Here is a 57,671-nt window from a genome sequence, read left to right on the forward strand (position 1 = left end):
TCCGAATACAGCGTGCGGCTGTGCTTTTCGAGTTGGTCGACGGCTCGTTGTTCCTGCCCGAATCCCTTGACGACGCGCACGCCCGTGACGGTTTCCTCGACATGTTGGGCGAGGTCGGCGGCCCGCTGCTGCGCGGACCATGTTGCGGCGAAGAGCATCGGTCGCATCAGGAACACCACCAGCCCGACTGCGGGGATGACGGCGACAGCGACGAGAGTCAACAGCGGCGAGAGCCACGCCATGATGCCGATCGCGAGCACGAATTGCAGGAGCGCACCCGCGGACATGGGCACCATCGCGAGCAAACCCTGGACGAGTTGTAGATCGGTGATGGACCGGGATACCACCTGGCCTGTGCGGATCTGATCCTGCCCGCGTCCGTCGAGGCGTTGCAGCGAGCCGAGCAGGGCGAGCCGCAAGTCGTGTTGAACATCGAGCGAGAGTCGGCCGGCAAGCATCCGTCGGCCGTACTGGCACGCGAAGCGCACGACCGCGAGCAGCGCGATCGCCAGCGCGACGAACCCGATCACCTTGCCTGGGTTCTCCTGGCTTGCGGCGTCGAGCGCATAGCGGGTCAGAAGAGGAAACGAGATGTCGATCGCCGAAGCGATGACGGTCACCAGAAGCGCGCCGATGGCAACTCTTCGGTGCAACCAGCATGCGTGCGCCAAGCGGCGGATCCAGCCCGGAGCTCGATCGACCTCTCCAGCTACCGGACTGTCCGTGTTGATCGTGTTCATCGAGATCCACGGTAGACCCGGCCCCAGACAGCCTTTTCAGGTGATGTCGCGGGTCCTGGTCCGCAGCCAACCGAGCCCGCAGAACAGAACCACCCAAGCTGCCAGCATCATCGGGCCGCTCGGCCAGGACGCAAACGCGTCGACGTCGATCGACGGGGCCGCATTGATGATCGTGCCGATCGTGGCCGACACCGGAAGCGCGGCCCCGACCCCGCCGAGATCCATCGCGAGCAGCACTGCGCGGACGATCCATTCACCGAAGACGAACCACAGGATGACCGAGAGGGCACCGGCCATCGACGAACCGGTGAGCAGTGCCACCCCGGCGCCGAGCAGTGCCCACAGAGCGCACGCCAGAATGCCTGCGGCGCAGATGGCGAAGAGATCGGTGGTGAAGCTGAAGTCCCGGCCGAAGAGCAACATCGCGCCGATGCTGACTACTTCGACCGCCAACGCGTAGCCGACGGCGAATACCGCGACGACGGCAAGTTTTGCGCCGAGAACTCCGTCACGGCCGCGAGCTGTGAGGAACGTCGTGGTGAGAGTTTTGTAGCCGAATTCGGATCCGGCGGTGAGTGCTCCGAAGACAGCCGCGAACACCAGGACAAGCGTGTTGGAGACACCGAGGCTGACGCCGGTGGACACGACATCGACGTCGAAGGTGGTGTCTGCCGAATCGGCCACGGCTTCGACGAACGTCCTGGTGGAGGCAGCAATCAGCACGGCCACGACGACCGGTGCGATGGCCAGTGCCCACCAGTAGCGCAGGGTGAGAACTTTGAGTGTCTCCGCGCGCACGAGCGTGGTCATCGGTGTCCTCCGGAAGGTCCGTATGCGGCAGGGCCGTAATAGCCCGGTCCGGAACCGGGACCGGGTGGGCGGTGGTATCCGACCTGGGGAACCGCGTACTGCGGTGTTGTCATCGCGAGGAACAGTTGCTCGAGATCTGCGCCTTCGGTTGCGACGCCGAAGATCGTGACACCGGCGGCGGATGCCACCGGTGGGAGCACCGACGTGTCGGTGCCGCCCACGGCGAGCCGTCCGTCCTGCGTGATCTGGGCGTCGATGATTCCGCGAGCGGCCAATGCCGTGGCGAGGAGCGCTGGGTTGGAACACGAGACGAGCAGTCGACTGCGCTGCGAGCGGCGAAGTTCGTCCATGGTCCCTTGGTAGACGAGTGAGCCGGCGCTGACGATGACCACGCTGTCGACGGTCGCTTCCACTTCACGAAGCGCGTGACTCGAGATCAGAACCGTTCGGCCGGAACCGGCGAAGGTCTGCAGGAACTGACGAAGCCACGCCATGCCCTCGGGGTCGAGTCCGTTCGCGGGTTCGTCGAGCACGAGGATCTCGGGATCACCGAGCATCGCGGTGGCAAGGATCAGGCGTTGGCGCATCCCGAGCGAGAAGGTGCCGGTCTTGTGGGCTCCGACCGATCTCAGACCGACCATGTCCAGCACCTGCGCCGCGCGCTGAGTCGGCATGCCGATAGCGGCCGCGTAGATCTCGAGGTGTCCGAGGGCCGTTCGTTTCGGATGGAGACTGCCGACGTCGAGTACTGCGCCGACGGTCCGAGCCGGGTTTGGCAGCAAACGCATCGGGGTGCCGTTGATCGTGGCCGATCCCGACGTCGGTGACACCAGTCCGAGGAGCATCCGCAACGTGGTCGTCTTGCCCGAACCGTTCGGACCGAGAAACCCGGTGATCGAGCCCGCCTGAACGTCGAAGCTCAGGTCGTTGACCGCGCGCGCCGCCTTGAACGTCTTCGTCAACCCACGAATCTCGATGGGGGCAGAGAAGGATCCCATTGCGGTGTTCGTCAATGCTGCTCCCGGGTCGGCGGCGAATACGTGATGCGAGCCTACGGCCCGGACAGCTATCTGCGGATGGCCCGGCGTGTCTCCGTCTGGGGAAGCACTGCGGCATCGTCGGCAGGCATCACGATCAGGTGGTCGGTCCACCTGGCCGGTGCCGGTCCGAAGGCTTCGCGCGCATTCTTGACGACGCCCTTGCCGATTGCACGGTTGCCTGCACCGCCGATGACCGCACCGATTCCGGCCGGAACGAGCTTGCCGAGGATCAGTGCGCTGCGCTTCGCGGCGTACTTGGTCACGAATTTCCGCACGAGGGTGCTGTTCATTCCCCTCATCGTGGGTCCGGGAATCTTGCTCGTGATTGCCGTTCCCCAATTCTTGGCTGTGATTCCGGTGGCCTTCTGCACGATCTCCATACCGGATTCGCCGAGGGCGACTGCCAGGACCAGGGCACGTCGTTGCTGGTGATCCTGTACGGAGATTCCATGCACTGACGCAATTGCCAACGTCAGCAGCGCTGACGCCTCGAGGAAGAAAGCCGATTCCGCACCGACGGCAGCGATGGACGCGACCGTTCCGACGCCCGGCACGGCGGCGGTGGCGCCGACGGCACTGCCGCTTCCGGTCACGGCGAGAATGAACATCTTCTCCATCCGCTCGACGATCTGAGCAGGTGACTCGTCGGGGTGGGCCTTACGGACATGGTTGACGTATTTGGCCACTGCGGGCGCTTGCAGGCGGCTTCCGTTGTCGAGAACGGAAACGAGGACCTTCTCGATACGCCCGCTGTCGTTGTTCGTCGACTTGCTCATTGCTGCCCCTCCACAGTTGTCCTCCTCTGAAGCGAGGTGGACCGTATCTCGAGAATAGGTGAAGTTTTCGCTGGCGGCGGTGATCACCGGGGCCATAGGCTCGTACGAGACTCGGTTTTCTTCGTGAGTTTTCCCAGGCAGGAGTTCGAGTGTTATGACCGCCACTTCGGAATCTCGTTCGACGACCATCTGGCCGACGCTGCGCTACCTCGACGCCCGTGCGGCAATCCACTTTCTGGTGAGCACCTTCGGTTTCGTGGAGAAGGCCGTCTACGGAGAGGGAGACGTGGTGGACCACGCCCAACTCGACTGGCCGGGCGGTGGCGGCATCATGTTGGGTTCGCCGCGCACCGATTCTGCGATCGCCGGCCTGCCGCCTGGAATCGGTTCGGTGTACATCGTCGTGGACGACGCGGACGCCGCCGATGCACTCCACGAACGCGCTGTCGCGGCGGGCGCCACGATCACGCAGGGATTGCGCGACGAGGACTACGGTTCGCGGGGGTTCACCTGCCGTGATCCCGAAGGTGTGTACTGGAGTTTCGGCACGTACGCAGGGGAGTAGCCCCCGCGACCCACCTGGTGGCCCAGTGCTCTGCCGGAACCACTTCCGACGGGATGGGCGGATGAGGTGGTGTGCCGTCCCCGAACGGTCGGCCACCCAACTGTTCGCGTCCGTGCGGTTCGAGCCAGTGTGTCAATTCCGGTCCCTTGGACACGATTCCGGAGGGATTGATCTCGGAATGCACGATGTAGTAGTGCGCTTTGATCTGTGTGAAGTCGATGGTGTCACCGAATCCGGGGGTTTGGAACAGATCGCGCGCGTAGTCCCACAGCACCGGCATCTCGCTGAGTTTGCTTCTGTTGCACTTGAAGTGGCCGTGATAGACGGGATCGAACCGCGCCAGCGTGGTGAACAGGCGCACATCGGCTTCGGTGATGGTGTCGCCCACCAGGAAACGTTGCCGGGCAAGACGTTCGGTGAGCCAGTCGAGGCGAGCGAACAGCGTGTTGTATGCCTCGTCGTACGCCTGCTGTGAACCGGCGAAACCGCAGCGGTAGACGCCGTTGTTGACGTCGCGAAAAACGTACTCGGCCACTTCGTCGATTTCGTTTCGCAGAGGCTCCGGGTACAGATCCGGTGCGCCTTCGCGGTGGTACTTCTTCCATTGCGTCGAGAAGTCGAGGGTGATCTGTGGGTAGTCGTTCGTGATCACCTTGCCCGTGGCGATCTCCACCATGGCGGGCACCGTGATTCCCCTGGGGTAGTGGGGATCTCGGGCGAAGTATGCGTCCTGCAGTCGCGGGATCTTCAGTACGGGATCGACGCCGCCCGGGTCGAGATCGAAAGTCCAGCTTCGCTTGTCGTGAACCGGACCGCAGATGCCCATCGACAGTACGTCTTCGAGGCCGAGCAGGCGGCGGACGATGATGGCGCGGTTTGCCCACGGGCAGGCACGTGCCACGATCAACCGGTATCGCCCGGGTTCGACGGGGTAACCGTCGCGGCCGTCCTCGGTGATCCGGGTCGGGATGTAGTTGGTGTCGCGTTTGAATTCACGACCCTCTTCGACGAATGTCGGTTCGCTCGCGCCGTCTTCCGTACTCATCTGCGGTCCCTCTCGTTCGAGTGTCAACTGGGCAGGTGCACGTGTACCCGAGCGTATGCCCCCAGAACGTCGAATTTGGCTTTACGTGGAAGCGTCGCTCCGATCGCACTGCCGCGACTTGTGCGTAGCTGCGGGATCAATCCGGAATCGAGAGCGTCCTCCGCAGCGAGAAGCGTTACTGCGCAGCCGATTCCGTGACGGCGATGCGCTGGAGCAGTCAGGGTCGTGAGATCTGCCACGAATCCCTGAAATTCGGAGTATGCCGCGCATCCGAGCACCTCGGCGGAATCGGTGAGGGCGGTGAACCACCGCGTCCGGTTCCCGAGGTCGGCTGTGGTGCTGTCGTCGGGTGGGCACAGCGCAGCGACGGCGAGGGCGTCGTCGATGTCGTGGGAAATCAGTAGTTGCTCGTCGGGCGGCGCGTCCGTGTAGTCGCCGAGGAAAGCGAGATCGACGGGGCCGGTGATTCTGCCGCCGTGATCGCCGGCGATCTCGAGCAGACGCGCCGGTTGCAGCAGGGCGTCGACGGAGATGTCCTCGGTGCGCTCGATGAACCACTGCGGCCCGACGATCGCACCTGAGCCTGCCAGATCGAGAACGTGGATGTCGTCGCCGACGACGCGGGCCGTGTGTGCCGGCCGAAGTGCCGAGTCGCCGAGGCCCAGTTCACGTGCCCAAGCGAGTCGGATGATGTCGAGGTGATGTTCGTCCACTCGCTACAGGCTAGTCCGATTCGAACGGGTTGATCGAGATGGACAGAGGTCGTATATTCCATCTGGACTATTTCAGGTGGAATAGTCAAGAAATAGTCAATTGCGGCTTGTCAGGGAGGGGGACTCATGGGTGACGTGTCACTGACGCCTCTGGGAATTACCGTTCTGGGCCTGCTGTCCGAGCGTTCGATGCATCCGTACGAGATGTATCAACTGGCCTCGGTTCGCCGGGGCGATCAGTTGGTGAAGATCAAGCCGGGATCGCTCTATCACACGGTTTCCCGGTTGGAGAAGCAGGAACTTCTGGCTTCGATCGGGACCGATCGTGAGGGCAACCGGCCCGAACGGACGACGTACGAGATCACCGCCCGGGGCCGTGAGGCCCTCGAGCATCAACTACGTGAGATGTTGGCGGTTCCGGTGCGGGAGTATCCGCGGTTGCCGCTCGCGCTCGCCGAAATGCACAACCTCTCCGCGTCCACCGCGTGTCAGATGCTTCGAATTCGTCTCGCGCACCTCGACAAGACGATCGCGAAATTCGAGGCCGACTACGAAGCGCTGAAGGCGGCGGAAAAACCACGAATCTTCACGGTGGGCGCGGACTACGCCCACGCACTGACCGTCGCCGAAAGAGAGTGGATCGGCGCGTTGGTGACTGACATCGAGAGCGGCGAAATGCCCTGGCTCTCACAAGAACTTCTCGACCGGCTGGCCGGCTCCGCAGGCTCGTCCGCACTACCTAAGGACTGAAGATGGAAAAGCAGGTCAATCCCTGGCACGCGCTGTGGGCGCTGTGTATCGGGTTCTTCATGATTCTGGTGGACAGCACCATCGTCGCTGTCGCCAACCCTGCGATCATGGAGGACCTCGGCACCGACATCAACAAGGTCGTCTGGGTCACCAGCGCGTACCTACTGGCGTACGCGGTGCCGCTGCTCGTCACCGGCCGGCTCGGTGACAGGTTCGGACCGAAGAACCTGTACATGATCGGCCTCGTACTGTTCACCGGCGCTTCACTGTGGTGTGGTCTGTCCGGCAGCGTCGAGATGCTCATCGTGGCAAGAGCTTTCCAGGGTCTGGGCGCCGCAATGATGACGCCTCAGACGATGGCCGTCATCACACGCACGTTCGCGCCGAACAAGCGTGGCGCCGCAATGGGCCTGTGGGGCGCGGTTGCCGGTGTTGCGACGCTGGTCGGTCCGCTTGCCGGTGGTGTGTTGGTCGACAATCTCGGCTGGGAATGGATCTTCATCGTCAACGTCCCGGTCGGTGTCATCGCCTTCCTCCTCGCGTGGAAGCTTGTTCCGTCGTTGCCGACCAGCGAGCACAAGTTCGACATCCCCGGCGTGATTCTCAGCGCCGCAGGCATGTTCCTGCTCGTGTTCGGAATCCAGGAAGGCAGTTCGTACGACTGGAACGGATTCGTCTGGAGCCTGATCGGCGCCGGTGTGGTGTTGCTCGCGGTGTTCGTGTTCTACCAGTCGCGCAACAAGAACGAGCCCTTGCTCCCACTCGAACTCTTCAAGGACCGCAACTTCTCGCTCGCCAACGTCGCGATCACCGCGATGGGCTTCGCGATCACGTCGATGGTCCTTCCGCTGATGTTCTACACCCAGGCAGTTCGCGGACTCTCCCCGACGCAGTCGGCGCTCCTCCTCGTTCCGATGGCCGTGCTGACCGGCATTTTTGCGCCGATCATCGGCAAGCTCGTCGACAAGACGCATCCGCGCTACATCGCGGGCACCGGCTTCCTGCTGTTCGCGATCGCCCTGGGCTGGCTCGCACTGGTGATGTCTCCCGACGTCGCGATCTGGGAACTGCTCCTGCCGATCGGCCTGATCGGCTTCGCCAACGCATGCATCTGGTCACCGCTCGCGGCCACCGCCACACACAACCTGCCTCCGATGCAGGCCGGCGCCGGCGCCGGCGTCTACAACACCACCCGGCAGGTGGGTGCGGTTCTCGGCAGTGCCGCGATCGGAGCACTGATCACCGCACGATTGGCGGCTCAGGGTCTGACCGGCGGCAGTTCCGAAGCCGGAGTGGGTCACCTACCCGAGTTCGTCCGTGAACCGTTCAGCACGGCGATGTCGGAGTCGATTTGGCTGCCCGCAGGCGTGCTGCTCATCGGCTTCGTCGCTTCGGTGTGCTTCGCTCGGCCTCTGCGCGGCGACGCACACGACGACGCGATGGCCGTCAGTGCCGAAGCGCGTCGGGAAACATCACTGCACGATTGAGATAGTCGCTCGGGTCCAGGGCTCGCTTGATCGCCCACATCGTGGCTATGTCCTCCGCAGAGAGGGCCAGGTCCAGATAGTTGCGTTTGAGCGAGCCCACCCCGTGCTCGGAACTGACGTTTCCGCCGTGATCGCGAACCAGTTCGAGGACGCTGCGGTACACGGTGTCGGCGTTCGGGCAGTTCAGGACGTTGAGGTGGATATTTCCCTCGGCGACATGTCCGAAGAGGATCGGAATTGCCTCGGGGGCACGACTCGCGATCACCGCCGCGGCGTCCTCGGCGAAGGTGGCAAGCGAGTCCAGCGGAAGCGCCGCGTCGAATTTCAGTGGGGGACCGAACAGTCCGACCACTTCGGCGAAACACTCCCGCGCCGCCCACAAACGCGTCGAGCCGGGATCGTCGACCGCCACGGCCGGGGTCTCCGGTGGGTCGATGCGTTCGAGCAGCTCGGCCAGGTCTTCCAGCGGATCGTGGGCCGCGGACACCTCGGCGAGCAGGTACCACGCCCGCCCCGTCGGCACCGCAGCGTTCAAATGGCGTGCGGCCAGTTCGAGACCGCGCCCGTCCAACAATTCGAGTGCGTCGACCCCGTCGAGAGTGCGCAACGTGCGCCCCGCGTCCACGACGTCTTGCAGTCTGTCGAAACCGGTCAGCGTCGTGACCCGGTGAGTCGGTACCCGACGTAGTTTCAGATCGACCGCCGTGACAACACCAAGAGTTCCCTCGCTGCCCACCCACAGTGCGGGCAGGTTGTATCCGGAATTGTCGGACAACACTTTCGGTGACCGGCGCACCGTGGTCCCGTCGGGGAGCACCACCTCGAGGCCGAGCACCTGTTCGGCCATGTTCCCGTATCGAACCGTGTGCAGCCCACCGGCATTGGTGGAGACCATGCCGCCGATCGTCGCTGTATCCCGAGAAGCTATGTCCACCCCGAATTTCAGGCGGGCGGCGGCGGCCGCCGAATGTACCTGCGCGAGTGTCGCTCCCGCACCGACGGCGATCCGACCGGCGGCAACATCGACTTCGCCGATCGCCTCGAGGCGTTCGGTGGAGAGCAGGACGTCGTCGTGCTCGGGCACCGTCCCGGCGACCAGACCGGTTCGCCCGCCCTGAACGGTGACCGGTACGCCGCGCGAGCGGCACACGTTCAGCACTGCCGAGACTTCGGCGGTATTTCCGGGTCGGACCAGAGCGCTGGCGCGCCCGCTGTAGCGCCCTGTCTGGTCGGTGGAACGGGTCGCCAATACGTCGGCGTCGTCGACGACGAACCGGTGTCCCACAACGTCCGCGAGTGCATTTCTCAGACCGTCCACCCGACGATCGTAGGCCGGTTCGATGTGGCAGTGTGGCGGCATGACTGCTCCCGAATCGCATCCCACCCGCCTCGAGCGCTTCACCACCGATGGTGGTGCCGAGGTGGCTGTCCTGACGTTCGCGCACGGACCACTCAATCTGTTCGATCAGGCCATGTTCGACGCCGTCATCGCCGATGTTGCAGCGCTGACCGAAAACCCACCGCGCGCTGTGCTTCTGCGCGCCGAGGGCAAGGTCAACTCGGCCGGCGTCGACGTCCATGTGTTCGACGGACTGAACCCGGAGCAGGGAGCGGAATTGTGGCGCGAACTGTTCGCCCAGATCTGCCATCCGCTCGAGGCGTTGCCGTGCCCGGTCATCTACGCGGCGCACGGGCTGACGCTGACTGCTGCCTTCGAGATCTCCTTGGCCTGCGACATCATCCTCGCGGCGCCGAAGGCGAAGTTCGGACTGGTCGAGACAGTGGTCGGTCTGACGCCGTCCATGGGTGGACCGCAGCGTTTGGCCGAGCGCGCCGGTTCCGGACGGGCTCGGGAGTTGGTCATGACCGGCGATCTCTACGACGCCGCAACTCTGCACTCGTGGGGCGTCGTCAATGCCGTTCACGACGATGTCGATGCTGCGGCGCGTGCCCTGGCGGCCCGGTTGGCGGACGGGCCCACGCGAGCCCACGATGCCACCAAGCAGATCGTGGCGGCCTGGCGTTCCGGCGGGATCGCCCACGCGGATTCGGTGACTCCCGGGGTGTCCGGTGCGCTGTTCGCCACCGATGACCTACGCGGCGCTGTCCGCAGTTTCCTCGAGGTCGGACCGGGCAAAGCGGTCTACTCCGGAAAGTAAGTTTGCGACGATTATCGCCAGAGACCTCCACGAACTGTGATCCACGTCATATAGTCGAATGGCCGGTGGGTTGTCAGTGACGTGGAGGTATCGATGCGGTCGACGCTTGTGGAATACCCGTGTTCGACTCAGCTCCTCGCCGACGCCCGTGTCACCCGTGCGGGTGACGGGGTGCTTCGGTACAGCCAACTCGACCCGTCGCTGTCCGAACTCCTTGATATCGCCGTTCATCGATTCTCCTCACGCATCGCGGTGGAGGAGGTCGACGGCGAGCAGGTCACCTTCGCGGAGTTGTGGGCCGAGGCGTCGCGGGTCGCAGGTGGGCTGAAGTCGCGAGGCGTCGAGATCGGTGACCGTGTGGCCATTCGCGTCGCCGCCGGGGTGAGGTGGATGGAGGCGTGCCTCGGCGTCATTCTCGCCGGCGGTGTTCCAGTCTCCGTGGGTGTTCATCTGAGCGACGACGCGGCGGACTTCGTCATCGCGGACAGTGGCTCGGTGTTGGTGCTCGACGGGGAACTCCCACACGGTGTTCCGTTCATCGACGACGGTGCCGCCCCGGAGGAGATGGCGATCCTCGCGTACACCGCCGATTCTTCGGGTGAAATGCTGGGCGTCGAGTTGAGCAACGAGAACGTGCTCTCCGCCATCGTCGGCATTCTGCACTCGCGCGATTACGGCGTCGAAGGTGTGCGCAATCTGTTGGTGGACAATGACTTCAAGTCGGTACGGCAATTCGTGCACGTGCTCGCGACGTTGGTGGTCGGTGGAACGGTGGTCCTCGCCGGCGACTTCTGGCGTGAGAGTGTGCATACCGTCGACATCGTGACCGGGCGGCCCGAGGACCTGCTCGAGCCACGGTTGCTCACCCTTGGACCGGCGGCGCGTGCCGGTTCGAGGTCGGTTCAGTGGATCGATTGCAGCGGGTCGCCGATCACGGCCGAACAGGAATCCAAGCTGCTGACCCTGTTCCCGGCCGCTCGGCATGTGATCGGGTGGGGCAAAACCGAGACCTGTGGGGCTGGTCTCATTCTGCCAACCGAGTCGGCGCCCACCCACCTCGGAAGCGTCGGAATCGCTTTCGGTGGAATGGAAGTGGCGTTGTACGGCCCGGATGCTCCAGGTGGTTTCGGTGAGTTGCTGTGCCGTGGACCGAGTGTCACGCGTCGGTATTGGAACTCGCCGCAAGCGACCTCGACGAGGTTCACCCAGGGGTGGTTCTGCACTCACGACACCGCGCAGATCGACCCCGATGGCTTCGTCCGTATTGTCGAACGCAACGTCGCGTAGTCACGCGAGCGTGGTCGACAAACGAGAGGGACATCATGGCGGACGAGGTTCTCACCGAGCGGCGCGGGCGGACACTGATCATCACCATCAACCGGCCCGAGGCGCGTAACGCCATCAACTCGGCGGTCAGTCACGCATTGGCCGCTGCGGTCGAAGAGCTCGATGCGGACGACGATCTGTCCTTGGCGGTGCTGACAGGGGCCGGCGGAAACTTCTGTGCCGGTATGGATCTGAAGGCATTCGTGGCCGGCGAGAACGTACTCGTGCCGGGACGCGGTCTCGGATTCACGGAAGGGCCGCCGCGTAAGCCGATCATTTCGGCGGTCGAGGGCTTCGCGTTGGCAGGCGGCACGGAACTCGTGCTTGCCACCGACCTGGTGGTCGCGTCGTCCGAAGCGAAGTTCGGTATCCCGGAGGTCAAGCGAGGGCTGGTCGCAGGTGGAGGCGGATTGTTGCGCCTGCCCAAGCGGATTCCGTACCAGAAGGCATTGGAACTGGCCCTGACCGGTGACAGTTTCACAGCCGAGGAGGCCTACCGCTACGGCTTCGTGAACACGTTGACCGAGCCGGGTAAGGCGCTCGAAGGCGCGCTGGAGCTGGCTGATCGCATCACCCGCAACGGACCGCTCGCGGTTGCGGTCACCAAGGAGATCGTCGTCAAGGCCGGCGGTTGGTCCGACGACGAAGCTTTCGCGAAGCAGTTGCAGGTCATGGCGCCGGTGTTCGCGTCCGAAGATGCACGCGAGGGCGCGACGGCGTTCGCCGAGAAGCGCGCCCCGGTCTGGAAGGGGCGGTAACACCGACATGGCTACACCTGTCGCAGAGCTGCACATGCACATCGAGGGTTCTCTGGAACCCGAACAGATTTACCGACTTGCCGAGCGCAATCGAATGGACTTGCCGTACAAGGACATCGACGATCTGAAGTCGAGGTACGAGTTCACCGATCTGCAGTCGTTCCTCGATCTCTACTTCGCCAACATGGCCGTCCTGCGCACCGCGGAGGATTTTGCCGACCTGACGCGAGCGTACTTCCGCCGCGCGGCTGCCGCCGGCGTCGCGCATGCCGAGTTCTTCTTCAATCCACAGGCGCACGTGGTCCGTGGTGTTCCGCTGACCGAGGTCCTGGACGGGATCATGGATGCGGTGGCATCGAGTGAGCGCGAGTTCGGGCTCAGCAGCGCGGCAATCGCCGCCATCCTCCGAGATCAGCCCGTCAAGGACGCCGAGGAGATCTTCTCCGAGATAATTCGCCTGCAGGCTCCGATCGTCGGGCTCGGACTCGACTCCGCGGAGGTCGGCAACCCGCCGTCACTGTTCGAGGACGTGTTCGCCCGCGCGCGTGCCGAGGGTTTGCACGTTGTGGCTCACGCCGGTGAAGAGGGACCGCCCGAGTACATCTGGCAGGCGCTCGACATTCTCGGCGCCGAGCGGATCGACCACGGAGTCCGGGCACTCGAGGATCCTGCCCTGATCGAGCGTCTGGTCGACGAGGAGATTCCACTGACGGTCTGCCCGTTGTCGAACGTTCGTCTGCGGGTGTTCGATTCGCTGTCGGATCATCCGCTTCGATCGATGCTCGAGATGGGTTTGATCGTCACGGTCAACTCCGACGACCCGGCCTACTTCGGGGGATATGTCGACGACAATTTCACCGAACTGGGCCGAGCCCTGGGTCTGACGGAGGCCGAGCGAGACACCCTCGCCCGGAACTCGATCAAGGCCTCGTTTGCGAGCGATGCGCGAAAAGCGGAACTGCTGCGGCACTGACCGTCAGTCGCCGAGTACCTGACGCAAGTATTCGTTGTCGAACACACGATTCGCGTCGTACTTGTCTCGAACGGCGACAAAGTCGTCGAGTCGGTCGTACGTAGGACGCAGGTCGTCGACGGTCCGGTTGTGCATTTTTCCCCAATGCGGCCGGCCGTCGACGGCGCGCGCGATGGCTTCCACCGCGGCGAAGTATTCGGTTTCGGGTCGTCGGTGGTACTGGTGTACGGCGATGTATGCGGTGTCGCGTCCGTGAGCAGTGGAGAGCCAGAGGTCGTCGGCGGCAGCAAAACGTACTTCGACGGGGAATGCGACGTTGGTTCCGGACTTCTTCATCCAGCGGTCGATTTCGTGGAGTGTCTCGGTGACGTGTTCGCGGGGGATCGCGTATTCCATCTCCTTGAACTTCACCCGGCGCGAAGACGCGAATACTCGGTAGCTGCGATCGGTGAACTCCCGGGCGCCGAGCAATCGAGACGACACGTTGTTGATTCTCGGGATCGCGGCCGGCGCCAGGGTGGCAACGCGGTTGACGCCTTCGAAGAGTGTGTTCGAGAGGAGTTCGTCGTCGACGAACGCGCGGACCTTGCCCACTGGATCGGGTTCGGTATCTCCGGGCAGTCGCGTATTGCTCTTCGTCAGGACACGGTCGGTGTGCGGAAACCAGTAAAACTCGAAGTGGTCCAAGCCCAGACGATCGCTCTCGAGGGTGTCCAGTATGTGAGACAGCGTGTCGGGTTCCTCGATTGCGCGAAGTGTGAATCGCGGGACGCAGGCGAGAGTGATCTTCGAAATGATGCCGATTGCGCCCAATCCGAGGCGGCCTGCTTCGAACAATTCGACGTTTTCGTCGGCGCTTGCGGTAACGACGGATCCGTCGGCGAGAACGATCTCGATTCCGCGAATCTGCGTGGCGATACCGCCGAATCGTGCGCCGGTGCCGTGTGTGCCGGTGGACGTCGCGCCGGCCAGTGACTGGACGTCGATGTCACCGAGATTGGCCATCGCATATCCGCGTTGCCACAAGGCGTCGTTGAGAGCATGAAGGCGAGTGCCTGCAAAAACAGTGACCAGCGCACCGTCGTCGGTCGGTGTGATCGAGTCGATTCCGCTCAAGTTGTCCAGGCTGACGAGGACACCGTCAGTGACCGCGACACCGGTGAACGAGTGGCCGGCGCCGACGGCCTTCACACGTTGGCCACGCGAGGCGGCCTCGGCGACCAACGACGAAAGTTCACGGGTATTTGTCGGCGTCGCAAAGCGACGCGGCGCGGCGCTTTGAGTGCCCGCCCAGTTCTGCCAAGTGTCCGAAGCCATTACGCAATAATGTACTTGGACGGTCGTCCAGGCAAGTATTGCGCGAAGATTTTGTCATTTGCGTTCTACGATCATTGGATGCTGAACAGGCTCCCGGCGGACGAACGCCGCACACAATTGGTCGAGTCCGCCTTGTCTATTGCGGAACAGCGCGGTGTCAGTTCTGTGACGGTAAGGGCGGTGGCAGAGGAGGCCGGGGTATCGCTCGGCGTCGTTCATTACTGCTTCGAGAGCAAGGAAGCGCTGATCGCGGCAATGGGTGAAACGCTCATTCTGCAACTCAGTGCGTCGATGCAGTATGCGTTCGCGCAGGTCCGCCACGCGCCGGATCTCAGTGGCGTGCAGGGGCTCAGGGAATTGCTGCACATCGGCCTGACCGGAATGTGGCCGACCATCGAGGCAACCCCGGATCGTCAGTTGTTGACCTACGAAATTACCGCGCAGGCACTGCGTAGTCGCAATCTCGGAGCCGAACGTGCTGGGGCGGTTGCATTTGAGCAGTACCGAATAATGGATGAGCTCGCGGTGTCGTTTCTCGAAGAGTGCGCCAAGATATCGGGCACGGTGTGGACGGAGCCGTTGAGTTCGATTGCGCGACTGAGTCTTGCAATGATCGACGGCCTTGTTCTGCGATGGCTGGTCGATCGTGACTCCGACGCGACTATTGCCGAGTTCGGAGAAATGGTTCAGGTAATCGCCAATAAAGCAGTGGTCGCGCCTCAGTAGAACCGCCATCCTGGACATACGTCCAGGATTGGTGATTGACTGGTCGCACGCCGCGACGATTGGATCATCTGTGACCAGGACCCTTGATCGACTCACTGCTGCCACGCGAGAACTCGACCCGCCTCTGGCTGCTCTGGATCTGACCACACTGCGCAGTAATGCAGCCGACCTGGTGCGCCGTGCCGGTGGAACCCCGGTGCGAGTGGCGAGCAAATCGGTTCGTTGTCGGACGGTTCTGGCTGAAACTCTCGGCGACACACTGACCGCGTCCGGCGGATTCCGCGGAATCATGGCGTACTCACTGCGCGAGGCTCTGTGGCTGGTCGGGCTGGGCGCACGGGACATCCTGATGGGGTACCCGACCGCCGATCGTGGCGCCATCGCGGATCTCGCTGCCGACGACACCGCTCTCGCATCGATCACCTTGATGGTCGACGACGATGCGCAGTTGGACCTCATTCGTTCGGCGTCGACGGGAGATGCGCCTGTCCGGGTGTGTCTCGACGTCGACGCGTCACTGCGGATCGGTCCGATTCATCTAGGCGTACGACGCTCGCCGCTGCGCGAACCTGCCGCGGTCGCCGCACTCGCGGCGCGTGCGCGCCAACGCGGATTCTCCGTCGTCGGAGTGATGTTCTACGAAGCCCAGATCGCCGGCCTCCCGGACACCAGCGCTCCGATCGGTTGGGTCAAGAAGGCCTCTGCCCGCGAACTGGCGTCCAGAAGGGGCGCTGTGGTCGCGGCCGTCACCGATGCCGTGGGTGCACTCGAGATCGTCAACAGCGGCGGTACGGGGTCGCTGGAGGTCAGCTCGGCCGATCCTGTGGTGACCGAGGTAACAGCAGGCTCCGGACTGTACGTACCGACCCTGTTCGACCGCTACCGTGCCTTCCGTCCCGATCCGGCGCTGTTCTTCGCGCTGTCGGCCGTGCGCAAACCGACGCCGTCGGTCACGACCCTTTTCGGCGGCGGATACATCGCGTCGGGACCTGCCGGAGCCACCCGCGTTCCGTCACCGGTCTGGCCCGCCGGTCTCAAACTGCTCCGTAACGAAGGTGCCGGCGAAGTCCAGACGCCGGTCACCGGGAAGGAAGCCGGCAACATCGCGATCGGCGACCGCGTGTGGTTCCGTCACGCCAAGGCCGGCGAGCTGTGCGAGCGCTTCGACCGCGTGTACGTGGTCGAAGCCGACGGCACCCGAACCTCGGTTCCCACCTATCGCGGCGAAGGGCAGTGCTTCGGGTAGGGCAGTGCTTCAGGTAAGACAGGCTTCGGCTAGCTCGTCAGCCTCATGAATGCACCCAGTTCGACCAATCCCGCAGGCGTACTGGGCATGTACTGCGTCAACGCGTGCGATCGAACGATGATCGCGCACCACTTGCCGCGTGAGACAGCAACATTGAGACGGTTTCGCGACAGCAGGAACGACATCCCTCGCGGGACGTCCTCGACGGCAGATGCGGCCATCGACACGATTGCCACCGCAGCCTCGCGGCCCTGGAACTTGTCGACGGTCCCGACCTCGACCTCCGTGAGACCGGCCTCGGTGAGATCGCGCTCGACGGTGCCCACCTGGGCGTTGTACGCCGCGACCACGAGAATGTCCGACTGCTCCAGCGGCCTGGTTCCCTCGAACTCGCTCGGGTCGGTCCAAGGCGTACCGAGAAGGCCCTGGATCTGGCGAACGATTTCCTGGGACTCTTCCGGGGAGTAGGTGGAATTGCCGCGGTGATCGACGAACACCGTGTGTACTCCGGCAGCGAGTCCGTCGAGCTTCCTTGCCGCACTGACGGTTTCCTGGGAACGCAGCTTGCCCTCGTACGACAATGCGGACACGGGCGCACACAGATCCGGGTGCATCCGCCACGTTTTCTCGAGGAAGTAGCCGAGTTCGGGTGGCAGTGCGCCGTGTCCCTCGGCGAGCCAACCGAGTGCCGATTCGTCGACAGGTTCGGGGTGAGTACCTTGGCTCACCTGCGGCAACTGCTGCGGATCGCCCAGCAGCAACAGGTTTCGCGCGGAAATCGCGACGGCAATGGTGTTCGCCAGCGCGAATTGACCTGCCTCGTCGACCACGAGCAAGTCCAAACTGCCGGCGGGAACACGATCGGTGTTCGCGAAGTCCCACGCAGTGCCGCCGATGACGCAGCCGACGCCTTCGGCCTCGGCGATGAATCTCGCATATTCTTCGGATGCGATGTCCTGCCATTCTGCGGTCTTGCTGCGGCTGCCCTTCTTCGCGACCAGTGCAGGGTCCACGCCGGCCTTCAGAATGCCGCCGAGCATGTTCTCGACCACCGAATGTGACTGAGCCACAACTCCGATTCGCCACTGATGTTGTTCGATCAGTGTCTTGACGACACGAGCACCCGTGTAGGTCTTGCCCGTACCAGGGGGACCCTGTACTGCCACGTAGGAATCATCGAGGTCGAGAAGTGCGGCGGTGATGGCGTCCGCGTAGTTGTTGTCGGTGCCGACGGGCGGGAGCGGTGAACCCGAGCGTGTCCTCGGGGTGCTGCGCCGGAGAATGTCGACCGCTGCTACGGGTGGCAGTTCGGGCAGGATCTCGCTGGCGCCGGATGCGGCAGCGGCGATGGACTTCTCCATGCGTCCGGTGGGAATCGGACGACCAGGTGCCAATGCGACTGGAGCATCGAGGTATTCGTCACCGCCGAGCAGTTCTTCGACGGTGACCACGTCGAGTCCTTCGGACTTGACCACGGCGGTGACCTTGACGCTGCTGGTGCCGCGTTGGGTGGGGTTCTCGCTTGCAACGGCATCGGGGGAGGGGGTTGCGTAGAGAGCGAACAAATCACTGCCCGGACTCAAAGATGTTCCGGTGCCGAAACTTCCGGTCAATTGGATGTGGCGACGAAACTTCTTCTGCCGCGGGGTGCTCTTGTGCCAGTCCGCTTCGATTTCGGACTGCTCGACCACCATGACGTCGCGGATGTCCACGAGGTCTTCGATCGGTGTGACCAATCGGTCGAAGTGGGCCCACCAGTACGGCTTCCGCTCGCGATTGTGGTAACCGACTGCTGCGGCCAGTAGAGCAGCTGCCTGCTGATCGGGGGTACGCGTCGAACCTGCCTTGTGTCCTGCGAATTCGCGGAGCGCGATCTCCGATTCGGTGAGCTCCTCGAGTGGAATCTTGATCTGCCCGGTCGGCTCACGAAGTTCGACGCCGTGTTCGGCGGCGCGCTCCGCGAGCCAATCACGCAGGCGCAGGGTGGATTCGCAGTCGTACTCGTTGTAGTCGGAGATACCCTGAAGAAGTTCCCTGGCCTGGTCGGCTTGTCCGCCGTCCCGCAATTCGCAGTAGTCGGCATAGGCGACGACCGAAGCGGCGGCATTGGTCACGTCGCCGTCGCGGCCGTGCTCACCCATGTAGAGCGGCTCGAGTTTCTTGATGCTGTACGAGCGTTGTCCGATCCGCAGGCACGCGCGGACGATCGGGTACAGGTCTACGAGCACGTTCTCGCTGAGCAGGGTGTCCACGGTCTGCTCGCCGACACCGTGACGTGCGGCCAAGCGCAACAGCGCCGATTTCTCGTACGCGGCGTAGTGGTAGATGTGCATGCCTGGATGAGCTTCTCGACGCGCGGTGACGTAATCGAGGAAGTCGAGGAGCGCCTGGCGCTCGCCCTCGCGATCGTGTGCCCAGAACGGCTTGAACACGTAGTCGTCCGCAGGCCCTTCGACCACACCGAACAGATACTCCAACCCCCAATCGGTGGACCCGTCCTCGGCCCAGAGCGGATCGCCCTCGAAGTCGAAGAAGATGTCGCCGTCGTCGGGGATGGGGAGTCCGCCGAGCGCCGAGGGTTCGTAGACCTCGAATTCGGCGTCGCCGGACAGTTCCTGGCGTAGTTGAACCGCGGCCTGTGCACGGAGTTTGTCGAGTGTTTCCCGGCGGATGCCCTCGACTGGGCCGGTGCTCGCGGCGAGTTCGTCGATTGTCGTGATCCCCGAGACGATCAGCTGTTCACGCTGATTGCCGCGGACGCCCGCAACCAGCAGCAGGTCTCGATGGCTTTCGACCTCGACGCTGCAGGTGTCGCATCGACCACAACGCAGGTACCGATCGTCGAGCCACTGTGTCGGTTTCCCCTCGGCGCGGTGCTCGTCGAGGACTCGTTCGAGTTCAGCTCTACGTGCCGCGAATACCGGCGCGATGTCTCCGATGTCGTGCGACGACGTGCTGCCGTCGCCTAGCAGTAGATGAACTTGATCGGAGGCGGCGATTGCATTGCGCTCCAACGCATCCGCGTATGCGGCGAGTTGTAGAAGTGCCGACACCTTGGCGTGCCGGGAGAGCTTGCTGTCGTAGACCGCGTAGGTGTCGCCTTCGCGGACGAGGAAATCGCAGAACCCGAGGAAACGGCCGTCGAAAAAGGTTCCCTGATAAATGACTGGCGCGCCCGATCGTGCTGCCTCGACGGTGGCCAACGTGGCAGCGGTCAGGCCTGCGCGTGAGTGTTCCGGTCGCGGCATGACGACGACGCCGTCTCCGTGTTGATCGATGAACTTCTGAAGCTGTTCGCGCTCGTGCGAGTCGCCGAGGCTCGACGTCCGCTCGAGCATCGGATCCGCCTCGGCCGCCTCGGCTGAGATCAGACCGGTTCGGGCGTCGAGTTGCCGCAACAGTGCGAACTCGCACGAGGCCGCGGCCGAGAGGTCGCTGGCGCTGTAGACGATCTGATCATCGAGTAGGAACACACGGAGATTGTGCCATCGCTCACCGACAAGGCAACCCACCAGTAATCGCCCACCGCCCGCGGATACCCGTAGGAGAGTGCAGAATGACGAGCATGCCCTTCTTCGACGGACGAACCGGTCAGGTGCACTTTCGGCATTGGCCGGCGGCAGGGGGTGCGGTGCCCACGGTGTCACTGGTCTTTCTGCACGGTCTCGGCCAGCACAGCGGCCAGTATCACCGCTTCGCGGGCGCAATGACGGCGTCGGGGATCGACGTGTGGGCGATCGATCACACCGGGCACGGTTTGTCGGAGGGTGATCCGGGAGTCGGGGCTCCGCTCTCCGATCTTGCTGCCGATGCAGCCGCGCTGGCTGACATCGCCTTGGCGGAACTGCCCGAAGTTCCGCAGGCGGTGATGGGTCATTCGTTAGGTGCCGTGACGGCGCTGACGATGCTGGCTCATCGCGATCACGATTTTGCCTCCGCAGTGCTGTGCGGCATCCCGCGCAGCGCGGTCGAGCAACACGGGTGGGCGGAACTCTCCGACGCGGGCATCCCGGTTTTGGTCGTTCACGGTACCGACGACCGGATCGCCCCGGTCGATCCCGTCCGGGACTGGGCGCGGACGCTGCGCAACGTCGAGATGCGTGAGTTCGAGGACGCCGGTCACGACCTGCTGCACGAGAAGGTTCACGCCAGTGTCACCAACGTCAGCCGTGAATTCCTTCTCGCGCATTCCAGGTAGTCCTCTCAGGAGAGCGCGCCGAGCACCTCTTTCGACGTGACGGGATGCGAGAACATCGGGTAGTCGTAGGTGATCGCGTTCTCGTGTTCGGCGACCGAAGTGCCTGCCACGCAATCGGTGAGTGTGATGACCCGGTAACCGTTCTCGTATCCGGTGCGCATGGTCGATTCGACGCAGCAGTTGGTCAGGAAGCCGCCGAGAAGGATCGTGCGAATTCCTTTGCTGCGCAGAATGAAATCGAGGTTGGTGCTGGCAAAAGTGTCGAGTCCGCGCTTGCCCTCGATGACGATGTCTCCGTCTTTCGGAGTGAGGTCGTCGACGATAGCGGCGCCCCACGAACCTTTCACGAAAGCCTTTCCGTCGACGACGCCCTTGAGGATTCCGTACGGATGCGAGGTGATTTCGTTGTACCCCTCGGCGAAGGTGATCGGTGCGTGCATCACGGTGACACCCGCCGCCCGGGCCGCATCGACCAGCGCGGCGGTGTTCGCGAGGAGTCCGTTCGATTCCATGACTGGTGCGACGGCCTCGTGGAGGACACCGCCCTCGGTGGTGAAGTCGTTCTGGTACTCGATGAGCACGACGGCGGTGGTCGCGGGATCCAATTCGAGCTTGTCGGTCATGGTCGGCACCTTCTCTGTTGTGGTCCGGGTCACGAATCTCCTCAATTAAACAGTTTGTCAGACAAGCAGGCAAGGGGTGGTAGCGTCGCGGCATGGATACGACTCCGTTGTCGCGCATGCCGCTCAGCCTTGCCGTGTCGGGAAGAATCCGTGCTGCCATACTCGACGGCTCGCTTCCCGTCGGCGAGGCATTGCCGACCGAACAGGAACTCGCGCAGACGTTCTCGGTGGGGCGATCGACGGTCCGTGAGGCGCTTCGTGTCCTGCAAGCGCAGGGATTGTTGACCGGCGCGGACACCACTTCTACTGCCAGGCCTCGGGTGACGCACGAGCATACGGCCGATTCCGCAGCCACAGCTCTCAGCACGGCGTTGCAGGTGGGTGCAGTTCCATTGGGCGATCTTGTCGAATTGCGAGTGCTGCTCGAAGCTGCTGCGCTGCGCACTGTCGTCGCGGTGCCGAACGGCGCCCGGGATGCGATCGAGCGGATGCGCGTCGCAACCCTTGCCGACGACTCGGTCGCATTCCACGACGCCGATGTCGACTTTCACGTTGCGCTGGCCGGAGCCGGCGGGAACAAGGCGTTCGGGTTGGTCATGACGGTTCTCCGCGACAGCATCGCCGGCTACCTGCTGAGTGAACTCGACTCGCGCGAGAACTCGGCGGCCACGCTCGGCGCACTGCTGGCAGAGCACGAGGGTATCGCCGACGCGATCGAGCGCGGTGCAGTTGACGAGGCTGCCGTTTTGGTCGAGCGCCATGTGCGCGGATTCTACGAAGGACGAACGCAATGACCACGAGTATCGATCTGTTGGGCGAGCGTCTGCAGAAAGCGGTGGGGGACAGGGCGACAACCGATCCCGACCGAATGGGTGCGTACGTCCGGGATCAATCACTGCTCACCGCAGCCGGAAGGCCCGCCGCGCTGGTCAAGGCGAAGACGGTCGACGACGTCGTTGCGGTCATGACGGTGGCCCACGAACTCGCCGTTCCGGTGGTGACACGAGGGGCAGGTACCGGGTTGGCCGGCGCCGCCAACGCACTCGACGGATGCATCGTCTTGAGCGTCGCGGGCATGGATCGAATTCTCGAGATCGATCCTGCCGCGCGCACCGCCACGGTGGAGCCCGGAGTGATCAACGGTGACCTGGCGGAAGCTGCTGCACAGCAGGGTCTTTGGTACGTACCGGATCCGGGAAGCCGGTCCATCTCGAGTATCGGCGGCAATCTGGCGACAAATGCAGGCGGCATCTGTTGCGCCAAGTACGGCGTCACCGGTGATCACGTTGCGGCCCTGACGGCGGTACTCGCCGACGGGCGTGTGATCCGTACCGGTGCACGGACGCGCAAAAACGTTGCGGGGCTGGACCTGACACATCTGCTCGTCGGGTCGGAGGGCACTCTCGCGGTCATCGTCGAAGCCACGATGCGGTTGCGTACGGCGCCCACTGCCGCGACCACCGTCGTTGCGTTCTTCGATTCCGCGGAGTCCGCGATCGATGCCGTCCTCGCCGTGTCGGCAGTGGCCGAACCGTGTCAGATGGAGTTGATGGACGACGTCACCATCGGCGCCGTCAATCGGCTGACCAAGATGGGGCTGGACGAATCGGCCGGGGCGATGCTACTCATCCAGTGCGACGGTAGGTCGGCGGCCGCCGAGGCAGCGGACTGCGCCGCGGCGTGCGAAAGTGCCGGGGCCCGAGAGGTTTTCCACACCGACGATCCGGTGGAAGGTGAAGAGTTCACCGCCGCGCGCCGCATGGCCTTGCCGGCTCTCGAGGCGTTGGGCACGGTACTTCTCGACGACGTCGCGGTGCCGGTGCCGGCGTTGCCGTCCATGTTGGAATGCATTCGTGAAGCGGCCGATCGCCACGGCGTCACGATCGGAACCTTCGGTCACGCCGCCGACGGCAATCTCCACCCGACCATCGTGTTCGACGCTGCCGAACCGGGTGCGCAGGATCGTGCGCGCGGAGCTTTCGACGACATCGTTGCCGGCGCACTGGCGTTGGGCGGAACGATCAGCGGTGAACACGGTATCGGGGTTCTCAAAGCGCCGTACATGGCGGACATGGTCGGCCAGACCGAACGCGAAATGATGCTTGCAGTCAAGGCCGCATTCGATCCGAAGAACGTTCTCAATCCCGGACGAGGTATCTGAGCGGTTCGTCCGTGCCTCAGTCGCCGGAAATTGCGCTACCAGACGAACGTGTTGCCGCACGACGCTTTTCAAGTGACGATGGCCCTCATGAAGCTGTTGATGCTCGGAGGAACACGGTTCCTCGGCCGCGCTCTCGTCGATGACGCTTTGGCTCGGGGCTGGGAAGTGACAGTGCTCCATCGTGGGCTCACCGGAGCGCCACCACCTACAGCGGAGGTCCTGTTCGCGGATCGCACCGATCAGCGTGCGATGGTTGATGCGCTCGGTGATCGTCGATGGGATCTTGTCGTCGACACCTGGTCGGGTAGCCCCCGAGTGGTCGGTGAGAATGCACGCGTTTTGCGCGGTCACGTCGACCGGTACGCATACATCTCCAGTGGATCCGTCTACCAATGGGGCTTGCACGTAGACGAGACCTCACCAGTGGTGGCCGCATCTGCGACCTCCGATGACTACAGCGATTACGCGTCCGCCAAACGCGGGGCCGAACTCGCTGTCCTGGAATCCTTCCCGGACGCGTTACTCGCGAGGGCAGGTTTGATCCTCGGCCCGCGCGAGGACATCGGGCGGTTGCCGTGGTGGCTGCAGCGCATCGCGGCGGGCGGACGTGTCGTTGCTCCCGGAGTGCCGACCAGACCGTTGCAGTACGTCGATGCCCGCGACATCGCAACCTTTGTCCTGGCCGGACTGGCCGCCGGGATCAGCGGGGCATACGACGTCATCAGCCCGTCCGGCCACACCACTACCTCCGGGCTCCTCCAGGCGTGCGTGGATGCCACCGGTTCGGACGCTGAACTCGTGTGGATCGACGAGGACAGGCTGGCCGCTGCGGGAGTGCAGCCGTGGACACAACTTCCGTGTTGGGTTCCGCAAGAGGGCGAGTTCGCGGGCTTCCTCGAAGCCGACACCGCCAAGGCGGGGCAAGCAGGGCTGCGGTGCCGGCCCGTCGAAGACACCGTGCGCGATACCTGGGAGTGGATGCAGCGAGAAACTCTGCCGACTCAGCGGGAGGATCGTGCGGTGCACGGCCTTCCATCCGAGATCGAAGAGGAACTACTCTGCGCCGGACAGTGAAACGAGTCTGGCCCGGTTCGCATTCGAACCGGGCCAGACTCGTGAAAGACGATCGATCAGGCGTACAGGTCGCTGATCTTGGTCTTGTGAGCTTCGTGAATGATGTTGCGCTTGAGCTTGAGCGTCGGCGTCAATTCACCGGTCTCCTGGGTGAAGTCGACCTCGAGGATCGTGTACTTCTTGATCTGCTCGGGGTTGGAGACCTTCTTGTTCGCGTCGGCAACGGCCGAGTCGATCTCGGCGATCAGGTCGGCGTTCTTCACCAGATCGGCAATCGGGGTGCCGGCGGGCAGGCCGTTGCGCTCGACCCAACCGGGCAGAGTCTCCGGATCGAGGGTGATCAGTGCACCGATGAACGGCTGACCGTCGCCGACGACGAGGCACTGGCTGATCAGAGCGTGCGCGCGCAGGGAATCTTCGAGGCCTGCCGGTGCGACGTTCTTGCCGCCCGCGGTGACGATGATTTCCTTCTTGCGTCCGGTGATGGAGACGTAGCCCTCGTTGTCGATCGAGCCGAGGTCGCCGGTGTGGAACCAGCCGTCGACGATGGATTCGGCAGTGGCCTTCTCGTTGTGCCAGTAGCCGGCGAACACGACCGGGCCCTGCAGGAGGAGTTCGCCGTCCTCGGCGATCCGTGCTGCATGGCCGTTGATCGGCTTGCCGACGGTGCCGACGCGCTGCGCGCTCGAGGTGTTGACGGTGATTGCGGCGCTGGTCTCGGTGAGTCCGTAGCCCTCGTAGATCGGGATGCCGACGCCGCGGAAGTAGTGGCCGAGGCGCGCGCCGAGGGCTGCGCCACCGGAGACTGCACGCTCGCACTCGCCACCCAGAGCTGCACGCAACTTCGAGTAGACGAGCTTGTCGAATACCGCGTGCTTGAGCTTGAGTGCCAGGCCGGGGCCACCCTTTTCGAGGGATTCGCTGTATTCGATGGCGGTGGCAGCAGCCTTGTCGAAGATGCTGCCCTTACCGCCGTCGACTGCCTTCTGGCGAGCCGAGTTGTACACCTTCTCGAACACGCGGGGCACCGAGAGGATGAAGTTGGGCTTGAAGCCGGCGAACTGATCGAGCAGCGTCGTCAGGTCCGACGTGTGGGCGACGGTGACCTTGGCGTCGAAAGCGCCGAAGGAGATCGCCCGCGCGAATACGTGGGCAAGCGGCAGGAACATCAGAGTCTTCTTGCCGGGAACCATGGACTCCGGCATCGCCAGGCGGCAGGCGTTGGACTCGGCGTAGAAGTTGGAGTGCGTCAGCTGGACACCCTTGGGGCGTCCGGTGGTTCCGGAGGTGTAGATCAGGGTCGCGGGCGAGGCGGCGGTGACCTGGTGACGACGAGTGTGCAGTTCTTCGTCGGTGATTGCCGAACCGCGACTGGACAGCTCGTCGATCGCACCCGACTCGATGACAAGAACCTCGCGGAGGGCTTCTGCGCCGTCGGTGACTTCCTTGTGAGTCTCCGCGTGCTTGGCCGTTTCGACGACCAGAAGTGTCGTCGCTGAATCCTCGAGGATCCACTGCGCCTGATCAGGGGAGGAGGTCTCGTAGATCGCGACGGTGCATCCGCCGGCAGTCCAGATGGCGTAGTCGAGAACGACCCACTCGTAGCGAGTCGCGGACAGGATAGCGACGCGGTCGCCGAGCTCGACACCTGACGCGATCAGGCCCTTGGCAACTGCGGAGACCTGCTTCGCGAATTCAGCTGCAGTGACGTCGACCCATCCACCGTTCGACGGCCTCTTGAACGGCACGAATGTGGGGTCTTCTTCGGCGTGACGGAACACGGAGTCGGCCATGGATACGTTCTCCGGAATTGAGAACGACTGTGGAACTGAGAACTCGCGCACTATTGACCCCTCCAGTGACTACTGACATTTCTGATGTGCATTGCATCACATTAGTCGTCATTTTGCACTGTCGTTACTATTCGGTAGAACTGGTCGGGCGCTGACCTGCAGTTTAGTGTGACCGCCTGTTTACAGGTAATCAGGCGACGTGTTGGAGCGTGCGACCGTGCACGGACAGCCACCGCCGAATTGCGTAGTCCAATCGGTCCGGATCCACTCCGAGTTGCTCTGCAGTAGCTGCAAGGATCTCCGAGGTGTCTCCCGGCAACTCGGTGGTGCCGAGTGTCGCGCTGATGAAGGTGTCGGCAGCGGTCCCCAGATCGGTGTGCGGAATTCCGGCCAACATCAACAGGTGGGCCCAGGTCACTTCGGAACCGTCTCCGCACGCGTCCACCCAGGCATGGTGAACGGCTTCGAGAGCGTTGTCGGAATCGGCGGCCGACAGCAGGTCCTCGACGCTGTTGATCCGCAAGTGATGGAGTTTCTCGGCGACCTGTTGGATGTGCCGTGCCTCGATCGGGACACCCGTCGCCGTGTAGCGACGCTTGTACGAGCCGATCTTGCCTGCCCACTGGTCCGAACTGCCGGCTTCCTCGAAGGTGCGGAGTAGTTCACGTGCGCCATCCGTGACGGGTTTGTCCTCGCGGGCTTTCCGGTACGCCAGGTAGCGATCGACGACGGTCACTTCGCTGTGACCCGACGTGGACTGAACGGATTCGATGATGCACAGGGCGAGGCTCTGTCGATAAGCGTCTGACGCAACCCAGGCGGAAGGGTCGCCCAGGCGGTCACGGCACGCAGCTGCGACGGCGTCGACGGTATCGGTCGAGATGGTCACGGTTCCTCCAGAAAGCCGAATTCTTTTTGTTCCATTTGGGCTATCGGCACCGAGGAGCGAAATGTTGCACACATCACAAATTCTCAGAGATCTCTTGGACTGTGCTCAGGCTGGAGAGGTGTGCACTCAGGCGAGGAAGGACAGCACTTCGTCGTCGCTGAGTTGATGAAAGTCCTCGAATGCAGCACCGACGCCGCCTAACAGGGCAGGAACGAAGGGGCAGACGACCCGATCGGCGGAGCACGCGATCACTCTCATGGCTTCGGGGGAGGCTACTGGGACCGCGACGATCACGGCGGCAGCACCCGCGGTGCGCGCGCATCGGCAGGCAACCGCGGCACTCGCGCCCGTAGCCATTCCGTCGTCGACGATCACCGCAGTGCGTCCGTGGAGGGAAACCGGGGTCCGCCCCTCGCGCAGGAGATGCGCCCGCCGTTCCAATTCGGTTCGCTCGTCGCGTTCGACGGCGACGAGTTCTCTTTTCAAGACGCGAACCGCTGCGATGACGTCGTGGTTGAGGACCCGCACGCCGCCCTCACCGATGGCGCCCATCGCCAGTTCCGGGTTGTACGGACTGCCGAGCTTGCGCACCACCACGATGTCGAGCGGAGCGTTCAATGCCGCAGCCACCTCGGCTGCGACCGGAACTCCGCCGCGCGGGAGTCCGAGAACGACGGGCTTGTCGATACGCAAGGTCTCGAGCCGCCCGGCCAGAAATTTGCCGGCGGAAGATCGATCCCGATACTGGGTCACTGCGTTGTCCTCGAGAAGCTCGAACCCCGACCAGTTCGACGCTACTCGCTGCAGGTCACCGCGACGAGACTGTGAACCTCCGCAGCGCGAGAGCGGGATTCTTCTCGCGTACCTCGGCGATGCGAGCAGCCGAAACGAGTGCGGTGGCGACCCCGACCTGCTCGCCAAGTGAACACATCACGACGCCCATCGGGTCCACGATCATGCTGGCACCCGCGCCGCCGCGCGCGCTCTGATCTGCCGCTGCGATGTACATCGTGTTCTCGATGGCCCGGGCGCGCACGAGAGTGGTCCAGTGGTCTTCCTTGAGCGGCCCCGGCACCCACTGGGCGGGCAGGAGCAAGATGTCTGCGCCGACGTCGACGATGCGCCGGGTGACTTCCGGGAAGCGCAGGTCGTAGCAGGTCTGGAGGCCGAAGGTCAGGCCGTCGCACCCGAAAGTCTGCGGTTCGGTGATCTCGCCCGCGCGGATCACGGCCGACTCCTGGTAACCGAAAGCGTCGTAAAGATGCAGTTTCCGGTAGGTCGCCACCAGTTCGCCGTTCGGGTCCATCGCGACGAGGGTGTTGGAGATTCTGCTCACGTCGTCGATCCGCTCGTTCATTCCTGCCACGAGGAAGATTCCGAACTCCGCGGCGACCGACGCCAGCGCCGAACCGAATTCGCCGTCCAGGTCCTCCGCGGACTCGATCAAACGCTCATCCGTCTTCGGTGCGGTGAACATCGAGTATTCCGGCGCCACGACAACTTTCGCGCCGCGTGCTGCTGCATCGGAAGCCAGTGATCGCAGTGATTCGAGGTTGGCTTTCTTGTCCGTCCCCGGGGCGAATTGGGCAATCGCGACAACGGTCTGGGAGGGGGTGGCTGCGGTGGCTTCGGTCATGCTTCCTACGCTAGGCGAAACCCGCTGGGAGGGTGGATCTGTCGTAAAAGCACCCCCGGTATGTCGTCGTGTCTATACTCTATCCGCTAAACTGCTGGTCAAATGAGTGATATTGAGCGTGACCCCGAACCCCCAACATTTGCCGACCTCGACATCGATGATCGGGTACTGAAGGCACTGTCAGACGTGGGCTACGAGTCGCCCTCGCCCATTCAGGCTGCCACCATTCCGCCGCTGCTCGAAGGCAAGGACGTCGTCGGTCTCGCACAGACCGGTACCGGCAAGACCGCAGCCTTCGCAGTTCCAGTCCTGTCGCGGATCGACACGTCGATCAAGCAGACCCAGGCGCTGGTGCTTGCTCCCACGCGTGAGCTGGCGCTTCAGGTTGCCGAGGCATTCGGCAAGTACTCCGCGCACATCCCCGGACTCAACGTGCTGCCGATCTACGGTGGCCAGAGCTACGGCGTCCAGCTGTCGGGCCTGCGCCGCGGCGCACACGTCGTCGTCGGTACCCCGGGTCGTGTCATCGACCATCTCGAAAAGGGCACCCTGGATCTGACCAATCTCAAGTACCTCGTTCTCGACGAGGCCGACGAGATGCTCAAGATGGGGTTCCAGGAGGACGTCGAGCGCATCCTCCGCGACACCCCCGGCGACAAGCAGGTCGCCCTGTTCTCCGCAACGATGCCCGGCTCGATTCGCCGGATCTCGAAGCAGTACCTGAACAATCCGGTCGAGATCACCGTCAAGTCCAAGACGTCGACCGCCTCGAACATCACGCAGCGCTACATTCAGGTTGCTCATCAGCGCAAGCTCGATGCACTGACCCGAGTCCTCGAGGTCGAGGCATTCGAGGCGATGATCATCTTCGTCCGTACCAAGCAGGCCACCGAAGACCTGGCGGAGAAGCTGCGCGCCCGCGGGCACTCGGCTGCCGCGATCAACGGTGACATCGTCCAGGCCCAGCGTGAGCGGACCATCGGTCAGCTCAAGAACGGCGCCCTCGACATCCTCGTCGCGACCGACGTTGCTGCTCGAGGCCTCGACGTGGATCGAATCTCCCACGTCGTCAACTACGACATCCCTCATGACACGGAGTCGTACGTCCACCGCATCGGTCGTACCGGCCGCGCCGGTCGTCAGGGTGACGCGTTGCTGTTCGTCGCCCCGCGTGAGCGTCATCTGCTCAAGTCCATCGAGAAGGCGACCCGTCAGCCGCTTGCGGAGATGCAGCTTCCCAGTGTCGACGACGTCAACGCCCAGCGCGTGGCCAAGTTCGGTGACTCCATCACCGAGAGCCTGGCCTCGGAGAATCTCGCGATGTTCCGCAAGATGATCGAGGACTACGACCAGGAACACGACGTTCCGCTCATCGACATCGCTGCCGCTCTGGCGTTGCAGTCGCGCGACGGCGAAGCATTCTTGCTTTCTCCCGAGCCGCCGGCACCGCCGCGTCGTGAGCGCGAGCCTCGTGAACCACGTCCTCCCCGTCGTTTCGACGATGGCCCGGCCCCGCGCTCGCGTGGGCCCGAGGGCCAGGAGCTGGCCGCGTACCGCATTGCAGTCGGCAAGCGTCACCGCGTCGTTCCGGGTGCCATCGTCGGTGCCATCGCCAACGAGGGTGGGCTTCGTCGAAGCGACTTCGGGCACATCAGCATTCGCCCGGATCACAGCATCGTCGAGTTGCCGGCAGACCTCTCCAACGAGACTCTCGAAGCTTTGCGTCGCACACGCATCTCCGGCGTCCTGATCCAGCTGCAGCCTGATTTCGGGCCGCCGCAGGGACGTCCGAGTGGCCGTGGCGACCGTGGTGGCCGGGACGATCGTGGTGGACGTGACGACCGCCGCGGTGGCGGACGCGATCGCTACAACGACTGACCTACAGCTTCAACGACTGTCATGAAGACTGAAACAGGCGCTGCCCTCCGCGAGGAGGACAGCGCCTGTTTTCTGTGTGGGGGGCAAGGCGCTGCGCGGTATCAGATCGGCGTCGGTGCGAGGGCGCCGTTCTTCCGGGCGTTGGTGTCGAACTGCGTGCGGTACAACTCGGCGTAGCGGCCGCCGCGCGCGAGCAGTTCCTCATGGTTGCCGCGCTCGACGATCTGGCCTGCCTCGACGACAAGGATCAGGTCCGCGGAACGGATCGTCGACAATCGGTGAGCGATCACCACCGCAGTCCGCCCGGCGAGTGCTTCGCCGAGTGCTTCCTGAACCGCAGCTTCCGACGTCGAGTCGAGATGCGCGGTGGCCTCGTCCAAGATGACGACGCGAGGCTGGGCCAGGAGCAGGCGTGCGATGGTCAGGCGTTGACGCTCGCCGCCCGAGAGGCGGTAACCGCGTTCACCCACCACGGTCTCCAGTCCGTCGGGCAGCGACGCAACCAGGTCGGTGAGCCGTGCGCGCTCCAGAACCTCACGCAGATCTTCTTCGGTGGCATCCGGTCGCGCAAGGAGCAGGTTGGATCGAAGGCTCTCGTGGAACAGGTGCCCGTCCTGCGTGACCATGCCGACGGTCTCCCGGATGGAATCGGCACTGAGGTCGCGGACGTCGACGCCGCCCAACTCGACCGAACCGGAGTCGATGTCGTAGAGGCGCGGAATCATCTGCGCCACGGTCGACTTTCCGGCACCGGACGTGCCGACCAAGGCGACCATCTGTCCTGCTTCGGTGCGGAACGACAGGTCGTGCAACACGTCCTCGCCGCCGCGGGTGTCGAGGATCGCGACTTCCTCCAGGGACGCGAGAGACACCTTGTCCGCGGATGGGTAAGCAAAAGTGACGTTCTTGAACTCGACGGACACCGGGCCCTGCGGCACCGTGCGTGCATCGGGCTTCTCGGTGATGAGCGGCGCCAGATCGAGAATCTCGAATACCCGCTCGAAGCTGACCAGGGCGCTCATGACGTCCACCCGGGCGCTGGCCAGTGCGGTCAACGGTGAGTACAGCCGCGTCAACAACAGTGCCATCGCCACGACGGCGCCGGCGTCCAACTGTCCGCGCAGCGCGTAGAAGCCGCCGAGTCCGTAGACGAGGGCAAGAGCAAGGGCCGAGACCAGCGTCAGTGCTGTGACGAAGACGGACTGCAGCATTGCGGTCCGGACTCCGATGTTGCGCACACGCCTGGCGCGAACCGCGAACTCCGCAGATTCTTGCGACGGGCGGCCGAACAGCTTGACCAGAGTCGCGCCGGGAGCGGAGAACCGCTCCGTCATCTGGGTGCTCATGAGCGAATTATGGTTGGCTGCTTCACGATTGAGTGCTGCAAGTTTTGCGCCCATGCGCCGTGCGGGGATGACGAAGATCGGGAGAAGTAGCAGCGCGAGGACGGTGATCTGCCAGGAGATCCCGAGCATGACGATCAGCGTGATCACCAGGGTGACCAGATTGCTGACCACTCCGGACAAGGTGTCGCTGAAGGCGCGCTGAGCGCCGATGACGTCGTTGTTGAGACGGCTGACCAGTGCTCCGGTTCGAGTTCTGGTGAAGAACGCGATGGGCATCTTCTGGACGTGATCGAAGACGGTGGTGCGCAGATGCAGGATCAGGTCTTCGCCGATGCTGGCCGAGAGCCACCGGGTCAACAGTCCCAGAGCGGCTTCGAGAAGTGCTACCAGTGCGATCAGGGCGGCAAGTTTGACGACCACGTCGACGGCGTCGCCGCCGACTATCGCGTTGACCACGCGCCCGGCCAGGACAGGTGTTGCCACGGCAAGCGCAGCAGTGACGACACTCAGTACGAGGTACCAGCTGAGGTTGCGTTTCTGTGGAACTGCGAACGTCGCGATCCGCTTCAGTGTCGCCTTCGAGAACGGGCGCCGATCTTCTTGCGCGTGCATCGCGTTGTACATCGCGTTCCACGCGGTGACTTCCATACTCATGACTTCGCCCCTCCGGTCGCCGGCCACGAAGATTACGTGGCCGGTACGACACGAAGGTAGAACCTCAACCAAACTTCAGGTCAAGTGCGGCCTCAGCGGGCCACGTCGACCACCACGCGAGGAGGGTCGCTGAGCGTCGTGACCGTGAACGGCTGCTTCTCGGTCACGCCGATGAACGACTGCGTGACTCCCTCGAAGACGTTGGACCCGTTGACCTCGGTCACGACTCCGCCGACGCCGGGGACCGGGTTGGGGCCGGAGTACTGCTCGACTCCGCTGTCGAAGGGATATGCGGAACCGTCGATCAGGACCTGGATCACTGCGGCACCCTTGATGTCCACGGGCTTACCGCTGCCTTCCTGCGTCGCCGCGTCGACGTACTTGACGCGCCAACCGGGTGTGCCGGTTCCGCCCATTTCGTAGACGACACGATCAAATCCGTCGTGCTCGCCCACTCGGATGTCGACGACGGTGAGCTTGGATTCGGTGCCCGCAGCCGACGTCTTGTCGGAGCTGTCCGTCGGGACTGGTTCTGTGGTCGACGCTGCTGCACTCGAGGTCGAGGTCGAGGTGACGGCCGAGGTGGCTGCCGTGGGAGTGGTCTCCGCGTCCTGCGAACAGGCAGTCAGGCTCACGCCCACTGCGATGGCAGCGACAGCGGCAAATGATCTCGTCCGGTTCGTTGTCATGACTCGATCGTAGGGCTCGCGTTATCGGGATCCGCGGCGGCGGTGCCCGGAGTTACCTAACCGATATCGCCGTCGACATAGAGCCACTTACCCTCTGTTCGCGCAAATCGACTGCGTTCGTGGAGCATTCCCCGCTCGCGTCCGAATGTGTAGTGAGCGCGAAATTCCACGACGCCGTCGGAATCGAACAGCCCGCCCCGTTCGGTGTCCAGGATCTCCAACCGGAGCCATTTCTGGTCGGGGTCGAGATCGAGTTGGGCTGGACGATGGTCGGGATGCCAAGTCTGCGTGAGATATTCGTCGTCCATCACAGCGAAAGCCGTGTAACGCGAACGCATCAGGGTTTCGGCGGTCGGTGCGTGCGCTACTCCGCTGATGTACTTGCCGCAGCATTCGGCCAACGCGTTGCCGCTGCCGCACGGGCACGGATCGGTCGGATTGGGTGTGGTGGGGCGGCGCGAAGTCACCGCCCCATTACAGCACGCGAACTCAGACCAGTTTGTGTTCGCGGTTCTCCCAGTACGGTTTGCGGAGGTCGCGTTTGAGGATCTTTCCGGTGGGATTGCGGGGAAGAATCTCGACGACGTCGATACTGGTCGGGCACTTGAACTTTGCGAGGCGTTCCTGTGTATAGGTGATCAGTTCGGCTTCGTCGATCTGCGCTTCGGCAGTGAGAACCACGACAGCCTTGACGGTTTCACCCCAACGGTCGTCGGGAACGCCGATGACCGCGACCTCGGCGATTGCCGGATGCTCCACCAGTACTCGTTCGATCTCGGGGGAGTAGACGTTCTCGCCGCCGGTGATGATCATGTCCTTGAGGCGGTCCTCGATGAAGACGAAGCCGTCGGAGTCGGCGCGGCCCATGTCGCCGCTACGTAGCCACCCGTCTGCGGTAATCGTTTCGGCCGTCGCCTCAGGCTTGCCCAGGTATCCGGGTGTGCACTGTTCGGATCGCCACCACAGTTCACCGGTCGTTCCGGTGGGCACGTCCTCGAGCGTGACGGGGTCCACCACGCGCATCTCGACGCCGGGGATCGCCGTACCTGCTGATGCCATGCGCTCGACCTGCGACTCGTCGCGGTGAACGTCCGGCATCAACGCGGTAATGACGCCTGCCATTTCGGTCATGCCGTAGACCTGCACGAATTCGGTGTCCGGCCACGCTGCGAGTGCCGCGCGCAACAGTGGGAGCGGCATGGGGGCGGCGCCGTAGGTGATGCGTTTGAATGCTTTGAAGGCGGCGACCGCCTGCTCGCCTGCGGCCAGGACTCCGGCAATGACCGGTGGGACGAGAAAGGCGATGTTGGCTCCGGCGGCGAGACCGGCGAACATCGACGGTCCGTCGGCTTCTCTCGTGAAGTAACAGCGGCCACCGGTGTGAATTGCCATGATGGCGTAGCACGTTCCGCCGACGTGGAACATCGGCATCGCGATCAAGAATCGGTGATCCTCGTGGGCCGGCAGGATTTCGAGGACATTGTTGCTGTGCGCGAACAGGTTTCGATGCGTGAGCTGGACACCCTTGGGGCGACCGGTCGTCCCGGAACTGTAGAGAACCAGAGCGGTGGCATCGGGGCTCACCTCGGGGCGGGAGTGCAGCGGTGTGACCTCGTCGATCCACGGCTCGAATTCGTCGTGTTCACCGCCGACGGCGAAGATCGATTCGACGGCCGTCAAGCGGTCTCGCATCGCGACGACCTGGGGGAGTAGTTCGCTGCCGACGAACAGAATGCGAGCGCCACAGTCCGCGAGAACGTAATCCAGCTCTTCGCTCGAAAGTCGCCAGTTGGGAACGACATTCGCGGCGCCGAGTAGTGAGGCGGCGTAGGTGACTTCGAGACAGGACAGATGATTCTTGTCGACGAACGCGACAGTGTCGCCGGCACCGATGCCTGATTCGGCGAGGGCGGCGGCGATACGCAAGATGCGGTCCCGCCACTGAGCCCACGTGAATTCGGTCCCTTGGAAGGTCATCGCTGCTTGATCAGGCTTGACCGTCGCCCAGTGCTCTAGCCGATCGAAAATGATTCCAGCGGTGGCGTCGGACATTCGGCCGCCTCTCTCGTGTGATTGGTGTCACAAGGTTAATGTGCGCCCGGTCTTCGTATCGCTGTTTCCAGTCAATGCGCACAAGCAGGAGGGGTCGCATTCCCCCGACCCTGACCGGCTCGGCCGCAGATATCAGGGTGGTCCCCGATGGCGGGCGCGCCCGCCACCCGACAGGATGGAACCAACCATTGCGGGCGTCCGTGTTTTCACGGGCGCCCGTCACGCCCGCAAAGTAGCACCGAAGTGAACAGGAAAGGCGATCATGAGTTCGCACGCCCAGGATGTCGCGGCCCGCGCAGTCGGCCTGTCCAAGACCTACGGCACCGGAGATACCCAGGTGCACGCCCTCAGTTCGGTGTCCGCAGATTTCGCCCGCGGTGAGTTCACGGCGATCATGGGGCCGTCCGGTTCCGGTAAGTCGACGCTGATGCATTGCCTCGCCGGTCTGGATTCCGCCAGTTCGGGTTCCGTTCTCATCGGTGACACGGAACTCACGACGCTTTCCGACAAACAGATGACCCAATTGCGACGCGATCGCATCGGTTTCGTTTTCCAGGCGTTCAACCTGGTGCCGACCCTGACCGCGCTCGAGAACATCACGTTGCCGCTCGACATCGCGGGACGCAAAGCGGACCCGACCTGGTTGAACAGCGTCCTGACCAAGCTGGGTCTCGGGGATCGCCTCGATCACCGGCCGGGAGAGCTCTCGGGTGGTCAGCAGCAGCGTGTGGCGTGTGCGCGTGCGCTGGCGGGTCAGCCGGAGATCATCTTCGGCGACGAGCCGACCGGAAACCTCGATTCGAAGTCCTCCGGGGAGGTGCTCTCGATCCTGCGGGCGGCCGTGGACGAGTTCAACCAGACCGTGGTGATCGTGACGCACGATCCGCGGGCAGCGGCGTATGCCGACCGGGTGGTGTTCCTCGCGGACGGCAAGATCGTCGACGAATTGCGCGAGCCTACGGCGGATTCGGTCCTCGACCGGATGAAGCGTCTGGACGCTCCGCAGGCGGTCGTGAACGTGGAAGCCGGGGCTTGAGCACATGGCTTCGGTAAGCAACTCGCCGATGCGCAAGGTTTCCCTGCGCAACTTGGCGGCACACAAGGTGCGACTTGCGCTGACGGTTCTCTCCGTGGTGCTTGGCACGGCTTTTGTCGCGGGGTCGTTCGTTTTCACCGACACCCTCCAGAAGACTTTCGATTCGATCTTCGAGAACACCGCCCAGGGCGTCGACGTCCGGGTATCGATGGAAGAGCGCAACACCAGTGGCGTTCCGGTCGAGGATGTCGACAAACTTGCCGCAGTCGACGGCGTCCGAGCGGTAGCCCCGGCCGTCAGTGGACAGATCGTCCTGATCAACGCAGACGGCGGCGCTGTTCAGACCGGCGGCGCGCCGAGTATCGGTCAGTCCTACCTACCGCCGGGCCAGGCGATTGCCGAACCCGACACCTTCGTCGAGGGCGCGCCTCCGACGCAGACCGGTCAGGTCGCGCTGAACACCAGCGCCGCCGAGCGAGCCGGACTGAAGGTGGGGGACTCCGCCAAGGTTCTGGCACCGGCCCGCGGAATCGTGGACGTGACGTTGTCCGGTATCTACGAGGGGGCGGGCAGTGACACCGGCGGGTTCATCGGCGCGCTCTTCACCGACGAGCAGGCCCGTGGACTCTTCACCGACGGCCAACACGTCGAGTACATCGACGTCGCGGGCGACGGGGTGTCGCAGACGGAACTGCAGCAACGCGTCGAGCAGGTTTTCCCCGATCTCAAGGTGCAGACCGGCGACCAGGTTCGTGAGGAGACCAAGGCCGAGGTCGACTCGGCGCTGAGCTTCATCAACTACTTCCTGTTGGCGTTCGGCGCGATTGCTCTGCTCGTCGGAACGTTCATCATCTACAACACCTTCTCGATGATCGTGGCGCAGCGTCTTCGTGAGCTGGCGCTGCTGCGTGCGATCGGTGCGAGCCGAGCGCAGGTCGGCCGTTCGGTGGTCACCGAGGCGCTCGTGGTCGGACTCATCGGCAGCATCATCGGTCTGCTCGGCGGTATCGGTCTCGCCTACGGATTGCGCAGTCTCCTCAACACATTCGACGTCGGTCTGCCGGAAGGCCCGCTCCAGGTGGGTGCCCGCACGATCATCGTCGCGTTGGTGGTCGGCGTCGTCGTCACGACGCTCAGCGCTTACGCCCCGGCTCGTCGTGCGTCGAAGATCCCGCCGGTGGCGGCCATGCGTGAGGAGTTCGCCTCCACCGGTGACTCACTGCGAGTGCGGACGTTGATCGGTGCGATTCTCGGCGTGATCGGTGTGGCACTGCTCGTGTTCGGCTCTCGCGGTACCGGTGGTGGCGCGGCGCTGATCGTCGGCCTCGGTGCGTTCTCGTTGATCATCGCGGTGCTTCTCGGGGCTCCCGCGCTGTCGCGGCCGATCGTCGGCGCGCTCGGTGCCGTGTTCGCCAAGCCGTTCGGTGCCATAGGGCGATTGGCTCGTACCAATGCGGTGCGCAATCCCCGTCGCACGGCCGCAACGGCATTCGCGTTGACTCTCGGTCTGATGCTGGTGACGGTCATCGGAGTGTTCGGTTCCTCGGCCAAGGCGAGCATCAATGCTCTTGTCGACGTGGGTGTTTCGGCCGACTACATCCTGACCGGTCCCAACGCGATCGGCGTGCCGCGAGGTGCGGCCGACGCGGTCCGACAGGTGCCCGACGTGCAGAGCGCGACGTCGTTGCACGGAGTGCGTGCGAAGGTCGACGGTGAGGACGAGCAGGGCGCTTCGTTCGACGGTCCGATCGAAGGCGTGCTCGAATACAAGATCCTCGAGGGCACGGTCGATCTGACCGGCAACAACATGCTCGTCTCGAAGTCGACTGCGGACGACAAGGGTTGGACTGTGGGTTCGACCCAGACGTTGACCGGTCCCGGCGGCGTCGAGTACCAGACGGTTGTCGCGGGAGTGTTCGAGGACAACCAGCTGATCGGCTCGTGGATCGTCTCGGACGAGGCGTACAGGAAGCTGATGCCGGCCGAGAGTCTGCCGGACTTCGTGGTTCTGGTGAAGGCGAAGCCTGGCGCGGATCTGACAACGCTGCGATCCGAGCTCGAAACGGCCACGGAGAAGTACGTCGTCGTCCAGGTGCAGGATCGTGAGGAGTTCAAGGGAACTCAGGGCCAGCAGATCAACACGTTGTTGGCGATCCTCTACGGACTGCTTGCACTCGCGGTCGTGATCGCAATCCTGGGCATCATCAACACCCTGGCACTCTCGGTGGTCGAGCGGCGACGAGAAATCGGAATGCTGCGAGCTGTCGGCATGCAGCGCGGACAGATGCGACGCACGATCTACCTCGAGTCGGTGCTCATCGCGGTGTACGGCGCGGCGGTCGGAGTTGTTCTCGGCATCGCGTTCGGTTGGGCCTTCGTGAGCACTCTCGCGGATCAGGGCCTCGACAAGATCACGATCCCGTGGGGTCAGGTGGTCGGAATGCTGATCGGCTCGGGTGTGGTGGGTGTCTTGGCGGCGCTGTGGCCGGCCAACCGAGCGGCCAAGACGAAGCCGCTCGAGGCGATTGCAGACATGTAGGGCCTTCGGCCCCCGTGCGCACTTTTGGTAGCGGTAACAGCCGAAAGTGCGCACGGTACCGTTGCCACATGAGCACCCTTCAAGAAGTCGGCGAACGTGAATCCTGGCGCTGCTGGCTGTGTGACGAACCGGTCGATCCCGATATGTCCGTCAATGATCCGCGCGGCCCGAGTATCGACAGCATCAACACCGCAAAAAAGGGTGGCAAGACCAAAGGTGGCGTCGAACGCTTGGCGCACCGCGCATGCAACACCAAGAAGGGTGCGGTCAAACCTGTTGTGGAATGGCCAGATCGGCTGTTCGTCGTGGATCCCGCCCCGATCATCGGGGTCGTGGAGCAGCTCGAGCGAAAGGGTGGCCGCGTCGCCGTCGCTCGCTGCCCCGGCAAGGACGACGCCCAGGAAGCGTCGGATTGGCTGATCGATCGGTTGTCGCGTCTGGCTCCCGCGTTGAATGTCGAAACAAGTATCGACGCCGCGGGCGGGGGTTACCTGTTGGTCCTGAAAACCGTGTAGGAGGTCGGCCCTGAGTGCCGTCTTTTGCGGTACCTGTTCCGCCTCCATAGCTGTCGGGGTACGGTCGAACCGAACATGAATCCGGTTTCGAGTGCGAAGGAATCCCGATGAACCTGGCATTGACCGACGAGGAACTAGCGTTCCGCGACGAGATGCGGACGTTCTTCCGTACGCAAATCCCCGCGGACATCAGGGAGGCGTACGCCCACGGCGAGGAGTTGGGGCGCGACCGTATGGTCGAGGCGCAGCAGATCCTCAACGCTCACGGTCTGGCGGTACCGCACTGGCCGGTCGAGTGGGGCGGCAAGGACTGGACCCCGGTCCAGCACAACATCTGGCTCGACGAACTGCAGCTTGCGTCGGTTCCCGAACCTTTGGCGTTCAACGCCAACATGGTCGGTCCGGTCATCGCGGCCTTCGGCTCGCAGGAGCAGAAGGAGAAGTTCCTTCCGGCGACTGCGAACCTCGACATCTGGTGGTGCCAGGGATTCTCTGAGCCCGAGGCCGGTTCCGATCTCGCTTCGCTCAAGACCCGTGCGGTCCGCGACGGCGACGACTGGGTCATCAATGGTCAGAAGACCTGGACGACGCTGGGACAGTACGCCGACTGGATCTTCTGCCTCGTGCGCACCAATCCCGATGCGCCCAAGCGTCAGGCCGGCATCTCGTTCATCCTTGTCGATCTGAAGACGCCTGGCGTCACGGTCCGCCCGATCAAGCTGATCGACGGCGGCTACGAGGTCAACGAAGTGTTCTTCGAGGACGTCCGCGTTCCGGGAGAGAACCTGGTCGGTGAAGAGAACCAGGGCTGGGGCTACGCCAAGTTCCTGCTCGGCAACGAGCGAACCGGTGTCACCCGCGTCGGTTTCTCGAAGGTTCGTCTGGCCCAGGCCAAGGCTCGCGCTGCCGAGGTCAAGGTCGGTAACGGAACACTGCTCGAAGATCCGCTCTTCGCTGCTCGCCTTGCCGAACTCGAAAACGAATTGCTTGCCCTCGAGCTCACTCAGCTCCGGGTGGTCGCAAGTTCCGCTGACGGCCAGCCGAACCCGGCGTCGTCGCTGCTCAAGCTTCGTGGCTCCGAATTGCAGCAGGCGAGCGTCGAACTGCTGATGGACGTGGCCGGCCCTGATTCACTGCCGTACGACGCGGGCAGCGACATCGCCTCCGCGAGCTGGGCACAGCACACTGCCCCGACGTACCTGAACTACCGCAAGGTATCCATCTACAGCGGATCGAGCGAAGTGCAGCGCAGCATCATCGCCTCCTCGATCCTCGGATTGTGAGGCGTGGCATGGACTTCGAACTCAACGACGAACAAAAACTTCTCCGCGACACCACCAAGGATCTCCTCGCGCGTAGCTACGACGCCGAGAAGCGCAACGCGATCATCGACTCCGATCCCGGGTGGAGCCCGCAGGTCTGGAAGCAGTTGGCCGAGGTCGGCTTGCTCGGCCTGACATTCTCGGAGGACGACGGCGGCATGGACGCCGGCCCAGTGGAAATCGGCGCGGTCATGACCGAGATCGGTCGACGCTTGGCACCCGAGCCGCTACTCGACGCGGTCGTGACGCCGGGCGGGCTCATCTCCGAAGGGGGCAGCGCAGAGCAGCGCTCGTCGATTCTTCCCGGAGTGGCCGAGGGCACCACGTTCCTCGCGTTCGCCGACCAGGAACCCGGAATCCGTTGGCCGGCAACCGAACGGGCCACCGCGGCGGCCCAGGTCGACGGCGGCTGGACCATCACCGGTATCAAGAATCCCGTCGGCCACGGCGCGACGGCGGACATCTTGGTCGTGAGCGCTGCGCTCCCCAGCGGTGGCGTCGGACTGTTCCTCGTCAAGAGCGATGCCTCCGGTTTGGTACGCAAGTCCTACGCCACTCACGACGGGTTGCGCGGGGCGCAGATCGAGTTCACCGATACGCCGGCCGAAGCACTCGGTGAGGGCGGTGACGCTACTGCTCTGATCCAGGCCGCGCAGATCCGTGAGCAGGCCGCGCTGTGCGCCGAGGCTGTCGGAGCGATGGAAGAGGCGCTACGCCTGACCACCGAATACCTCAAGACGCGTAAGCAATTCGGGGTTCCCCTCGCAAAGTTCCAGACACTGACACACCGCGCCGCCGACCTGTACGTCTCGCTCGAGTTGGCACGCAGCATGAGTCTGTACGCAACGATGTCCCTTGCCGACGGCGTCGTCGATCCAGTGATCGCTTCGCGGGTGAAGTTGCAGATCGGGCGTTCGGCTCGGCTCATCGGCCAGGAGGCGATCCAGATGCATGGTGGTATCGGTATGACCGCAGAGTACCCGGTGGGGCACTACGTGAGCCGACTCGTCGCCATCGAGCACACCCTCGGCAGCACCGAAGATCACCTTCGGGTGTTGGCCGCCGGTGTGGCTGATCACGAGATGGTCAGCGTGGTCTGATCTTTCACGAACGACGAAGGGGCCGCATTCCGTTCCAAGGATGCGGCCCCTTCGTCGTTCAGCGGTGATTGCGCAGGACGTCCAAGCGGAGTCGGCGCTGCTCGATGTTGACGGCGCTGTCGGTGAATGCGTGTTGCCACCCGGGGTCACTCGTTCGGGCCGCCGCGTCCTGCAGAAGCGGTACGGCGTCGAAAGGGAAGCGCGCCTGCACGCTTCGCAGGGTGGAAAAGTGACTGTGACGCGAGTGGATGCCCAAGTCCTCACCCGTCGCAGCATGCTCCATCGCTTCGTTCTCCAAGGCGTTCAACAACTTTTCGGCGACGGCCAGGGGCCATGGGCGGTCGATGCCGTCGAGTAGTGCGCTGCCGTCGACGCCCAGAAGGTACTCGTCCGCGTGGCCGGCAACGATGTACTCGACGCGCTCGCGTGGGTCCGCGATGGCGACGATTCTCCGGTCGGTCGTGCGCCCGTCCCGCTCCAGAAATGCCGACGCCCACGCGGTGTTCTTCTGGAGAACGGTTGCGGCAATCCATGATTCGATCATCACCGCGCGCCATTGCTTCTCGATGGGGATGGTGAGGGCCTCGCGTGGCGAACCGGCCATAGATTCCCACAGCGTCAGCGGAGTGGCGGTCACGACTTGCCGTAACCACCAGCGCCGGATGCCCTTGTTCTTGTAGTGGACGTCTTCGATGCCGTCACGAAATGCGAGGTCGTCGAGCGAGCCGGGCAATCGGACGGCAAGGCGCGGCCGCAAGGGCTTCGTCTCGAGCCGCACCCAGGACCGAGCCCGAGTGACCATTCGAGAGGCAAACGGAGATCGGGGGAGTTGCCGTAGTAGTTGAATTGCACGCTCACGGACCCGCACGGCTGGATCGTCGAGTGCACGCTCGAGGAGCGCGTAGTCGTGTTCACCCAGCCCGACGTCGAGATGGTCGAGGAAGTGCAGCCGGCTTGCCGTGGCCTCGTCGTCCCAAGCGATCTCGAGCTCTTCGCTCGCCAGTTCCGGGTCGACCGTACGTATGTAATCGAACCAGGCCGTACGGTCGTCCGGATCGGGCGAAAGCCACAGCTCGTCCCGGCGTGTTCCGATTCGTCGTAGCTGGGCCCAATCCGGGTTCTGCTCCGCCAGGTACTGCCCGCGTCGACCGGCGAGGCGAAGTAGCGCCTCGCGGTGCTCGGGATACTTCAGCGCGGCTTCCATGAAGAGCGGGACACTGGCCGCGGGCGCGAGGAATCCGCGTTGGTCGGCCATCGCGAACCATTCCGCGAGAGTCCAGGAACGTACTTGCAACAAGGACTGAAGTTGTTCGATCGCGAGGTCGGGAAGCAGCGGTTGAACTGCTGGATCAGTCTTCGATGCGCGCGAGTGACCTGCGTGCGCGTCTGATCGCAGGGAGGTCACCCGCCTACGGTATGGCAGGGGTGCGTCGAGCTGGGTCGCAGGGGTCGGGCGCGTGTCGGCAGATTCTGGAACAGTGGTATCCGGCGACCACAAGGAGGCGTGAGATGACAGACGGAACTGATGACGTCTTTGTCGTGGCGTCGGTGACCGAACGGCGAACGCTCATCTCCACCCGAGTGAGGGAGTGGTGTGCGGCGGGAACCGTCGAGTCGAACCGGCCGGAGTTGTCCGATGATGTCGCGCTGCTGATCGCCGGCGGCTATGCGGACGAGTCGACGCGGTCGATCCTGGCGAACCGGCGCAGTGTCGGACGTTCGTTCCCGGAGATCGGCGGCTTCTCGGAGTTGCGGTATCTCACCGACGAGCTGGCCCGCACCAGGCGTCGACTGCTCGCAACTCGCATCGGCCCTGTTCAGGTTGTCCTCGAACGACGGGTGCAGGCGCTTGAGAAGCGCGTTCAGTCGATGCGATCGGCGATCGTGCATTCCAATCGTCACTTCGCGAGCAGTGTCCGTGCCATCCGCAAGGACCGGCGCGACGGCCTGCATCTCGACGTCGAGCAACGCGAGGTTCTCTTTGCCGGGCTCACCCGTACACCGGTTCCAGCCAAGCTGCCGGTGGGGCTCGGTGTCGTGGCCAGCAGTGGAAACGCAGCACTCGACAAACTCGCCGCCCAGTTCGGGAAGGTCCAGGGAACCGGTGTCATCGCCGATGCCGGAAGGCGCATCGCGGAAGTCCTCGACGGACTGGTCGATTCAGAACCCGAGGGACGCGCCGGTGAGTACGACGCCTTGCTTTACCTCGCCGGGAATCTGTTCGACCGGATCGAAAGCTCCAGCGCGTGGCATTCCGACCACTTCGTCATTCAACGCAACCAACTCGACCTGGCCGACGAGATCACCCAGATCGCGGTCGACACCGTCGCGCTGCGTTCGATTCTTGCGGAGTTGGACGACGCGGCTGCACTGGCACGCGACGAGGGAACCCGAGCCGGAATCGCTTCGCGCAGGGAAGCGCTCGGCGCGGTCTGGGACCAGCTGGTCGAGCGCGTGGCGGCCCTCGCGCGGATCGGTGACCTGGTCGCACGGGCCGAGGATCAGTTGAGTTCGCAGCGCGCGGTTGCGCATGCAGCGAGCCTCGACAGCCGGATCGACGACCTACTTGCGCGCTCGGGATCACGTGAACTTTCGGCTGCAAACACGCACTACGTCGGGGATCAATTCGACGGTGTGGAAGAGCTGATGTTCGCTCACCGGGCGGCGCTTTACGGGGACATTGCACTGCTGACCTCTGGGAACGAGCGTCGGGCGCCGTAGTCAGGCCGTCGCCGGAGCTGTAAGGTCGGGGGTACTGACCGGCCACACGATCGAAGTAAAGGCCGGGATTTCGCTCAATGCTCGACCCCGATGCCGATCCGGTGATGCGGGCGTACCCGCTCGAGACAGGTCGATCATGGAAGACACCGCAAGCCGCGGCATCAATGCGTTCATTTCCGAAGCTACGCAGCGTGGGGGTAAGGCTGTCCGTCTCACGCACTCACGTCGTAATCCCGTCGAGGTGACGGGCGCTGACGGTGTCAGCCGAATCGTCCGCGTGCGGTCCAAGCTCGACGGTGACTGGCAGGCCAGGCGTCAGGACGAGTCGCTCGAGAGTGACGACACCCGCTCCGAGTTCTGGGTGTTCGTCGACCTGGCAGCAGATCCGCACGAGTTCTACATGTTGCCCTCCAACGAGGTCGCCGACGACATCCGCGCCGAGGTCGACCTGTGGATCATGGACAGCCCCGGACGCAATCGCACCGGCCATCACGCGATTCCGCGTGGGCGCGTCGTGCACGGTCACGATCGTTGGGATGCGCTGGGCTTAGCCGCGGTCAAGGATCCGAGCATTTACGTCGAGACCCCGGTTGCGACCAAGCGTAAGACGTCGCCGGTCGCCGCGAAGAAGCGTCGCGCCAGCGGTGTCGAGGAGATCGAAGTCGTCGACAATCGCCTCGAGATGACAGCCGATTGCCACGGATATCGCTGGGTCGGGCGCTTCGACGAAACCACCGAGGTCGTCGAGATCATGCGTGGACCGATGGAAGGCCGCCGATTCCCAGATCCGACCGCGGCCGCAAATGCTGTCACCGGTCACATCTCAGGCGACACCGAGAGCCATGACGGTTGGTCGTTCTGGACGATCAACAACACGGCCCTCGGCGCTCATCTCAAAACTGCCTGATCTCAGGCTCCGACTGCCGCCGACACCCGTTCGAGAGTGTCCAGTTCGTTCGACGAGAGCACCAGATTCGGGGCGTCCAGTAGCGCCGGGAGCTGCTCGGGCCGGCTGACGCTCGCGATCGGTGCGGTGATGCCCGGTCGAGTCAGCAGCCAGGCCAGCGCGACGGTCGAGATCTCGCTGTCGTGTGCCTGCGCGATTGTCGCCAGTTCCGCGACGACGTCGAGTCCGGCGTCGCTGAAGTATCCGGCGGTCAGTCGTTCGCGGGAGCTGCCTTCGATATCCGCGCGGGTCTTGTATTTTCCGGTCAGGAAGCCGGAAGCGAGAGCGAAGTACGGGAAGACGCTGATGTTGTTGTCAGTGGCGATCTGGGCAAGTTCGGGTTCGTACGACTTGCGGTGAACCAGGTTGTAGTGCGGTTGCAGGGCGATCGGCGCGGCGTAACCGTTCTCTTCGGTGATTCGCAGCCACTCCCGGACGCGATCGGGGCTGTAGTTGGAGATTCCGAGATAGCGAACCTTGCCCGCGACGACCAACGCATTGAAGGCTTCGAGAGTTTCCTCGAGCGGAGTCTGCGGGTCGTCGAAATGCGCGTAGTACAGATCGATGCAGTCCGTCTGCAGGCGCTGCAGCGACGCCTCAGCTGCGGCCGCGATGTTGTCGGCCTTCAGGCCCTTGAAATCGGGATGGCTACCCACCTTGGTGGCGACGACGATGTCGTTCTGCAGTCCCCGATCGGTGATCCATTTCCCGATGATCGTTTCGGATTCCCCACCGGAATTGCCGGGAGCCGACGCCGTGTACGAGTCGGAGGTGTCGATGAAATTTGCACCGGCTTCGGCGAACGAGTCGAGGATCTCGAAGGACGTCTTCTCGTCCGCGGTCCATCCGAAAGGGTTGCCGCCCAAGCTGAGTCGGAAGATGTCGAGATCCGAATTTCCGATGATCGCCACTGTGTGGAACTCCCGTCGATGAAGGTGGTCGCTGCATCCCGCACCGTACCCTCTCACGGCGCTGGCGATGGCGCGCCCTCGCCAGGTTCGCCGAAAAATGTATCGGATCGTGATTGCCGCCGTCCGTGTTGGGTATGGCCTCAAATACTGAATTCTTCGATGGACTGCTGATAGGAGCGTCCGATGATGATTGTGGACGAAGCCACCCGCGTCGTTCGTGGTGTGGCAGACGCAACGACGACGGTGGCCGGAGCCGTCGGCGGTGGAGTGATCGGTGGAGTGACGGGCGGGATACGTGGATCGGCGGAGGGTGTCCGAGACGGAATTCGTGCGGGTAGTTCCTCGACGCCGACGGCGGTTCTCACGATGGCGGCCGTGGGTGCGGCGGGATTGGTGGAATGGCCGGTGCTCTTGGCAGTCGGCGGCACGGCCCTGGTACTCCACGAATGGGATCGCAAGAGCGGTCGGCCGGATCGCCAGGTCAAGGCGGTTGGCCGCACGAGCAAGCCGGAACAGGTAAAGAAGGAATCGAGCGGAAACTCCCACAAGGCGGCCGGCCGGTCACAGGATCGAACTCACAGTTCTTCGCACACTCGATCCACTCACTGATGTTCTCAGCGATGGCCCGGCGTGCGGTGTCGGTGGCAACTTTGCCGCCGCGCCTGGCGTTGTCGGGACTCGCGTTGGTGGGCGGTTCGACGATTCCGCGAACCGCTGTCAGTGACGTGGCGTTGCGGACCGGCACCCTCGCGTTGGCGGGTGTGGGGATGATTCCTGCAGCAGCGGGATCGATATTCGGTGCCCCGCGAATCCCAGGTTCCGCCTATGTCTCGGCGGCCGCGTCGGCGATCAATTATCAACCCCGGGTGCGTCGGCGAATCGAACAGCGCCTTGGCCGTTCGCTCACCGACTTCGCATTGGAGTCGGCGACGTCGTTCGCGGATGTTCTGACCTATGCGCCTGCGTCATTGGGCGTGGATTTCGGGCTGCGGACGATGCTGCTGCGCGAAACTCTGGCGGCGCGAAACTCTCGGCGGGTGTGGTCATTCGAACCTGGCGGTCGCGGTGCTTCCACGAGGCCTGACCCGAGTGGTCCGGGGGAGCGTTATGCCGACAGGATCGCTGGGGTTCAGCTGGCGGCCGGGGCTGCACTGGCTACCGTGTCCGCCGGCGGTGACACCGTCGCGACGAGTATCAAGGTTTCGGCGCCGCGGCCGCTTCGGATGTCGCGCGAATCATTCGCTGCTGGTGTGTCATACGGTCTGTGTCGGACGCACCACACCGCCGTTTTGGACTCTGCGGCTCTACGCATGCTCGATCGTATTGACACCGTCCTCGTCGATCCGAGCGTCCTCTTCGACGACTCGCTCCGGGTTTCCGACATACGAGAGGTGGCCGAGTCGGATCGCGTCGCAGTGTGGGAACAAGCCAGGAAAGCTCTGAACGACGGAACTGTCGGAGTGGGAAGGCACCGCATCGGCGGCGCCGAAGTGGTCGTGCGACCCGTGCGAAAAGGTCTGGCGGAAACACTGATAGGCGAAATACGTGCGGCCGGGGTCGCAGCCGTCACGATCGACGACGACGGGCTCGGATCACTGCGAAGTGGATTCGACGAGCTCTATCCGGCGCAATCGACTGCCGAAGCCGGCCTGCGCGAGGCTCTCTCGGCGTTGGTGGCCGAGGGTCGGACAGTTGCGATCGTGTCGAGTAGGGCGATAGCGGGGCAGGCAGTGCTACGCATCGGGATTTCACCACCGAGTGGCGAGCACGTGAGTGCCGACATCCACACCGACTTGGCCGGGGCGTGGCGGGTTGTCCATGCGCTCCCGGCTGCTCGAACAGCGACGAGGCGCGGTGTCGAACTCTCCTCAGGTTCTTCGGCATTGGGTGCCTTGATCATGCTTCCGGGAGTTCGAGGGGCAGGGCCGGGGCCGGTCACGGCTGGTTCGGCCGCGGGACTGTGGACCGGATACACCCTGTCCCGATCTGTGATTCAAGCGCCCGTCCCTGTCGGTACTCCGAGCGATACCTGGCATGAGATGGACGGTGATGCTGTCGTTCGCGAACTATCCGAATCCATCCGACATACACCGCACCGTGCGGAAGCTCGTGTGCGAGCGCCCGCACGGTTCAGGTTGATCCGTGACGGATTGTCGGCGTTGCGAACAGAATTGGCGGATCCACTGACGCCTGTGTTGGCGACCGGCTCCGCTGCCAGTGCAGTCCTCGGTTCACCGGTAGACGCCGTCCTGGTCGGCTCGGTCTTGGTCGGCAATGCCGCGATGTCCGCTGTTCAACGGCTTCATTCGGAGCGGGCGGTGCAGCGGCTCTTGCGGACTCAGGAACCGGTAGCTCGGCGAGTAACCAACGACGGCACGGTCGAGACAGCGGCCGACGCGCTCGAACTCGGTGACGTCGTGGCAATCGAGTCCGGGGACATCGTGCCCGCAGATTGTCGCCTGTTGAGCGTCGAATCATTGGAAGTCGACGAGTCGTCGTTGACGGGAGAGTCCCTGCCCGTCGACAAGCAGACCGACCCGACCCCTGGGATGCCACTGGCCGAGCGACGGTGCATGGCCTACGCAGGGACAACAGTGCTTGCCGGATCCGGTCGTGGCGTGGTCACGGCCATCGGAGCCCGAACGGTGACCAGGCGTGCCGATGTCGGTGTGTCCCGATCCGGACCTGCTGTGGGCCTGACCAACAGACTTCGCGAACTCACGAGGGCGACCCTGCCGGCCAGTATCGGCGGTGGGGCGTTGGTGACAGTCGCGGGTCTGCTTCGTGGTACCGGTCTGCGCCGCGCCGTCACCGGAGGTGTGGCCGTGGCTGTGGCTGCCGTGCCGGAGGGGCTGCCTCTGGTTGCCACTCTGGCTCAGCAGGCCGCAGCGCGAAGGCTCACTGCAGCAGGAGTGTTGGTTCGTGCGCCACGATCGATAGAAGCGCTCGGTCGTGTCGACGTGGTCTGCTTCGACAAGACCGGAACCCTCAGCGAGAACAAGCTACGGGTGGCCGCGGTCGAACGCGTCGACGGCTGGGACGAAAGCGAGATTCTGGAAGTTGCGGCGCGCAGTGCCTTGGGAAGTCGCGACGATCGCGTGTTTCATTCGACGGATGCTGCCGTCGTCGATGCGGCCCAGCAAGCTCTGGACGATGCTTCGGTTTTCGGTGACGTCGAGGCGAACAACCTCGTTCCGTTCAGGTCGGGGCGGCCGTACTCGGCAGCTTTGCTCGGCAGGCGGATCGCACTCAAAGGTTCGCCGGAATTCGTGACCGAAGCAGGACGAGATCCGAATGCTGTGTCGGCGAAGCACGTTCAAAGCATGGCCGGACGCGGACTGCGGGTGGTTGCCGTCGCCCAGCGCGAGTTGTCGGAACACGACGCGCGACGCGCAGGCGAAGACTCGCAATTTCTCGAACAGTGTTGCTCCGAGGGGTTGGAAGCGGTCGGCCTTCTCGGACTCTCGGACACGCTCAGACCCGAAGCAACGCAACTTGTTCGAGAACTTCGAGGCGACGGACGGCAAGTGCGCGTGCTGACCGGGGATCATCCGACAACAGCGGCCGCGGTCGCCACCGAACTGGGGTTGGACGTCGCACGCGAGGATGTTGTCACCGGTCCTGACTGGGAGAACTTCTCTCGCGCCGAAAGACGGGATGCGGTCCGCGGCAGCAGCGTCTTTGCGCGCGTGACACCCGAGCAGAAGGTCGAGATCGTGCAAGCGTTGGAGACCGACGGGCGGGTGTGCGTCATGGTCGGTGACGGCGCGAACGATGCTGCGGCGATCCGAGTTTCCAGCGTGGGAATCGGGGTGGCGTCGACCGACAGTGATCCGGCGCGCGGCGCCGCAGACATCGTGCTCCTCGACGGCCGTGTCGGCGGACTGACCGACGCATTGGACGAGGGCAGTCAATTGTGGCGGCGGGTCAGATCAGCGGTAGGGGTTTTGCTCGGAGGCAACGCGGGTGAAGTCGCATTCGCGCTGATCGGTTCTGCGTTGTCCGGCGAATCACCGCTCAACGCAAGGCAGTTGCTACTGGTCAATCTGATGACGGACGCCTTGCCCGCTGCCGCGCTTGCGGTGAGCACCCCGTCCGAGAACGGATCCGAGAAGTCCGAACAGATGGACGCTCATGCGTTGTGGCAGACGATCGCTGTCCGCGGCGGTGCCACGGCAATCGGTGCGCTGGCAGCGTGGCTTCTGGCCCGGGCGAGCGGTAGGAGGCGGCGAGCGTCGACGGTGGCGTTGGTTGCCCTGGTGGGCACCCAACTGGGGCAGACGCTGCTCGAATCACGCAGTCCGCTGGTGGTCGCAACCGTTGCCGGATCCGCTGCGGCGCTGGCGACGCTCGTCAGCACACCCGTGGTGAGCCAATTTCTCGGTTGCACGCCGCTCGGTCCCATCGCCTGGGGCCAAGCGGTGGGCTGCGCGTCGGCGGCGACGCTGCTCGCGGCGCTGGCTCCGCGGGTGTTGGAGCGGATTGCGGCAACTGAGGAGAACGCGAACGGTCAGTCGACGATTCGCAAGATCCCGACGCGAACGAGCACTGCGTACACCTCCCGAACCGGGGGAGTCAGCGCTCGCGACAGCGTGGAAATCAGCGACGTGGAAATCAAAGAAGCGGAAACCGGTGAATCGGACACGCTTGTGAGCGTCGCTGCTGGAAGTGACACGTCGCCGAACTCCCGGGCGACCCGAGATGAATCCTGAGGAATCGTGACATGTCCCAGAACACCGTCGACCACACGAACCCCGTCGATCACCGCGCGGTAGTCGAATCCGTCCGTTCGGCACGGAGCTTCGAGTTGGAGCTACCGATCGTCGGTGCCATCCCTGTTCCGAGACCCGAGCAGATCGCCTACTTTGCGGTGATGGGACTGATGGTCGCCTTCGAGATCATCGAGTGGCCCGTGGCAGTCACCATTGCAGCGGGGCATCTGCTCGCAACAGAGCAGCACAATCACGTCCTCGAAGAGATCGGAGAGGCGCTCGAGGGCGTCTGACGCAGGCGCTGCCTGGACACAAATCGAGGCCTGGACACAAATCGAGCGGCCCCGCATTTCGCGGGACCGCTCGACGTGCGGAGAAACTTACTGCGCGAGTGCGCGCTTCATGCCGCGTTCGACTGCTGCGATGATCTGCGGACGCAGTTCTGCGGCAGGGACGATCTCATCCACCGAGCCGACCTCTCGGGCCCGCTGGATGTTGTGGATCGCTTCGAATTCGGATGCCACTTCGCCGAGCTTGTCGGAGCGGACGGCGATGCGCTGAGCGTTCAGTTCTACGCGCAGATGTGCTTTCTCCGTGTCATCCTTGGCTGCTGCCAAGTCTGCCTCCAGTTGCTGCACCTTCGGGTCGTTGTTGGTGCGGGTGTTCACCTCACGGGTGAAGACCACTGCGGCGGCGGGGGCGCCGCCGAGTACCGACGCGAACGAGCCTTCGACAGCAAGAACTTCCATGTTGTCGTTGAGCGCACCGGAGAACACGACGAACGCGCCGCCGTGGTAGCGGGAGACGACGCAGAACACGATCGGTCCGTCGAAGTTGACGATGGCGCGGCCGATCTCGGCGCCGTACTCGAGCTGGATGTTGCGCAGCGACTCCGGGGAACCGTCGAAGCCGGACAGGTTGGCCAGCACCACGATCGGACGGTTGCCGCTCGCAGCATTGATCGCGCGGGCAGTCTTCTTCGACGAGTTCGGGAACAGCGTTCCCGACGTCCAGGTGTCGGGACCGTCGGCGGGGAAGTGCCCCTTACGTGGGATCGCGCGGGATTCGATGCCCACCACTGTGACCGGATGTCCGGCGAGGTGCGCGTCCAGAACGACCGAGGTGTCGGCGCCGGCCATGTCGGCCCAACGCTCGAGAACAGAGTGGTCCTGGTCGACCACCGAACGCATTACGGTGCGAATGTCGAAGGGCTTCTTGCGATCCGGGTTCTTCGCCGAGGAGAAGATGTCGCCGACCGTCTCGAAGTCGCTCGACGGGTGGGTGTGCGGGAAACTACGCACGTCGCGATCGACGGGGTCCGTCGTCGCTGCGCGGCGCGGGAACCGTTCGCCGGGAGCGAGGTACGAGTGTGCGTAGTGACGGAACAGGATCTCGCACGCCGCAGTGAGGTCGGGGGCCCAGTACTGCGCCTGGCCGTTGGGGCCCATGACGCGGTCGTAACCACCGATACCGAAGTTGTCCTCGGCCGACACACCACCGGAGTAGTCGAGAGACTGCTTGCCGGTCAGCACCATCGCGCTGTCCGGGGTCATCACCAGAATGCCCTTGGTGTGCATCAACATGGTGGCTTCGGCGTTCCAGTAGGGCTGAGCGCCGACGTTGATGCCCGTGACGACGATGTTGATCTCGCCGCCGTTCTGGGTGAAGGTGATGATCCGGCGCAGACCGCGGGAGACCCAGTCCATGTTCTCGGTGCCGCTCTCCATCGAGATGGTGGCACCGGAGGACAGTGCGAACCACTCGACCGGAGCGTTCAACTTCTCGGCCAGGTCGATGGCAGCGACGACGCGTGAGCATTCGGCCTCGGCGACGGTACCGAGCGCCTTGGTGGGGTCACCGAAGAGCGCGACACGGGTCATTCCCTCGGGATAGCGCGGCGTCGGCGTGTTCACGAGGCCGACGACGATGCCGGCCTTGTTGAGACCGTACGGACGCTCGACAGGTGACAGGACGCCCGCTTCGTCGAAGTCGTGCTCGACGAAGGTGCCCTTGGTGCCGGTCAGGAGTGGAATCAGCTCGTACGGGTACACAGTTCCGCGTGCCCGCGAACTCTGGACCTTCTGGGCGTACGCGTCGAGGGGGAGCAGCGGTTCGGTGGGAGGTGTGGTCTTGTTGATGACCACACCGGCACCCGCGCGGTAGGAGAATCGCAGCGCAACTTCCTTGGGCGCGCCGCCCTTTCGGTCCTTCAGCCGAGTGATGAGCGTGATCTCTTCGAGCCCGGCGCCGACGGTCAGTCGGGCTGCGTTCTGAGCGATCACCGAGAACCGCTCGCTGGGAACGTCGGCGACCGGCCACACGTAGAGCACGACGCGGTTGGCTGCGAGTCGACGCTTGTCGCCGCGCTGGGACTGCGCACGACGGATACCGTCGAGGCAGGCAGCGAGCGTGCGCTCGATGGCCGGGAGTGCAACCATCTGACCTTCGTCGTCGAGTTGCGGTGTCACGTCGCGGATTTCGGCCAGAGCGATCAGGCGCTCGTCCTTCGGATTCTCCTTGGCCGAGAGGTGGAACAGGTAGGTGTTCTCCGGAGCCGGGAGGCGCTTTCCGTTGAAGTTCTTCAGGCGCCACATGTCCAGACGCTGACCCGTGAGCGGATGCATGTCGCGGATGATGTGGTCCTCGACCAGTTCGCCGTCGACGGGGCGGAAGGTGACCCACCGGACCGGATCCCCATTCGGGTTGCAGATGATCACCGTCGCGCGGCGAGACCGTGTGATCGTCTCGTTGCGCGAGAGTTCGGTGCGCAGCGTCTCGACGAGCACGTCGCCGTCGGCGGGCTGATCAGGCCAGTCGAGGTAGATGTCGACTACCAGCCCGCGACCGGATGGAGCATCCTGCGCGATCGTGGCGACATCGTCGAGAGCCGTACCGAGAGCGTCGAATTCGGCCACCGTCGAGACCAGATGCAGCCCGTCGCCCTTGAGGTCGAAGTTGCCGGTTACGAAACGGCGGTCGACGTGCTCGAAAACGCGGACGTCTTCGAACGAGTGAATCTTGTAGTAGCGACGCGTGATGACCTCGAGCAGAGGGCCGCCATCGCGGTTGCCGAGGCCGATCTTTCGACCCAACAGGTCCAGGAGCGGTTCGGGAGTGGCGACGAGATTGGCGATTCGCTCGTCGAAATCTGCAGCGTCCGGCTGCTCTTCGAGGTAGGCGAGGTTGCCGCGTACTCCGTCGTAGACGTCTTCGCGAACCTTGCGGATGCGCGGCTCGTCGAAGAACCGGAAGCGAAGGTTGCGGGCGACGTCGCCGATGACGGGGTAGCGGACCTGCGTCGCGACGATGAGTCGATCGAGAACCTCGTTGAGCTCCTGCGCCGAGCAACCGGGAGCCTTGTCGCCGACGAGCCAGCCTTCGAGAAGTGCTGCAATGACCGGGATCTGGGCTTCCATGCGCTGCAGAGCCAGGAAGAGTCGGTACACCGCTTCCTCGACGGCCTGGCGATCTTCCAGATCGGTGACGTCGTAGTGGCGAAGTGCCCGTTCGAGTCTCGTGCGGAACGACGCCGGCAAACCTTCGCGCTCGGAGTCGAGTGAGTGCAGGAAGGTGTGGAAGTGCTCGCGGGGGCTGTGGACGGACTCGTCCTTCGCGGACTCGCCCGAGGTGGGCTTGTTGCGCGAGAGTTCGCAGATGTCGGCGAAGGTGGTCAGCACAGCCAGTTCTGCCTGGACCAGTTCGCGGTCCTCGGATTCGAGTGCGCTGCGAAGTGCGTCGTATTCGGCCAGAACAGCGTTTGCGTGCTTGCCGCTGACGTCGTAGCCACTGATCATCGCGGTCAGTGCTTCCAGCTGTGCCAATGCATCTGCGCGGGTATCGGATCCGGAAGTTGCTGCGGGAAGATCGAATTGGACTCGCGGAGCCTTCTCCGTGACAGCTTCCTCACTGACCTGATCGACGCGCAGGAGCGGTGCGCCGGCATCGACCTGGGAGTTGACGGTAGCGAGAACCTCACGCACTTTGCCCGCGTACGGAGCGCGAACCGCGGTCTCCATCTTCATGGATTCGAGCACGACCAGAGTGGATCCGGCTTCGACGTCGTCGCCGACCGCGACCGGTACTGCTACCACTACGGCGGGAGCCGGCGCGCGGACCACTCCGGCGTCGTCCTGGCTGATCTGGTGGCTGATGCCGTCGACCTCGACGAGATAGCGAGCCGGGCTCACGACGGAAACGACGTGGAAGCGCCGATCACCGATCACCAGCCGTGACTCGAAGTCGCCGAGACGATCGACGTCGACCTCGATGTCGCCGGCGTCTCCGTCGACGCGGTAGCGGTGCGGGCCGATACGCCCGACGGTCAGTTTGTATGCCTGACCTTGGTAGTTGAGCTCGACGGTACGGCCGATCGCGTGGTTGGCGCGGGGACGGCCGCCGCGTGCCGAGGCGAGGAAGGCCGCACGCTCGAGGGACTCCTCGGCGTCGTAAGCATCGATGGCGGTGGCGATCAGCGCGACGTCCGCGCGGCGAGTGGTGCCGGTGAGGGCGCCCGTGCGGTCGAGCCAGCCGGTATCCGCGGATGCCGAGATGACCTCGTCGCGATCGAGTAGATCGAGGAGGAACGACTTGGTGGTAGTGCCGCCGTCGAGTACGACAGTGGTTTCACGAAGGGCAGTGCGCAGACGCGCAAGTGCCTCGGAGCGGTTGCGGCCCCACGCGATGACCTTCGCGACCATCGAGTCGTAGTCGGGCGGAATGACGTCCCCGGCAGCGATGCCGGTGTCGACCCGGATGCCGGAGCCGAGCGGGAACTTGAGGAGCTGAACGGTGCCGGGTGCCGGCGCGAAATCGTTGTCGGCGTCTTCGGCGTTGAGGCGGGCTTCGACGGCGTGGCCGAATGCGGGCGGGCAGTCACCGACCAATTCGTCACCACTGGCGACCAGAATCTGCAGCTTGACGAGGTCGATTCCGGTGGTGACCTCGGTGATCGGGTGCTCGACCTGCAGGCGGGTGTTGACCTCGAGGAACGTGAAGAGCTTGTTCTCGGGCTGGTAGAGGTATTCGACCGTGCCTGCGCCCTGGTATCCGGCTGCCTTGACCAGTTCGGCGGACACCTTCTTGAGGTGGTCCGACTGTTCTTCGGTCAGGACGGGGGAGGCGGATTCTTCGATGACCTTCTGGTTGCGACGCTGAATCGAGCAGTCGCGAACGCCCGGAGCCCAGACATTGCCGTGGTTGTCGGCGATGACCTGTACCTCGACGTGGCGTGCATCGGTGACAAGGCGTTCGAGGAAGACGACGGGGTCGCCGAAGGACCGCTCTGCTTCGCCCTGCGTGCGCTCGAGTGCAACTTCGAGTTCGTCTTCGGCCCAGACCTTGCGGATACCGCGTCCGCCGCCGCCGCTTCGGGCCTTGATGATCAGGGGATATCCGATGGACTGAGCATGACGACGAGCGTCGGCGCACGTTTCGACCGGTCCGCCGCTCCACGGGGCGACCGGTACGCCGACCTTCTCGGCCAGGATCTTGGCGGCAACCTTGTCGCCGAGCAGGCGCATCGCGTCGGCGCTCGGGCCGATGAACGTGATGCCCAGTTTCGCGACGATCTCCGCGAAGGCGGGATCCTCGGCCACGAAGCCCCAGCCGACCCAGACTGCGTCGGCCTTGGCTGCGAGCAGTGCTCGCTCGAGTTCGGCGTAGTCGAGGTACGGGCTACCGGTGCCGGTGCTGCGCAGGGTCACGCCCTCATCGGCCTGGCGGACGAACATGGCGCGGCGCTCGGCCTCGGTGTGCAGCGCAATGACGCGAATGCCGTAGTCGTGTTCGGCGTTCAGTTCGCGTACAGCCCTGATCAGCCGGACCGCGGCCTCACCTCGATTGACCACTGCGATTCGTTTGAACATTGTCACTGCCACCGTCCTTGATGAGATTCTTCGTCACGTACGTTGCGATATGAGCCGACCGTGTCCCACGTACCCGGATTCCCCGGTTCGTGAACTACGCCGCGATGCGCTGTGTTTCCCCCGGTTGCGCGTCGGCAAGTGATTGCCCTTCCGGTTCGTCGAGTCCCCTGCGCTGAAGCACTGTGTGCACCGAAGCGCTGTGTGCGCTGAGGCACTGTGTGCCTTGTGCGCCACCCTGCAGGCGTGGACTCAGAACCGCTCCAATCACGAATCAGCAACATATTGTGTCTGCTTCCAGGGAATCCCTGGTTTATCTAAGAATGCAGTATGTCGACGCTCATGTCACCTGGGCGAATTGAAGAATATTAGTCAACGTGAACCACGGTTACACATATGGCGTTAAATCATTGCGGTGCAATCGAATTCGGACTTGTGACACGGATCACGATGGTAATGAAATCGGCAAGAAAGTGAATACTCACTGGTAACAAAATCGCATATTCGGAGAATTCTCTGGGTTGCTCGATTATTACTGATCGGTACTACTGGCGAGTATTTTTTATGTCCGGTCGGACCGTATT

At 63.8% G+C, this 57,671-nt stretch carries 45 protein-coding genes and 1 pseudogene (2 of these 46 cut by a window edge); 24 read left to right on the top strand and 22 right to left on the bottom strand.

The annotated features are described in order from the left end of the window. From P3G66_RS28000 to P3G66_RS28015, 4 genes are all read right to left on the bottom strand, one after another. Nucleotides 1–740: the start of an ABC transporter ATP-binding protein gene (locus P3G66_RS28000; RefSeq protein WP_276117404.1), read on the bottom strand. Its footprint begins 3,070 nt before the window's first position; only the first 740 of its 3,810 coding nucleotides appear in the window; its start codon is at nucleotides 738–740; its stop codon lies beyond the left edge, outside the window. 36 nt (nucleotides 741–776) lie between these two features. Beyond that, nucleotides 777–1,550 carry an ABC transporter permease gene (locus tag P3G66_RS28005; protein WP_007736136.1) on the bottom strand — a complete coding sequence of 258 codons (774 nt, stop codon included), beginning with the start codon at nucleotides 1,548–1,550 and terminating at the stop codon, nucleotides 777–779. Continuing rightward, on the bottom strand, nucleotides 1,547–2,548 hold the full coding sequence (locus P3G66_RS28010; protein WP_030536929.1) for an ATP-binding cassette domain-containing protein: 1,002 nt from the start codon (nucleotides 2,546–2,548) through the stop codon (nucleotides 1,547–1,549). Before P3G66_RS28010 ends, P3G66_RS28005 begins: the two co-directional genes overlap by 4 nt. Nucleotides 2,549–2,616: 68 nt before the next feature. Beyond that, complete coding sequence (locus P3G66_RS28015; protein ID WP_003945111.1) at nucleotides 2,617–3,366, bottom strand: hypothetical protein; 750 nt, start codon at nucleotides 3,364–3,366, stop codon at nucleotides 2,617–2,619. A 154-nt stretch (nucleotides 3,367–3,520) separates the two neighbouring features. On the opposite strand from P3G66_RS28015, the gene P3G66_RS28020 reads away from it, so the two are divergent. Beyond that, on the top strand, nucleotides 3,521–3,931 hold the full coding sequence (locus P3G66_RS28020) for a VOC family protein (protein WP_003945129.1): 411 nt from the start codon (nucleotides 3,521–3,523) through the stop codon (nucleotides 3,929–3,931). Nucleotides 3,932–3,950: 19 nt separating this feature from the next. Here the strand turns inward: P3G66_RS28020 and P3G66_RS28025 are convergent. Together P3G66_RS28025 and P3G66_RS28030 are read right to left on the bottom strand one after the other, a co-directional pair. Continuing rightward, nucleotides 3,951–4,976 (bottom strand): annotated as a pseudogene (locus P3G66_RS28025) (glutathione S-transferase C-terminal domain-containing protein); the annotation flags it as partial. A gap of 23 nt (nucleotides 4,977–4,999) precedes the next feature. Next, nucleotides 5,000–5,689 (bottom strand): hypothetical protein, encoded by a 690-nt coding sequence (locus tag P3G66_RS28030; protein ID WP_007736143.1) that lies wholly within the window; start codon nucleotides 5,687–5,689, stop codon nucleotides 5,000–5,002. Nucleotides 5,690–5,815: 126 nt separating this feature from the next. On the opposite strand from P3G66_RS28030, the gene P3G66_RS28035 reads away from it, so the two are divergent. Continuing rightward, nucleotides 5,816–6,439, top strand: coding sequence for a PadR family transcriptional regulator (locus P3G66_RS28035; RefSeq protein ID WP_007736146.1), 624 nt, complete (start codon nucleotides 5,816–5,818; stop codon nucleotides 6,437–6,439). Nucleotides 6,440–6,441: 2 nt separating this feature from the next. Beyond that, nucleotides 6,442–7,926: a DHA2 family efflux MFS transporter permease subunit gene (locus P3G66_RS28040; protein ID WP_003945132.1), complete on the top strand. Its 1,485-nt coding sequence runs from the start codon at nucleotides 6,442–6,444 to the stop codon at nucleotides 7,924–7,926. Here the strand turns inward: P3G66_RS28040 and P3G66_RS28045 are convergent. Further along, entirely contained in the window at nucleotides 7,886–9,286 is a 1,401-nt protein-coding gene (locus P3G66_RS28045) for an FAD-binding oxidoreductase (protein ID WP_276117407.1), read from the bottom strand. The genes P3G66_RS28040 and P3G66_RS28045 overlap by 41 nt on opposite strands. Here P3G66_RS28045 and P3G66_RS28050 point away from each other — a divergent pair. The 4 genes from P3G66_RS28050 (at nucleotide 9,285) to P3G66_RS28065 (ending at nucleotide 13,142) form a co-directional block, all read left to right on the top strand. After that, complete coding sequence (locus tag P3G66_RS28050) at nucleotides 9,285–10,085, top strand: enoyl-CoA hydratase/isomerase family protein (protein ID WP_007736151.1); 801 nt, start codon at nucleotides 9,285–9,287, stop codon at nucleotides 10,083–10,085. The genes P3G66_RS28045 and P3G66_RS28050 overlap by 2 nt on opposite strands. Nucleotides 10,086–10,178: 93 nt before the next feature. Next, the gene (locus P3G66_RS28055) at nucleotides 10,179–11,372 is read left to right on the top strand and encodes an AMP-binding protein (protein ID WP_030536925.1); all 1,194 of its coding nucleotides are present in this window, start codon (nucleotides 10,179–10,181) and stop codon (nucleotides 11,370–11,372) included. A 35-nt stretch (nucleotides 11,373–11,407) separates the two neighbouring features. Next, a complete protein-coding gene (locus P3G66_RS28060) occupies nucleotides 11,408–12,169 on the top strand; it encodes a crotonase/enoyl-CoA hydratase family protein (protein WP_276117408.1) in 762 nt (253 codons plus the stop codon). A 7-nt stretch (nucleotides 12,170–12,176) separates the two neighbouring features. Then, complete coding sequence (locus P3G66_RS28065; RefSeq protein ID WP_003945144.1) at nucleotides 12,177–13,142, top strand: adenosine deaminase; 966 nt, start codon at nucleotides 12,177–12,179, stop codon at nucleotides 13,140–13,142. A gap of 3 nt (nucleotides 13,143–13,145) precedes the next feature. On the opposite strand, the gene P3G66_RS28070 is transcribed toward P3G66_RS28065, so the two are convergent. Further along, nucleotides 13,146–14,459: a D-arabinono-1,4-lactone oxidase gene (locus P3G66_RS28070; protein WP_054781623.1), complete on the bottom strand. Its 1,314-nt coding sequence runs from the start codon at nucleotides 14,457–14,459 to the stop codon at nucleotides 13,146–13,148. A 78-nt stretch (nucleotides 14,460–14,537) separates the two neighbouring features. Here P3G66_RS28070 and P3G66_RS28075 point away from each other — a divergent pair, with 78 nt between their 5' ends. Beyond that, entirely contained in the window at nucleotides 14,538–15,185 is a 648-nt protein-coding gene (locus P3G66_RS28075) for a TetR/AcrR family transcriptional regulator (RefSeq protein WP_020908434.1), read from the top strand. Between the two features lie 70 nt (nucleotides 15,186–15,255). After that, entirely contained in the window at nucleotides 15,256–16,431 is a 1,176-nt protein-coding gene (locus P3G66_RS28080; protein WP_003945107.1) for an amino acid deaminase/aldolase, read from the top strand. A 29-nt stretch (nucleotides 16,432–16,460) separates the two neighbouring features. On the opposite strand, the gene P3G66_RS28085 is transcribed toward P3G66_RS28080, so the two are convergent. After that, nucleotides 16,461–19,904, bottom strand: coding sequence for a bifunctional RecB family nuclease/DEAD/DEAH box helicase (locus P3G66_RS28085; protein WP_276117409.1), 3,444 nt, complete (start codon nucleotides 19,902–19,904; stop codon nucleotides 16,461–16,463). 83 nt (nucleotides 19,905–19,987) lie between these two features. Between P3G66_RS28085 and P3G66_RS28090 the strand changes: the two genes are divergently transcribed. Further along, on the top strand, nucleotides 19,988–20,629 hold the full coding sequence (locus tag P3G66_RS28090; RefSeq protein ID WP_276117410.1) for an alpha/beta fold hydrolase: 642 nt from the start codon (nucleotides 19,988–19,990) through the stop codon (nucleotides 20,627–20,629). A gap of 5 nt (nucleotides 20,630–20,634) precedes the next feature. Here the strand turns inward: P3G66_RS28090 and P3G66_RS28095 are convergent, their stop codons facing one another. Then, a complete protein-coding gene (locus P3G66_RS28095; RefSeq protein WP_030536921.1) occupies nucleotides 20,635–21,252 on the bottom strand; it encodes a cysteine hydrolase in 618 nt (205 codons plus the stop codon). A gap of 92 nt (nucleotides 21,253–21,344) precedes the next feature. Here P3G66_RS28095 and P3G66_RS28100 point away from each other — a divergent pair, with 92 nt between their 5' ends. The 3 genes from P3G66_RS28100 (at nucleotide 21,345) to P3G66_RS28110 (ending at nucleotide 24,487) form a co-directional block, all read left to right on the top strand. After that, nucleotides 21,345–22,046: an FCD domain-containing protein gene (locus P3G66_RS28100; RefSeq protein WP_030536920.1), complete on the top strand. Its 702-nt coding sequence runs from the start codon at nucleotides 21,345–21,347 to the stop codon at nucleotides 22,044–22,046. Then, nucleotides 22,043–23,413 carry an FAD-linked oxidase C-terminal domain-containing protein gene (locus P3G66_RS28105; RefSeq protein ID WP_228401170.1) on the top strand — a complete coding sequence of 457 codons (1,371 nt, stop codon included), beginning with the start codon at nucleotides 22,043–22,045 and terminating at the stop codon, nucleotides 23,411–23,413. Before P3G66_RS28100 ends, P3G66_RS28105 begins: the two co-directional genes overlap by 4 nt. 78 nt (nucleotides 23,414–23,491) lie before the next feature. Continuing rightward, nucleotides 23,492–24,487, top strand: a complete 996-nt coding sequence (locus tag P3G66_RS28110; protein WP_082931406.1) for an NAD-dependent epimerase/dehydratase family protein — start codon at nucleotides 23,492–23,494, stop codon at nucleotides 24,485–24,487. 56 nt (nucleotides 24,488–24,543) lie between these two features. On the opposite strand, the gene P3G66_RS28115 is transcribed toward P3G66_RS28110, so the two are convergent. The 4 genes from P3G66_RS28115 to P3G66_RS28130 form a co-directional block, all read right to left on the bottom strand. Further along, nucleotides 24,544–26,331 (bottom strand): long-chain fatty acid--CoA ligase, encoded by a 1,788-nt coding sequence (locus P3G66_RS28115; RefSeq protein ID WP_064689333.1) that lies wholly within the window; start codon nucleotides 26,329–26,331, stop codon nucleotides 24,544–24,546. A 139-nt stretch (nucleotides 26,332–26,470) separates the two neighbouring features. Continuing rightward, on the bottom strand, nucleotides 26,471–27,169 hold the full coding sequence (locus P3G66_RS28120) for a hypothetical protein (RefSeq protein WP_003945151.1): 699 nt from the start codon (nucleotides 27,167–27,169) through the stop codon (nucleotides 26,471–26,473). Nucleotides 27,170–27,295: 126 nt separating this feature from the next. Next, complete coding sequence (locus P3G66_RS28125; RefSeq protein WP_276117411.1) at nucleotides 27,296–27,922, bottom strand: phosphoribosyltransferase family protein; 627 nt, start codon at nucleotides 27,920–27,922, stop codon at nucleotides 27,296–27,298. Between the two features lie 55 nt (nucleotides 27,923–27,977). After that, a complete protein-coding gene (locus P3G66_RS28130) occupies nucleotides 27,978–28,805 on the bottom strand; it encodes a carbon-nitrogen hydrolase family protein (protein WP_050656184.1) in 828 nt (275 codons plus the stop codon). A gap of 102 nt (nucleotides 28,806–28,907) precedes the next feature. Between P3G66_RS28130 and P3G66_RS28135 the strand changes: the two genes are divergently transcribed. Next, entirely contained in the window at nucleotides 28,908–30,683 is a 1,776-nt protein-coding gene (locus P3G66_RS28135) for a DEAD/DEAH box helicase (RefSeq protein WP_003945121.1), read from the top strand. Nucleotides 30,684–30,784: 101 nt separating this feature from the next. On the opposite strand, the gene P3G66_RS28140 is transcribed toward P3G66_RS28135, so the two are convergent. The 4 genes from P3G66_RS28140 to P3G66_RS28155 form a co-directional block, all read right to left on the bottom strand. Beyond that, a complete protein-coding gene (locus P3G66_RS28140) occupies nucleotides 30,785–32,683 on the bottom strand; it encodes an ABC transporter ATP-binding protein (RefSeq protein ID WP_019749303.1) in 1,899 nt (632 codons plus the stop codon). 92 nt (nucleotides 32,684–32,775) lie between these two features. Continuing rightward, nucleotides 32,776–33,372, bottom strand: coding sequence for a hypothetical protein (locus tag P3G66_RS28145; RefSeq protein ID WP_007736169.1), 597 nt, complete (start codon nucleotides 33,370–33,372; stop codon nucleotides 32,776–32,778). A 56-nt stretch (nucleotides 33,373–33,428) separates the two neighbouring features. Continuing rightward, complete coding sequence (locus tag P3G66_RS28150) at nucleotides 33,429–33,839, bottom strand: YchJ family metal-binding protein (RefSeq protein ID WP_007736170.1); 411 nt, start codon at nucleotides 33,837–33,839, stop codon at nucleotides 33,429–33,431. A 22-nt stretch (nucleotides 33,840–33,861) separates the two neighbouring features. Then, nucleotides 33,862–35,424, bottom strand: coding sequence for a long-chain-fatty-acid--CoA ligase (locus tag P3G66_RS28155; protein ID WP_276117412.1), 1,563 nt, complete (start codon nucleotides 35,422–35,424; stop codon nucleotides 33,862–33,864). Between the two features lie 262 nt (nucleotides 35,425–35,686). Here P3G66_RS28155 and P3G66_RS28160 point away from each other — a divergent pair, with 262 nt between their 5' ends. From P3G66_RS28160 to P3G66_RS28180, 5 genes are all read left to right on the top strand, one after another. Further along, nucleotides 35,687–36,460 (top strand): ABC transporter ATP-binding protein, encoded by a 774-nt coding sequence (locus P3G66_RS28160; protein WP_003945134.1) that lies wholly within the window; start codon nucleotides 35,687–35,689, stop codon nucleotides 36,458–36,460. 4 nt (nucleotides 36,461–36,464) lie between these two features. Next, a complete protein-coding gene (locus P3G66_RS28165) occupies nucleotides 36,465–38,999 on the top strand; it encodes an FtsX-like permease family protein (RefSeq protein WP_019749299.1) in 2,535 nt (844 codons plus the stop codon). Between the two features lie 68 nt (nucleotides 39,000–39,067). Next, a complete protein-coding gene (locus P3G66_RS28170) occupies nucleotides 39,068–39,514 on the top strand; it encodes a hypothetical protein (protein WP_007736175.1) in 447 nt (148 codons plus the stop codon). 107 nt (nucleotides 39,515–39,621) lie between these two features. Further along, a complete protein-coding gene (locus tag P3G66_RS28175) occupies nucleotides 39,622–40,797 on the top strand; it encodes an acyl-CoA dehydrogenase family protein (RefSeq protein ID WP_007736177.1) in 1,176 nt (391 codons plus the stop codon). 8 nt (nucleotides 40,798–40,805) lie between these two features. After that, the gene (locus tag P3G66_RS28180) at nucleotides 40,806–41,936 is read left to right on the top strand and encodes an acyl-CoA dehydrogenase family protein (protein ID WP_042450334.1); all 1,131 of its coding nucleotides are present in this window, start codon (nucleotides 40,806–40,808) and stop codon (nucleotides 41,934–41,936) included. Between the two features lie 58 nt (nucleotides 41,937–41,994). Here P3G66_RS28180 and P3G66_RS28185 read toward each other — a convergent pair whose 3' ends face one another. Beyond that, entirely contained in the window at nucleotides 41,995–43,341 is a 1,347-nt protein-coding gene (locus tag P3G66_RS28185; protein ID WP_064112465.1) for a DUF5691 domain-containing protein, read from the bottom strand. Nucleotides 43,342–43,445: 104 nt separating this feature from the next. Between P3G66_RS28185 and P3G66_RS28190 the strand changes: the two genes are divergently transcribed. Then, nucleotides 43,446–44,657 (top strand): hypothetical protein, encoded by a 1,212-nt coding sequence (locus P3G66_RS28190; RefSeq protein ID WP_276117413.1) that lies wholly within the window; start codon nucleotides 43,446–43,448, stop codon nucleotides 44,655–44,657. A gap of 136 nt (nucleotides 44,658–44,793) precedes the next feature. Continuing rightward, a complete protein-coding gene (locus P3G66_RS28195) occupies nucleotides 44,794–45,564 on the top strand; it encodes a hypothetical protein (protein WP_003945109.1) in 771 nt (256 codons plus the stop codon). 2 nt (nucleotides 45,565–45,566) lie between these two features. Here P3G66_RS28195 and P3G66_RS28200 read toward each other — a convergent pair whose 3' ends face one another. Continuing rightward, nucleotides 45,567–46,514: an aldo/keto reductase gene (locus tag P3G66_RS28200; RefSeq protein ID WP_007732210.1), complete on the bottom strand. Its 948-nt coding sequence runs from the start codon at nucleotides 46,512–46,514 to the stop codon at nucleotides 45,567–45,569. A 183-nt stretch (nucleotides 46,515–46,697) separates the two neighbouring features. Here P3G66_RS28200 and P3G66_RS28205 point away from each other — a divergent pair, with 183 nt between their 5' ends. The 3 genes from P3G66_RS28205 to P3G66_RS28215 are packed head-to-tail and all read left to right on the top strand — an operon-like array spanning nucleotide 46,698 to nucleotide 51,519. Next, entirely contained in the window at nucleotides 46,698–47,123 is a 426-nt protein-coding gene (locus P3G66_RS28205) for a hypothetical protein (protein ID WP_030536906.1), read from the top strand. Beyond that, nucleotides 47,123–51,226 (top strand): cation-translocating P-type ATPase, encoded by a 4,104-nt coding sequence (locus P3G66_RS28210; protein ID WP_276117414.1) that lies wholly within the window; start codon nucleotides 47,123–47,125, stop codon nucleotides 51,224–51,226. Before P3G66_RS28205 ends, P3G66_RS28210 begins: the two co-directional genes overlap by 1 nt. 11 nt (nucleotides 51,227–51,237) lie before the next feature. Further along, nucleotides 51,238–51,519: a hypothetical protein gene (locus P3G66_RS28215; RefSeq protein WP_030536904.1), complete on the top strand. Its 282-nt coding sequence runs from the start codon at nucleotides 51,238–51,240 to the stop codon at nucleotides 51,517–51,519. Between the two features lie 87 nt (nucleotides 51,520–51,606). On the opposite strand, the gene P3G66_RS28220 is transcribed toward P3G66_RS28215, so the two are convergent. Both P3G66_RS28220 and P3G66_RS28225 read right to left on the bottom strand, forming a co-directional pair. Next, the gene (locus P3G66_RS28220; RefSeq protein ID WP_276117417.1) at nucleotides 51,607–57,090 is read right to left on the bottom strand and encodes a carboxyl transferase domain-containing protein; all 5,484 of its coding nucleotides are present in this window, start codon (nucleotides 57,088–57,090) and stop codon (nucleotides 51,607–51,609) included. Between the two features lie 542 nt (nucleotides 57,091–57,632). Continuing rightward, nucleotides 57,633–57,671, bottom strand: partial view of a hypothetical protein gene (locus P3G66_RS28225; protein WP_225320093.1) — the end only. It continues 735 nt past the right edge of the window; only the last 39 of its 774 coding nucleotides appear in the window; the start codon falls outside the window, past its right edge; it ends in the stop codon at nucleotides 57,633–57,635.

Origin of the sequence: Rhodococcus sp. C3V (assembly GCF_029269915.1) — a bacterium.
GTDB classification, from domain to species: domain Bacteria; phylum Actinomycetota; class Actinomycetes; order Mycobacteriales; family Mycobacteriaceae; genus Rhodococcus_F; species Rhodococcus_F qingshengii.

What these genes read in the sequence shown, in the direction of transcription:
- P3G66_RS28005 (WP_007736136.1), bottom strand. Translation starts at nt 1,550, where the DNA reads ATGACCACGCTCGTGCGCGCGGAGACACTCAAAGTTCTCACCCTGCGC.
- P3G66_RS28010 (WP_030536929.1), bottom strand. Translation starts at nt 2,548, where the DNA reads ATGGGATCCTTCTCTGCCCCCATCGAGATTCGTGGGTTGACGAAGACG.
- P3G66_RS28015 (WP_003945111.1), bottom strand. Translation starts at nt 3,366, where the DNA reads ATGAGCAAGTCGACGAACAACGACAGCGGGCGTATCGAGAAGGTCCTC.
- P3G66_RS28020 (WP_003945129.1), top strand. Translation starts at nt 3,521, where the DNA reads ATGACCGCCACTTCGGAATCTCGTTCGACGACCATCTGGCCGACGCTG.
- P3G66_RS28035 (WP_007736146.1), top strand. Translation starts at nt 5,816, where the DNA reads ATGGGTGACGTGTCACTGACGCCTCTGGGAATTACCGTTCTGGGCCTG.
- P3G66_RS28040 (WP_003945132.1), top strand. Translation starts at nt 6,442, where the DNA reads ATGGAAAAGCAGGTCAATCCCTGGCACGCGCTGTGGGCGCTGTGTATC.
- P3G66_RS28050 (WP_007736151.1), top strand. Translation starts at nt 9,285, where the DNA reads ATGACTGCTCCCGAATCGCATCCCACCCGCCTCGAGCGCTTCACCACC.
- P3G66_RS28045 (WP_276117407.1), bottom strand. Translation starts at nt 9,286, where the DNA reads ATGCCGCCACACTGCCACATCGAACCGGCCTACGATCGTCGGGTGGAC.
- P3G66_RS28055 (WP_030536925.1), top strand. Translation starts at nt 10,179, where the DNA reads ATGCGGTCGACGCTTGTGGAATACCCGTGTTCGACTCAGCTCCTCGCC.
- P3G66_RS28060 (WP_276117408.1), top strand. Translation starts at nt 11,408, where the DNA reads ATGGCGGACGAGGTTCTCACCGAGCGGCGCGGGCGGACACTGATCATC.
- P3G66_RS28065 (WP_003945144.1), top strand. Translation starts at nt 12,177, where the DNA reads ATGGCTACACCTGTCGCAGAGCTGCACATGCACATCGAGGGTTCTCTG.
- P3G66_RS28070 (WP_054781623.1), bottom strand. Translation starts at nt 14,459, where the DNA reads ATGGCTTCGGACACTTGGCAGAACTGGGCGGGCACTCAAAGCGCCGCG.
- P3G66_RS28075 (WP_020908434.1), top strand. Translation starts at nt 14,538, where the DNA reads ATGCTGAACAGGCTCCCGGCGGACGAACGCCGCACACAATTGGTCGAG.
- P3G66_RS28090 (WP_276117410.1), top strand. Translation starts at nt 19,988, where the DNA reads ATGACGAGCATGCCCTTCTTCGACGGACGAACCGGTCAGGTGCACTTT.
- P3G66_RS28095 (WP_030536921.1), bottom strand. Translation starts at nt 21,252, where the DNA reads ATGACCGACAAGCTCGAATTGGATCCCGCGACCACCGCCGTCGTGCTC.
- P3G66_RS28100 (WP_030536920.1), top strand. Translation starts at nt 21,345, where the DNA reads ATGGATACGACTCCGTTGTCGCGCATGCCGCTCAGCCTTGCCGTGTCG.
- P3G66_RS28105 (WP_228401170.1), top strand. Translation starts at nt 22,043, where the DNA reads ATGACCACGAGTATCGATCTGTTGGGCGAGCGTCTGCAGAAAGCGGTG.
- P3G66_RS28110 (WP_082931406.1), top strand. Translation starts at nt 23,492, where the DNA reads ATGGCCCTCATGAAGCTGTTGATGCTCGGAGGAACACGGTTCCTCGGC.
- P3G66_RS28130 (WP_050656184.1), bottom strand. Translation starts at nt 28,805, where the DNA reads ATGACCGAAGCCACCGCAGCCACCCCCTCCCAGACCGTTGTCGCGATT.
- P3G66_RS28135 (WP_003945121.1), top strand. Translation starts at nt 28,908, where the DNA reads ATGAGTGATATTGAGCGTGACCCCGAACCCCCAACATTTGCCGACCTC.
- P3G66_RS28140 (WP_019749303.1), bottom strand. Translation starts at nt 32,683, where the DNA reads ATGAGTATGGAAGTCACCGCGTGGAACGCGATGTACAACGCGATGCAC.
- P3G66_RS28145 (WP_007736169.1), bottom strand. Translation starts at nt 33,372, where the DNA reads ATGACAACGAACCGGACGAGATCATTTGCCGCTGTCGCTGCCATCGCA.
- P3G66_RS28155 (WP_276117412.1), bottom strand. Translation starts at nt 35,424, where the DNA reads ATGTCCGACGCCACCGCTGGAATCATTTTCGATCGGCTAGAGCACTGG.
- P3G66_RS28160 (WP_003945134.1), top strand. Translation starts at nt 35,687, where the DNA reads ATGAGTTCGCACGCCCAGGATGTCGCGGCCCGCGCAGTCGGCCTGTCC.
- P3G66_RS28165 (WP_019749299.1), top strand. Translation starts at nt 36,465, where the DNA reads ATGGCTTCGGTAAGCAACTCGCCGATGCGCAAGGTTTCCCTGCGCAAC.
- P3G66_RS28170 (WP_007736175.1), top strand. Translation starts at nt 39,068, where the DNA reads ATGAGCACCCTTCAAGAAGTCGGCGAACGTGAATCCTGGCGCTGCTGG.
- P3G66_RS28175 (WP_007736177.1), top strand. Translation starts at nt 39,622, where the DNA reads ATGAACCTGGCATTGACCGACGAGGAACTAGCGTTCCGCGACGAGATG.
- P3G66_RS28180 (WP_042450334.1), top strand. Translation starts at nt 40,806, where the DNA reads ATGGACTTCGAACTCAACGACGAACAAAAACTTCTCCGCGACACCACC.
- P3G66_RS28190 (WP_276117413.1), top strand. Translation starts at nt 43,446, where the DNA reads ATGACAGACGGAACTGATGACGTCTTTGTCGTGGCGTCGGTGACCGAA.
- P3G66_RS28195 (WP_003945109.1), top strand. Translation starts at nt 44,794, where the DNA reads ATGGAAGACACCGCAAGCCGCGGCATCAATGCGTTCATTTCCGAAGCT.
- P3G66_RS28205 (WP_030536906.1), top strand. Translation starts at nt 46,698, where the DNA reads ATGATGATTGTGGACGAAGCCACCCGCGTCGTTCGTGGTGTGGCAGAC.
- P3G66_RS28210 (WP_276117414.1), top strand. Translation starts at nt 47,123, where the DNA reads ATGTTCTCAGCGATGGCCCGGCGTGCGGTGTCGGTGGCAACTTTGCCG.
- P3G66_RS28215 (WP_030536904.1), top strand. Translation starts at nt 51,238, where the DNA reads ATGTCCCAGAACACCGTCGACCACACGAACCCCGTCGATCACCGCGCG.
- P3G66_RS28220 (WP_276117417.1), bottom strand. Translation starts at nt 57,090, where the DNA reads ATGTTCAAACGAATCGCAGTGGTCAATCGAGGTGAGGCCGCGGTCCGG.